The sequence below is a fragment of the Streptomyces sp. NPDC102283 genome, from assembly GCF_044766265.1.
Taxonomy (GTDB): Bacteria; Actinomycetota; Actinomycetes; order Streptomycetales; family Streptomycetaceae; genus Streptomyces.
Genome location: NZ_JBIWLQ010000022.1, coordinates 57,672 through 113,066, shown reverse-complemented (window position 1 = coordinate 113,066; position 55,395 = coordinate 57,672). Strand labels below are relative to the sequence as shown.

Sequence of the window (55,395 nt, the reverse complement as noted above, 5' to 3'; positions counted from 1 at the left end):
CCCGCACCACCCCGGAGCTGGAGGCCTTCGCCGCGGACTTCGAGGACCGGCACGGACTGCCCGTGGAACGCGTCTACGTCGCCAAGCTGCTGTTCGCGCTGACCACGCTGACCGAGGAGGGCGCGTTCGCGCCCGGCGCGCGGGTGAGCGCCGTGATCACCGGCACCCCCGACGCACGGCCCCCTCAGGAGTCGTCCGTCTCCCGGTAGGCCGCCGCCTCCTCCAGGTCCAGCCGGCGCAGCAGGGTGCGCATCATCTCGTCGTCGATCCGCCGCTCGTCCCGGAGCCGGACGAAGACCTCGCGCTCGGCCTCGATCATCTCCCTCGACAGCCGCCGGTAGGTGTCGTCCGCCGACTCCCCGGTGACCGGGTCGGCGGCGCCCAGCCGCTCCCACACGGCGTTGCGACGGCGTTCCAGCACACTGCGCAGCCGGTCCGCCAACGGTGGCGGCAGAGTGCTGTGGGGATCGGCGAGCAGCCGGTCCAGCCGGGCCTCGGCGGCCTCGGACGCCTCGCTCTGGGCCTGCGCCTCGATGAGGGTGACGGTCTGCGGGTCGGGGCCCGGCAGCTTCAGTACGCGGACGAGGACGGGCAGCGTCAGCCCCTGGACCACCAGGGTCCCGATGACGGTGGTGAAGGTCAGGAACAGCACCAGGCTGCGGGCCGGGAAGGGTTCGCCGTCGTGGGTGACCAGCGGGACGGAGAACGCGACGGCGAGCGAGACGACCCCGCGCATCCCGGCCCAGCCCACGATCAGCGGCGCGGTCCAGTCGGTGCCCGGCTCCCGTTCCCGGACGCGGCGCGAGAGCCACCGGGGCAGATAGGTGGCCGGGTAGACCCAGACGAAGCGGACCACGACGACGGCCAGGAACACGATGGCCGCGTAACCGAGCGCCTCCCCCACGCCGAACGAGCCGAGCCCCTTCAGGACGAACGGCAACTGGAGCCCGATCAGGGCGAACACCGCGGACTCCAGCACGAACGCCACCATCTTCCAGACGGCCGCCTCCTGAAGACGGGTCGCGAAGTCGACCTGCCAGGAGCGGTGGCCCAGGTAGAGGGCGACGACGACCACGGCGAGCACACCGGAGGCGTGCACCCGTTCGGCCGCCGCGTACGCCACGAAAGGGATCAGGAGGGAGAGCGTGTTCTGGAGGAGGGCTTCCTTCAGGTGGGTGCGCAGCCAGTGGAGCGGCACCATCAGCAGGAGCCCGACGCCGACCCCGCCGACCGCGGCCAGCAGGAACTCGCCGATCCCGGCGCCCCAGCTCATCCCCTCCCCCACCGCGGCGGCCAGCGCCACCTTGAACGCGGTGATCGCCGTGGCGTCGTTCACCAGGGACTCGCCCTGGAGGATCGTGGTCACCCGGGAGGGCAGCCCGACCCGGCGGGCGATGGCGGCGGCCGTCACGGCGTCCGGCGGGGCGATGACCGCCCCCAGGACCAGCGCGGCGGTCAACGGGAGGTCCGGGATGATCAGGTGGGCCAGCCAGCCCACGGCGACCGTCGCGAAGAGGGTGTACCCCACGGAGAGCAGGGCGACCGGCCGGACGTTGGCCCGCAGATCCAGGTAGGAGCTGTCCACGGCCGCCGTGTGGAGCAGCGGTGGGAGCAGCAGCGGGAGCACCACGTGCGCGTCCAGGTGGTACGTCGGGACGCCCGGCAGATAGCCGGCCACGAGCCCCACGGCGACCAGGACGAGCGGGGCGGGCACCGGGGTGCGGCGGGCCGCGCCGGCGACCGCCGCACTGACCGCGACCAGGGCCACCAGCGGCAGCGCGTCCATCCCACCGTCCTCGGATCCGTCGTAATCTGCCCATCATGAGCGAGTGTGCGCATGTAGCGGATCTGCCACGCCCCGAGCCCGTGCCGCTCGGCGAGACGTGTCCCGAGTGCCTGGAGGCGGGCAGCCACCCGGTGCAACTGCGGCTCTGCCTGACCTGTGGGCACGTCGGCTGCTGCGATTCGTCGCCGCTGCGGCACGCCACCGGACACTTCCGGGCGACCGGTCACCCGGTGATGCGGAGCTTCGAGACGGGCGAGAGCTGGCGCTGGTGCTTCGAGGACGGTTCGATCGTCTGACGCCTGGGTACGTCAATGCGGCGCTGGTTCTTCGCAATTGGACGCCGCAGACCCCTAGCCACTGTGTGTACGCATGGACTTACCATGAGTGACCGTCGGGGTACGGGGTCCGTACGACACGGCATCATGGATCCGATAACGTCGCCGAGCCGAAGAACCGTCGACGGACCGCATGGCTCCGGGCCACCCTTCCCGGAACCTCGAAAGAGTTTGTGCCACCTTGGAGGTGAGGGTGTCCCAGATCGCAGGCGAGCCCGGTAATCAGGACTTCGTGGAAGTCCGGCTGCCCGCTGCGGGTGCCTACCTGTCGGTGCTGCGAACGGCCACGGCCGGTCTCGCAGCGCGTTTGGACTTCACTCTCGACGAGATCGAGGATCTTCGTATCGCGGTCGACGAGGCCTGCGCGATCCTGCTTCAGCAGGCCGTGCCGGGCTCCGTCCTCAGCTGCGTCTTCCGTCTCGTCGACGACTCCCTCGAAGTGACGGTGTCGGCGCCCACCACGGACGGCCGGGCGCCCGAGCGCGACACCTTCGCCTGGACGGTGCTCTCCGCACTGGCCGGCAAGGTCGACTCCACGGTCGCCGATGACCGTACGGTCAGCATCAGCCTCTACAAACAGCGCGGCGCGGGCCCCGGGCCGGCGTGAGCGACGGGAACGGGGACGGTCCTGTGCGGGACGAGACGATCCGATCCGGGGTGGTGCGCCCAGCAGGCATCCCGGAGCAGCAGGCCCGGCCGCATCCGGTGGACGGAGCGGACGGGCCCGAGAGCATCGACGTCGCGGTGGAGCAGCAGTCGCAGGCAGGGCGGGCGGGCCAGATGAGCGAGCACGGGCACCACGATCCACACGACCGCAGCGGGGCCCGGGCCCTCTTCTTCGAGCTGCGCGAGCTGCCCGACGGTTCGGCGGAGAAGGCCGAACTGCGCAACAGGCTGGTGCGGATGCACCTGCCGCTCGTGGAGCACCTGGCGCGCCGCTTCCGCAACCGCGGGGAGCCGCTGGACGACCTGACCCAGGTGGCCACGATCGGGCTGATCAAGTCCGTGGACCGGTTCGACCCGGACCGGGGCGTGGAGTTCTCGACGTACGCCACCCCCACGGTGGTCGGCGAGATCAAGCGCCACTTCCGGGACAAGGGCTGGGCGGTGCGGGTGCCGCGCCGCCTCCAGGAGCTGCGGCTGTCGCTGACCACCGCCACCGCGGAGCTGTCCCAGCAGCACGGCCGCTCGCCGACGGTGCACGAGCTGGCCGAGCGGCTGGGCATCTCCGAGGAGGAGGTGCTGGAGGGCCTGGAGTCGGCCAACGCGTACAGCACGCTCTCGCTGGACGTGCCGGACACGGACGACGAGTCGCCGGCGGTCGCGGACACGCTGGGCTCGGAGGACGAGGCGCTGGAGGGCGTGGAGTACCGGGAGTCGCTCAAGCCACTCCTGGAGGACCTGCCGCCGCGCGAGAAGCGCATTCTGCTGCTGCGCTTCTTCGGGAACATGACCCAGTCGCAGATCGCCCAGGAGGTCGGCATCTCGCAGATGCACGTCTCCCGGCTGCTGGCCCGGACCCTGGCCCAGCTGCGCGAGCGGCTGCTCGTCGAGGAGTAGGCGAGAAGGGCGTCCGCCGGTCCAGAGGCCCCCCGGCAGCCTCTCAGGCCTCGGGGGTAGCCCTGGGGCCCCGGCGGATGCCCAGGTCCTGGGTGGTCGCCGGCTTGAGGACGAGCACGAGACCGGTGACGGCGACCGCCGCCAGGACGATCCCGGCGGGAATCAGCGCGCCCTGCGAGCGCAGCAGCGTCCAGGCCACCGGCAGCGCCATGATCTGGGTGATCAGCGCGGGCCCCCGGCTCCAGCTGCGCAGCAGCAGCAGTCCGCGGGCGGCGATCAGCGGGATCGCGCCGAGCGCGACCAGCGTGATCCCGACCGTCTCCGCCTGCTGCGTGCTCTCCAGCTTCCCGAGCAGCCCCATGACCAGCATGTAGACACCGCCGAGGGCGAGCGCCAGGCCTTCGAGGGCGTTGACCCCGGCGAGGACGGTGATCCTGGTCGGGCGCTCCGCGGCGGAGGGCGACGGGGTGGAGGGGGTCGCTTGAGTACTCACGCCTTTCAGGTTGGCATCCCGGGGACCCGGAAGTGAAGCCGGGGTGCGGAGGAGCCTCCCCCGTTCGGGCGCACGACGGGGCGGCCGGTCACGTTCCGTCACCGAGCCGGAGCGCAGCGAACCGGGACTACGGCACCGAACCGCCCGGTAGGTAGGCTGGCCGTCATGCGCGCACTTCTCGTGGTCAACCCAGCTGCTACCACCACCAGTGCCCGCACCCGTGACGTGCTCATCCACGCGCTGGCCAGCGAGATGAAGCTGGAGGCGGTGACCACGGAGTACCGGGGGCACGCCCGGGATCTGGGACGGCGGGCCGCGGACAGCGACGACATCGATCTGGTGGTCGCCCTCGGCGGCGACGGCACGGTGAACGAGGTCGTGAACGGGCTGCTGCACCGGGGCCCGGACGTGGACAGCCTTCCGAAGCTCGCCGTGGTTCCCGGCGGGTCCACCAATGTCTTCGCGCGCGCCCTGGGGCTGCCGAACGACGCGGTGGAGGCGACCGGCGCGATCCTGGACGCCCTGGAGAACCGGACCGAACGCACGGTCGGACTCGGCCTCGCGGCCGGAACCCCCGGGACCGAGGACGAGTCCGTCCCCGAACGCTGGTTCACTTTCTGCGCCGGTCTCGGATTCGACGCCGGAGTCATCGGCCGGGTCGAACAGAAACGCGAGCACGGGAAGCGTTCGACCCATGCCCTGTATGTGCGTCAGGTGGTACGGCAGTTCTTGAACGAGGCCCACCGCAGACACGGGCAGATCACGCTCGACGTGCCCGGCCAGGACCCGGTGACCGACCTCGCGCTCTCCATAATCTGCAACACCGCCCCCTGGACCTACCTGGGCAATCGCCCGATGTACGCCTCACCGAAGGCCTCCTTCGACACCGCGCTGGACGTCCTCGGGCTGAAGCGTCTGTCCACCCCGGCGGTGGCCCTCTACGGCACCCAGCTGCTCACTTCGAGCCCCGAGAAGGGGCCGCGCGGCAAGCACGCCGTTTCACGACATGACCTCACGGACTTCACCTTGCATTCAAAGGTTCCACTGCCCTTCCAGATGGACGGCGACCACCTGGGACTGCGTACGAGCGTGACGTTCACAGGCGTACGCCGTGCACTGCGTGTGATTGTGTGAGTGGAAGGGCCTAAAGTCCTTTAACTCGAACGTTTGGACTGGCCCCCACCCCTAAGAAGTGCGGCTGTGACCTAGTCGACACCGAGGAATCAAAAAAAACTTTCCAGAAGGGGTTGTATCCGCCGCCGAGGTTTGCGAATCTCTACATGGCGATCGGGACGGCCCGCAACACCGGCCTCCACTGAGAGCCAGAACCCCTCCTCACCATCACAGACCACACCCAGTCCATCTGGGAGTCGGCCCGTCATCTACGGGGGGATTCGTGAAAGCGTTCACATTCACAAGCAACAAGCGTGTAATACCAAGGAGAGGTAGCAGCCATGGACTGGCGTCACAACGCCGTTTGTCGTGAGGAAGACCCTGAGCTTTTCTTCCCCATCGGCAACACCGGTCCTGCGCTGCTGCAGATCGAGGAAGCCAAGGCTGTCTGCCGCCGCTGCCCCGTCATGGAGCAGTGCCTGCAGTGGGCGCTCGAGTCCGGCCAGGACTCCGGCGTCTGGGGTGGACTCAGCGAGGACGAGCGCCGCGCGATGAAGCGCCGCGCCGCTCGCAACCGGGCGCGCAACGCAAGCGCCTGAGCGAGAACCGCACCAAGCCTCAGCCCGGCGGCGCGTACAGAGCGTACGCACAGCCCCGCCTTCGAGTCGCAGCGCGCAGTACCCCGAAGCGCATCGCAACGTGAGCATCACGGAGCGGGCCCGGACCGTCACCACGGTCCGGGCCCGTTCTGCTGTGCGCCCCGCTCTCCCTGCTCGCCGGCGCGGGATGTCCTACTTGTCGGCGCGGACCGGGAGGTCCAGCACCACCTGGGTGCCGCGTTCGGGCGCCGGGACCATGCCGAACGCGCCGCCCAACTCCCCCTCCACCAGCGTCCGTACGATCTGGAGCCCGAGGTTGCCGGTCCGCTTCGGGTCGAATCCCTCGGGCAGCCCGCGCCCGTCGTCGGTGACGGTGATCAGCAGCCGCCCGTCGGTGGGCGATCCGCCGCGCACGGCGGAGACCTCCACCGTCCCGTGGTCGGCCACGGCGAAGGCGTGTTCCAGGGCGTTCTGCAGAACCTCGGTCAGCACCATGGAGAGCGGGGTGGCGACCTCGGCGTCGAGGATGCCGAAGCGTCCGGTGCGACGGCAGGTCACCTTGCCCGGGGAGATCTCCGAGACCATCGCGATGACCCGGTCGGCGATCTCGTCGAACTCGACCCGCTCGTCCAGATTCTGGGACAGCGTCTCATGGACGATGGCGATCGAACCGACCCGCCGGACCGCCTCGTTGAGCGCCTCGCGGCCCTGCTCGGAGTCCATCCTGCGGGCCTGGAGGCGCAACAGGGCCGCCACCGTCTGGAGGTTGTTCTTCACCCGGTGGTGGATCTCCCGGATGGTCGCGTCCTTGGTGATCAACTCGCGTTCGCGACGGCGCAGTTCGGTGACGTCCCGGAGCAGGACCAGGGAACCGATGCGGACGCCCTTGGGCTTGAGCGGAATGGCCCGCAGCTGGATCACCCCGCCCGCGCACTCGACCTCGAACTCGCGGGGGGCGTAACCGCTGGCCACCTTGACCAGGGCCTCGTCCACCGGCCCGCGGGACGGGGCCAGTTCGGCGGTGGTGGTGCCGAGGTGGTGGCCGACCAGGTCGGAGGCGAGGCCGAGGCGGTGGTAGGCGGAGAGGCCGTTGGGGCTGGCGTACTGGACGATTCCGTCGGCGTCGAGCCGGATCAGGCCGTCGCCCACGCGCGGGGAGGCGTCCATGTCGACCTGCTGGCCGGGGAAGGGGAACGACCCGGCGGCGATCATCTGGGCCAGGTCGGAGGCGGACTGGAGATAGGTGAGCTCCAGCCGCGAGGGGGTGCGCACGGTGAGCAGGTTGGTGTTGCGGGCGATGACGCCGAGCACCCGGCCCTCGCGGCGCACGGGGATGGACTCGACCCGTACGGGCACCTCCTCGCGCCACTCCGGGTCACCCTCGCGCACGATCCGGCCCTCGTCCAGGGCCGCGTCCAGCAGCGGTCGGCGGCCGCGCGGCACGAGGTGGCCGACCATGTCGTCCTGGTAGGAGGTGGGCCCGGTGTTGGGGCGCATCTGGGCGACGGAGACGTACCGCGTGCCGTCGCGGGTGGGGACCCACAGCACGAGGTCGGCGAAGGACAGGTCGGAGAGCAGCTGCCACTCCGAGACCAGCAGATGGAGCCACTCGAGGTCGGTGTCGCTGAGAGCGGTGTGCTGGCGGACGAGGTCGTTCATGGAGGGCACGTGTGGAGCGTACCTGGGGTTACCGGAGGCGCTCGAACCGATCGGCCCGCCGGGCCGTGCCGATGGGGAGGGCGCGCGTGTGCCGCATACCGGTGGACGGGGCCGGTGCCCGGCCCGAGAATGTCGTGCACATGGATGGACACGGGCAATTGGTCTAGTCCACAATGAACACATCACGACCTCCGCTCTCCCCGCACAGGAGAGCGGACCGAGGCTCCGGCACTCTCTGCCCTGACTGCGCCGGTGCCTCCAGTGGCCGACGGCACCGCACACCGTCGGCCGGAAGCTCCGGGCTGCGGTGCCGGGTGGGCTGAGGGTCCCGCTCTGGCGCCGCGGCCCGCGGGTGTTTTCGGGGCCGCGCCACCGCCTCCGTGACCTCAGCGGGTCTCGGTGACCTTGGCCAGGGCGCGGGGCGCGTCCGGATCCTGGCCCCGGGCGATCGTCACCTCGTACGCCAGCAATTGCAGCGGCAGGATCTCCAGGATCGGCTGCAACTCCTCCGGGACGCCCGCCGTGGGCAGCGAGAAGCCGGCCGAGGCCGCCTCCACCTGGGCCTTGGGGCCGACCACGAAGAGGTCCGCGCCGCGTCCGCGCAGCCGGTCCAGCACCGGTTGGAGGGCCTCGCCGCCCCGGCCGTCGGTGACCACGGCGATCACCGGGGAGATGTTGTCGACCATCGCCAGCGGTCCGTGCAGGAGATCCGCGCCGGAGTAGGAGAGAGCGGGGATGTAGCTGGTCTCCATCAGCTTCAGGGCCGCCTCCTTGGCCGTCGGGTAGCCGTAGCCGCGCGAGGTGATCACCATGCGTTCGGCGAACCGGTAGCGGGAGGCCAGCGCCTTGATCTCGGCCCGGCGGCCCAGGACCGCACCCGCGAGGTCGGGCAGAGCGGCCGCGGCCTCGGTGCCGTCGCGGCCGCCCAGGCCCTCCACGAAGAGGTAGAGGGAGAGCAGGGAGGCGGTGTACGTCTTGGTGGCCGGGAGCGCCTTCTCCGGGCCCGCCAGGATGTCGATGTGGTACTCGGAGACCGCCGCCAGCGCGGAGTCCGGGTTGTTGGTGACGGCGAGGGTGACCGCCCCGGCCTCCCGGGCGGCCCTCGTGGAGGCCACCAGGTCCGGCGAGCCGCCCGACTGGCTGACGGTGACCACCAGGACGTCCCGCAGGTCCGGCCGGGCCCCGTAGGCCGTCGTGGTGGACATCGAGGCCAGTCCGCAGGGCAGCCCGAGGCGGATCTCCAGCAGGTACTTCGCGTACAGCGCCGCGTTGTCCGACGTACCCCGGGCGGTGAGCAGCACGAACCGGGGCTTCCGGGCGGCGATCTCGGCGGCGACCTCGCGGACGCGGGGCGCGCCCTGTTCGAGGATGCGGCGCAGCATCGCGGGCTGCTCGGCCATCTCGCCGGACATGATGCGGCCGGGCTCGTCGCCCTGGCCGCCCGGGTCGGCCGGAGGGGTCGCGGACATGGGGGCCTCCCTGCGCTGGCGGCAAACGGCGTACGGGACGGCGCGTGCGCGGGCGCGCGATCCGCACCGTACCGGTCCAAGTCGACCAGGCAATGCCGTGGCCCGCCAGCGGGCCGGGGCGTGCGGGGGCGCGGGCGCGGGCGAGGTGCGGCCGGTGGGCGGACTGTTCACCGTACGGCTGCTCGATTCTGCTAAATTGGGAACTTGATTGGTCTATACCACCTCCTCCCCTAGTCAGATCGGCAGGCACAGCGTGGAAGTTGTCATCGTCCCGGACGCCGCGGCAGGCGGCGAACTGATCGCGGAGGCCATCGCCGCGCTGATCGCCCGCAAGCCCGACGCCCTGCTCGGCGTTGCGACCGGCTCGACCCCGCTGCCCATCTACCGCGCGCTCGCGGCGAAGGTCGCCTCCGGCGCGGTCGACGCCTCGCGCGCCCGGATCTGCCAGCTCGACGAGTACGTCGGGCTGCCCGCGGGCCACCCGGAGTCGTACCGCTCCGTGGTGCTGCGCGAGGTCATCGAGCCGCTCGGGCTCTCCGAGGCCTCCTTCATGGGCCCCGACGGGTCGGCCGAGGACGTCCAGGCGGCCTGCGAGGCCTACGACCGGGCGCTGGCCGAGGCCGGCGGCGTCGACCTCCAGCTCCTGGGCATCGGCACGGACGGGCACATCGGCTTCAACGAGCCCTGCTCCTCGCTCGCCTCCCGCACCCGGATCAAGACGCTGACGCAGCAGACCCGGGTCGACAACGCGCGCTTCTTCGACGACGACATCGAGCAGGTGCCGCACCACGTGATCACGCAGGGCATCGGGACGATCCTGGACTCGCGTCACCCGATCCTGCTGGCCACCGGCGAGGGCAAGGCGGAGGCCGTCGCCCAGACGGTGGAGGGGCCCATCGCCTCGATCGTGCCGGCCTCGGCGCTCCAGCTGCACCCGCACGCGACGGTGGTCGTGGACGAGGCGGCGGCGTCGAAGCTGAAGCTGGCGGACTACTTCCGCGCCACGTATGCGGCGAAGCCGGGGTGGCAGGGGCTGTAGGGCTCGCCCCCTCGCACGGCTGAGGGCCGGGACGCCTTTACGGTGTCCCGGCCCTTTGCCGTGCGGTGTCGTGCGCCGCCCGCCCGGCGTGAGGCCTTGCCCTCGATCGCCGGACGGGCTTGGTACGAGTGCGTCAGGCGCTCGTGCCGGTGATCGCTTCCGCTGCCGCCAGGCCGCAGACCCGGGCCGCGCCGTGGGTGGCGATGTGCAGCGAGCCGCGCGGGGCCGACTGGGGCAGACCCATCTCGACCACGATCGTGTCCGGGCGGGCCGCCAGCAGTGCGTCGAGCGCGGCGCCCATCCAGGCGTGCCGGTGCTCGTCGCGGACCACGGCGACGATGCGCCGCTCCCCCGCCGCCGCCAGGATCGCGTCCGCCGGAGCGGCGGCCTGGTCGGTGTAGGTGTCCGCGCCGGTGCCGGGCAGGAGCCTGCCCAGCTCGGCGGCGATGCCCCACGGGGTCTCGTCGCCGACCGCGATGTTCGCCACCGCGCTGAACGAGGCGACGTACGCCGCACCGGTCAGCCGGTCGCCGGAGCCGGTCACCCGGACCGCGCGGCGGGCGGCGACCAGACCGATGTCGGAGCTGACTCCGGTGCCGGGCGCGGTCCCCTCCTGCACTGCCGCGCCCGGCTCCGGGACATCCCCCCGGGCCCTCTGCGTCCAGGACGCCAGAGCTCGTACACGGGCGGCCGCGTCGGCGAGCCGCTCCTCGGTCAGGTCCCCGCTGCGCACGGCCGCGACGAGGGCGTCGCGCAGCCGCAGCACCGTCTCCTCGTCGGCCAGGCCGCCGCCCACGCAGATGGCGTCGGCGCCCGCCGCGAGGGCGAGGACGGACCCGCGCTCGATGCCGTACGTACCGGCGATGGCGTCCATCTCCACGGCGTCGGTGACGATCAGGCCGTCGTAACCCAGCTCCTGGCGCAGCAGACCGGTGAGAATCTGCGGGCTCAGGGTCGCCGGGCGGTCCGGGTCGAGTGCGGGAAGCAGGATGTGCGCGCTCATCACCGATTTGGAACCCGCGGCGATGGCTGCCCGGAAGGGCACCAGTTCACGGGCGTGCAGGGTGTCGAGGTCCACGTCGATGCGGGGCAGCGCCAGGTGCGAGTCGACCGCGGTGTCGCCGTGCCCGGGGAAGTGCTTGGTGCAGGCGGCGACGCCGGCGGCCTGGAGCCCCTCGATGTACGCGGCGGTGTGCCGGGCGGCCAGGCGGGTGTCGGCGCCGAAGGAGCGCACGCCGATGACCGGGTTGCCCGGGTTGGAGTTGACGTCGGCGGACGGCGCCCAGTTGAGGTTGACGCCGCACTCGGCGAGCCGGCGGCCGAGCTCCTGGGCGACGGCCCGGGTGAGGTGGACGTCGTCCACCGAGCCGAGGGCGAAGTTGCCGGGGAAGGAGGAGCCGTGCGTGACCTCCAGGCGGGTCACGTCGCCGCCCTCCTCGTCGATGGCGACGAGGACGTCGTCCCGCTCGGAGCGCAGCCGCTCGGTGAGGGCGGTCAGCTGTTCGGGCGAGGTGATGTTGCGGCCGAACAGCCCGACGGAGGCGAGGCCCTCACCGACGCGGCGCAGCAGCCAGTCCGGCGCGGTGGTGCCGGTGAACCCGGGCTGGAGCACGGCGAGCGCGTCGCGCGTCACGGTGTCCGTGGTGGAAACGAGGGTGGTCATGGGCCCGCACTATCCCTTCACAGCGCCGGAAGTGAGGCCTGCGGCCATCTTCTTCTGGATGATCATGAAGAACACGACGACGGGGATGGCGATCATGGTCGACGCCGCCATGAGGGCGCCGTAGTCCGTTCCGCGCTCGGTCGTGAACGTCATCAGCCATACGTTCAGCGTGTACTTGGAGTTGTCGTTGATCAGGATGTACGCGAAGAGGTACTCGTTCCACGCGTTCACCAGGGCGAAGATCGACGCGGCGGCGAGCCCGGGGGCCAGCAGCGGGAAGATCACCCGGCGGAAGGCCTGGAAGCGGGTGCACCCGTCCACCATCGCGGACTCCTCCAGCTCCACCGGGATGTTCACGACGAAGCCGCGGATCATGATGGTGGCGAAGGGCAGCGTGGAGACCAGGTAGACGACGATCAGGCCCCAGTACTCGTCGATCCCGCCCATCGCGTTGAGCTGGGCGTAGATCGGGATGAGCATGGCCGTCGGCGGCAGCATCTGGACCAGGATCATGATCAGGACCAGGGCCTTGCGGCCGAAGAACCGGAACCGGCCGATCGCCAGGGCCGCCAGGGTCGCGATGATCATGCCGCCGACCACCGCGGTGACGGCGACGATCAGGCTGGACTGGATGGCGGTGGCGAAGTTCTGCTGCTCGGTGGCCCGGACGAAGTTGTCGAAGGTGAACGACGTGGGCCACAGGGTCTGGTCGTAGCTGCGGATCTCGTGGTTGGGCCGCAGGGCGCTGATGAGCAGCCAGTAGACCGGGAAGACCATGACCAGGGCGATGCCGAGGCCGATGATGTCGAGGTGGAACCGGCTCTTCTTGCGGTCGGGCCGCAGCGCCTGTGTCGTCTGGGTCGAGCTGCTCATTCGACCTCTCCCGTCTTCATGAGCTGGCGCAGGTAGTACACGGCCACGCCGGACAGCAGCAGCACCGTGATCAGGGCGATCGCGGTGCCCTGGCTGAAGGAGGTGGACTCGAACGCCTTGGAGTAGGAGTAGAGACCGAGGGTCTCGTACTCCGGCTCGGGCTTGTTGCCGCGCAGCAGCCAGATCTGGCCGAAGACGTTGAAGTCCCAGATCACCGAGAGGGTGGCGACCATGGTGAAGACCGGCTTGATGACCGGCCAGGTGACGAACCGGTAGATGCCGTAGCCGCTGGCGCCGTCGAGGGCGGCGGCCTCCTCCAGCTCCTGGGGGACCTGGGTGAGGGCGGCGTACAGGGTGACGACGACGAACGGGATGGCGCCCCAGACGACCAGCAGGGTGATGATGCCGAAGCCCTGGATCGGGTCGAGGTACCAGTTGTGTCCGAGCCAGTCCTCGCCGACGACCTTGGCGATCAGGGTGTTGATCAGGCCGTAGTCGGAGTCGGCCATGAACCGGAAGATCGAGGCGGCGACCATCAGCGGCATCGACCAGGCGGCGATGAGGCAGGCGGTGAGCACCAGCCGGACCCAGTTGGAGAGCTTGCGCATCAGCAGGGCGACGAGCAGACCGATCCCCATGGTCAGCGTCACGCAGACGACCATGAAGACGACGGTGCGGAAGGTGACCCACCAGAACTCGGAGTCGCCGAGGATGTTGGTGAACTGCTCGAAGCCGACCCAGGGAGCGGGCTCTCCGGACCACAGCTCACGGCGGCCCATGTCCTGGAAGGACATGATGACCGTCTTGCTGAGCGGGTAGAGATAGACGGCGGCGATCGCCACGATCGCCGGGAGGATCAGGAGATAGGGGAGCAGTTCCCCCTTCTTCCGCTTCCTCTTCTGCACCCGGGGCGCATCGTCGTCGAAGGACGACTTCCCGGTCACCTGCGGGTCGGGGGGTACGGGTACCGGCGGCCCGGCGGCCTTGGTATCAGCGGCAGACACGTGGCTGACCTTCCATCGCGGGTCCGGGGCGGGCCCCGGAATTCACGGCGTTCACTTGCGGGAAAAGAGCGGGGGCCCGGCGCTGACGCCGGGCCCCCGCCTGGCGATCGGAAGGTCAGCTTTCCTTGTTGATCAGCGCGTTGATCTTGTCGTCGGCCTTCTTGGAGGCGTCGGCGACGGAATCGCCCTTGACGATCTCCAGAAGCATGTTCTGGAGGATCTCTTCCTTCTCGATGGAGGCCCAGCCCGGCGCGATCGGCGTGAACCAGGCGTCCGGCACCGCGTTGGCGATGGCGGCGGTCTCCGGCTTGGCCTTCAGCGGCTCAAGCTGCTTCTCGTTGTTGGGGAGGATGTTCTTCGACGCGAGGACCTCCATGGACTTCGCGTTGGTGAAGAGGGAGATCCACTCCTCGCCGAGGTCCTGGACCTTGGACTTGGAGATCGTCGCGAGGTCCGAGCCGCCGATGAAGGACGGGAGCGCCTTGCCCTCCGGGCCGGGCATACCGGCCGTGGCGATCTTGCCCTCGAGCTTCGGGTTGCCGTTCTCGCCCGTGGTGACGCTGCCGGCCTCCCAGGCCTGGCCGTAGATGACCGCGGCCTTCTCGTTGGCCATGACGTTGGCGTGGTCCTGCTCGTCCTTCGTCACATCGGCCTTGTTGTACTTCTTGACCAGGTCGATGAAGTGCTGGATGCCCTTCTGGGCCTCCGGGGTGGAGAGCGCGGACTTCCACTCCTTGCTGCCCTCGTCGTACGTGGCGATCTGGCCACCGTAGGCGGCGACGTAGGACATCGCGGCGTACCAGTAACGGCCCGGGAAGTAGAGGGAGGAGGCGCGCTTGTCCTTCTTGCCCAGCTCGGCGGAGACCTTGTCCATCGCGGCGAGGAACTCGTCCTCGGTCTGCGGGAGGGCGTCGCTGCCGGTGCCGGCCTTCAGCATGTCCTTGTTGTACACGGCCAGACGGGCGCTCGCGTAGTAAGGAACGCAGTACGTCTTGCCCTCGAAGGAGCACGTGTCCTTCAGACCCTTGATCCAGGTGTCCGAGTTCTCGTACTTCTTGGGGTCGATTTCTCCGAGCGCACCATTGAGGATGTACTGCATGGTCTCGGTGTTGCCGAGTTCGACAACGTCGGGGAATTTGTCACCCGCGAGAGAGGTGTCCAGCTTCTTGACCTTATCGGCCCACTGCTGGTACTGAACCCTGACCTTGACGCCCGGGTACTTCTTGTTGAACTCGGCGTTGACGTCCTTGACCAGTTCCGGCCAGGTGGACCGGGCCTCGCCCATGAGCCAGACGGTCAGGTTTTCCTTGCGGTCCTTCGGGTCCGCGGACGACTTCGTGTCGTCCGAACCACACGCCGCGACCGAAACCAACATGCCCGCGACACCGATAGCCGCGATGAGCTTGCGCTTCACGTCAAACCCTCCTCAGGGATGCTGCAACCCCACCCACCGCGAAGTCATTCGACGAGTTCTGCTGGGGCTGGACCTGGTCTTTAATGGTTTAGACCAGTACCGGGAGCTTGGCCTAGACCTTTAGGGGTGTCAAGGGTGTATAAGAAGTGCACTCGCGTCCGTTATAGGACCGACACCTAAGGGAGGGCGACGACCCGTGACCGGACCGTGCCACCATGTGAGCCGCGACAGACGGAGGAGCCGGTGACGGCAGCAACGCAGCAGTCGGGAAGGCGGGCCATGGGCGCCGACGGGGGCAGTACGGGGAGCGAGACCGGTGCTGGTACGCGCACAGCGCGCGTACCGAAGTACTACCGGCTCAAGCGGCATCTCCTCGACATGACGGACACCCTGCCGCCCGGCACCCCGGTGCCGCCCGAACGCACCCTGGCGGCCGAATTCGACACCTCGCGCACCACCGTGCGCCAGGCGCTCCAGGAACTGGTCGTCGAGGGCCGGCTGGAACGCATTCAGGGCAAGGGGACCTTCGTAGCCAAGCCGAAGGTCTCCCAGGCGCTCCAGCTCACCTCGTACACCGAGGACATGCGCGCCCAGGGACTGGAGCCGACGTCCCAACTGCTGGACATCGGCTATGTGACGGCGGACGACACGCTCGCCGGTCTGCTGGACATCTCGACGGGCGGCCGGGTGCTGCGCATCGAGCGGCTGCGGCTCGCCAGCGGGGAGCCGATGGCGATCGAGACCACGCATCTTTCGGCCAAACGCTTCCCGGCGCTGCGTCGTTCGCTGGTGAAGTACACCTCGCTCTACACCGCGCTCGCCGAGGTGTACGACGTCCGCCTCGCCGAGGCGGAGGAGACCATCGAGACCTCGCTCGCCACCCCGCGCGAGGCGGGGCTGCTGGGCACCGACGTGGGGCTGCCGATGCTCATGCTGTCCCGCCATTCGGTGGACGGCCAGGGCGAACCGGTGGAGTGGGTGCGCTCGGTGTACCGGGGCGACCGGTACAAGTTCGTGGCCCGCCTCAAGCGCCCGACGGACTGAGCGGCACCACGAACGGCGCGGTACGCACAGGGCGGTGGCCCGGGGACGAGATCCCCGGGCCACCGCCCGTTTTCGGTCACACGGTTCGCGTCAGCGCAGTTCGGGGTCGGTCTCGATGACGCTGTACGGGTACGGGAGCGTCTGGTCGCTCGCCGCGGTCAGCAGGGCGGCGTCGGCCGGGTCCAGGTCCAGGTCCGCCGCGCCCAGGTTGGTCTCCAGCTGCTCCGGGGTGCGGGCGCCCACGATGGGTGCGGTGACCCCGGGCCGGCCGAGCAGCCAGGCGAGGGCCAGCACCGGTACCGCGAGGCCCGTGCGTCCGGCGACCTCGTGCAGGGCGTCCAGCACCCGCCAGGTGCGCTCGTCCCCCTCGTACGCGCTCCACGACTCGCCCCAGCCGAGCTTCTCGGCGGTCTCCACACGGGTGCCCGCGGGCGGCCTCTCCGTACCGCGCCGGATCGCGCCGCTCAGCCAGCCGCCGCGCAGCGGGCTCCACGGGATGACGCCCAGGCCCTCGTTGCGGCTGACCTCCATCAGCTCCCACTCGGCGGAGCGGTCCAGCAGGTTGTAGAGCGGCTGGAGGGCGGTGAAGGGCTCCCAGCCGTGTCCCCGGCTCAGGTCGATCGCCTTCTGGAGCTGCCAGCCGGAGAAGTTGCTGGCCCCGATGTAGCGGACCTTCCCGGACGTGACGAGGGCGTCCAGGGTGGCGAGGGTCTCCTCCAGCGGGGTACCCGGGTCCCAGGCGTGCACCTGGTAGAGGTCGATGTGGTCGGTGCCCAGCCGGCGCAGGCTCGCCTCGACCCCGGAGATCAGGTGATTGCGGCCCAGGCCGCGGTCGTTGGGGCCCTCCCCCGTGCCGTACCGCACCTTGGTGGCGATCACCACGTCGTCGCGGCGCTGTCTCTTCAGCCAGCGGCCGAGGATCTCCTCGGAGGCCCCGGCGGAGTAGATGTCGGCGGTGTCCACGAAGGTGCCGCCCGCCTCGGTGAAGCGGTCCAGCAGGGCGTGGCTGGTGCTCTCGTCGGCCTCGCGGCCGAACGTCATGGCGCCGAGGCAGAGTTCACTGACCCGCAGGCCGGTCTTGCCCAGGTAGCGGTAACGCATGGTGAGTTCCTTCGTCGTGGTGGCGGGATCGGTGGTCGGCGAGCGTCCGGTGGTCCGGTTCGGTGAGTGACACGGACACCTCCTGGACGCTGTGGTCGGACAGGCCGCGCGGATCGCGGAAGCGGTAGTGGTGGACCCGGGCGCCCGGTGTGGTGAGCACCCAGTCCAGCCGCCACCAGCGCATGCCGGGTCGGGCCTGCCAGGTGGTGGGGCAGAGTTTTCCGGCGACGGCGACCGCGTCGTCGCCCAGGCGGGCGATGCGGCGGGCGTCCCCGATCGCGGCGGTGGTGTTGAAGTCCCCGGCGATCAGGGCCGGATGGGGGCAGCCGGCGACGTCCCCGAGGAGTCCCCGGTACTCCCGTGCCCGGTCGGCGGCCCGGGTGCGGACCGCGCGGTAGAAGTCTGCGCGCAACGGGCTGACGAGTCGCAGCTGTACCGGGATGTGGACGTTGAAGGTGGCGAGAATCCGACCGTCGCCCGGCATCTCCAGGTCCACCCGCAGGGTCCGGCGGGCGGCCGTCTCGACGGTCGCGGCGACCGGCAGCCGGGACAGGGTGATCAGGCCGCGGGCGATGACGGCCCGGTGGCCGGGGAAGGTCTCGCGCAGCCGTCGCTCGTCGTCGATCAGGCGGTAGGTGCCGTCGAACCCGTCGTGGTGGTACTCCTGGAGGAGGTAGACGTCGGCGTCGAGCCCGCGCAGGAAGGCGTAGAAGGGCTCGGGATCGGTGGACTGGCACCAGTGCTGGGTGTTCCAGGACACGACGCGCACCGCCCCGTCCGGCGGCGGTGGCGGGCGGCGCGCTCGCCGCACGAGCGCGCCGGGCACGAGGCCGGACTGCCGGGCCCCGGGCAGCAGGGCCGCGCCCGCCACGACCGCGGCCGTGAGGTCCCCCGTCGCCCCGGCTGCCACCAGGAGCAGGGCGGGCACGGCGGCGAACACCGGCGGCGGCAGCAGCGAGGGCAGCAGCCAGAACCACCAGCGGCCGTTGAGGACGAGGTGCGCGGCCAGGAACACCGCCCAGGTCCCGGCCGCCCACAGCGCCCATCCGCCGCCCGGCCAGGCGGCGTTCGCCCCGGCCGCGCTCAGGATGCCGGTCGTTCTCACGCGGAGGCTCCCTGTACGGCCCCGGCCTCCCGGAACAGCGCGTCGTAGGCGTCCAGGCAGCTGTCGGTCCCGTACCGGGCGCGGGCGTCGCGGCCTCCCTCGGCGCGGCGCCCCGGGGCGTAGGCGGCCACCTCCAGGAGGGCTCCGGCCAGGGCGCGGGCGTCGCCGGGCGGGAAAAGGCGGCCGAAACCGGTCTCGGCCACCGGCACGCGCATGCCCGGCGCGTCGCTCGCGACGGAGGGCACACCGAGCATCATCGCCTCGGCCTGGGAGATGCCGAAGGACTCCTCGGCGACGGACGGCAGGGCGAAGGCGTCCAGCGAGGCGTAGAAGCCCGCCACCCGGTCGTCGGGGAGGAAGCCGGTGAACCGGATACGGGTGTCGTCGCCGGCCCGGGCCCGCAGGGCCCCGACGACGCTGCCGCCCGCGACCTTGGAGTGGTCGCCGGCGATCAGCAGCCGGGCCTCGGGGTCCGAGATCGTCCGGAAGGCGTCGACCAGGTGGTGGAGCCCCTTCTCCGGGGCGATCCGGCCGAGGAAGCCGAAGTGCGGGCCCGCCGTCTCGCGGAACGCGGCGGGCGCGGGCTCGCGTTCGCGGCAGGGCGGGGCGATGGCCAGCAGCCGGCGCCCGCGCATCAGGGGCCAGTGGCGCGAATGCTCCGCGTGGTCCACGTTGTTGACGACCACGGCGGCCGAGCGGCGCAGCGCCCCGGCCACCGAGGCGTCGACGATCTTCACCTGGAGCGGGGCGAGGACGCCCCCGGCCAGCCAGACGTCGTCGTGGTGGGTGGCGACGACCGGGGTGGCCCCGGCGAGGCGGGCGACGAGCCCCGCCTCCAGCATCGGCAGGTGGAGGTTGACGACCCGGGAGGCGCGGGCGATCCGCCCGGCGAGCGGGGCGAACCCGGGGCTGATCACCCCGCGTCCGAGCCGGGCGGCGACCGGGGCGCGGAACACCTCGACGCCGTTCACCCTCTCCCGTGCGGGGCTGTCCGGATCGTGCCGGCAGGCGACGACGGCGACGCGGCGGCCCCGCGCGGCCAGCCCCTCGGCGACCGTGCGGGCCACTTCGGTGAGCCCGCTGGTGTACGGGAGGTAGTAGGTGAGCACGATCGTCACGTCGAAGCGGGGCGAGCGCGCGGAGCGCCGGGTCATGGCCGTTCCTTCTCGGTGGCCGGGGCGGACGCCCCGGGGGCGGGCAGGGAGAGCCGGAGATCGATCAGCCGGTGGGTGGAGAGTGGGGCGGGCGGGTCCTGGACGGACTGCCGGTGGAGGTCGATCCGGGGCGAGACGAACGCCCAGTCGAGCCGCCAGAGCGCCGGACCGCTGACCGGGAAGGTCGCCGGGTACACCGAGTCCCCCGCGTCGGCGGCGTCCCGCAGTCCGTCGAACCACCGCAGGTCCCCGGTGCCCGGCAGCACGTTGAGGTCCCCGGCGAGGACCACCGGGTGGCCGTTGGCGTCGAGGTCCTCGCGCAGCACCTCGAAGTGCCGCTCGCGGCGCTCGGAGAGCTGCCGTACGGAGCGGTGGTAGCCGGCGGTCAGCGGGTTGCGGTCGACGTTCAGCAGATCGGGCAGGTGGGTGTTGTAGAGGGACAGGGTCCGGCCGTCGACGTCGATGTCGGTGCGCAGGACGCGGACGTTCCAGTAGTCGGCCCAGGAGGTGTCGGGCGGGGCGAGCCCGTCGGGGCGCAGCGCCCGCGCCGAGGTGATGGGGAAGCGGGACAGGGTGAGGAACTCGCCCTCGGTGGCGATGTGGAAGCCCGGGAACTCCTTGCGGAGCCGGGCGAGGTCGTCGATCGGCGCGGGTTCGTCGCCCCGGGCGTTCTGGTACTCCTGGAGGAGGTAGACGTCGGCGGAGCGGGACTTCAGGTAGGCGTAGAACGCGTCGGTGTCGCTGTCCTGGTCCCAGAAGAAGGTGTTCCAGCTGACCACCCTGAGGGCGTCCGGGGGCACGGCGGGCGTCCCGCGCAGGAGCGCCCCGGGGTGCAGTCCGGTCTGCCAGGAGCCGAGCAGCAGGGAGAGCAGGACGACGCCCACCGCCGCCCGTCTGCCGTGCCGGATCAGCGCGGCCGGGATCAACAGGGCGAGCGGGAACAGCAGATGGAGGACGGGCGGGGCGAGGCCGAGTCCGTTCCACGCCCACCACCGGCCGCTGAGGAGGGCGCGGGCGGCGACGAACAGGGCCCACAGGACGGCGACGGCGAGCAGCAGCCGGCCGGGCCACCGGCGGGGCGGCCCTGCGGGCTCGGGCGGCGCGGCCGGGTCGGCCACCGTGCCCGGAGCGAGGGTTCCGGTCATGTGGCGGCCCGCACCGGGGCGAGGTGCTCCCCCGGCTCGTACAGCCGGCGGAAGCTGCGGGAGGTCAGCCATTGGAGGACGCCGATGCCCGCGCCCGCCGCGATGACCGCGTTGACCACACAGTGCGTGAAGGCGAAGTAGGCGGTGAACAGCGGCCCTCGGCGGCGCAGGACGAAGCGGTAGAGGGCGGTGTCCGCGAGGAGGGCGAAGGCCAGCAGGGCGGCGGGGGCGAGCAGCCAGGGCAGGGCGATCAGGCCGAGCGGCAGGGTCAGCAGGGCGAGCAGGGCCGCGACGCTGGCTCCGGCACGCGGGCCGGTGGCGATGCCGCCGGGGAGGTCGCCGCGGCGGACGTACAGCGGGATGTGCAGCCGGGTGCGGTGGAAGACCTTGCGCAGCACGACCCGCCAGGTGTCGTCGTGGTCGTGCCGGCCGCGGACGGTGGTGGAGCTGTGGACCTCGTAACTCCGGCAGATCCGGGCGGCGTAGTCGCCGTCCTCGGTGTGCCGCAGCCGGGGGTTGAAGGGGCCGATCTCGGCGAAGACCCGGGCGGGCATGGCGCAGATCGCGGTGTGGAGGGTGCCGATGCGGCCCTCGGTCTCGGCGAGCCAGTAGAACTGGTGGAGGCAGCGGTACTCCTCGATCAGGCTGTCCCGGATGAGGGGTTCGGCGTCGTAGGTGCCGCAGACCGCGCCGATGCGGGGGTCGGAGTCGAGCAGGGCGACGGCATTGGCGACGGCGTCCTGTTCCATCGCCACGTCGGAGTCGACGAACACGATGATCTCGCCCCGGGCGTGGGCCGCGCCGGTGTTGCGGGTGGTGGCCACGCCGCTGTTGACGCCGGTGCTGATCACCCGGACGCCGCAGGCCTCGGCGACGGCGACGGAGTCGTCGGTGGAGCAGTCGTCGATCAGCAGCACCTCCAGCGGTTCGTAGGTCTGGGCGAGCGCGGCGCGCAGACAGAGCTCCAGCGCGCGGCCGTAGTTGTAGTTGGGGATGACGACGGAGACGAGCGGTTGCTTCCGGTTCATGGGGCGGCGCCTTCGGGCGGTCGGTGGGTCATGCGGACGTTTGCGGGAGGAGGACGGCGAGGGCCACGAGCACCGCCCACAGCGCCGCGTTGACGAGCGTGGCGCGGTCCCGGAAGAGGACGTGGACGGGGTTGCCGCCGCCTTCCTCGACGAGGAGGAGTTGGAGGTAGCGGGCGAGGCCGAAGACGGCGCAGGGGGCGGAGAGCAGGGTGACGAGGGAGGCCCCGGCGGCGAGGGCCGCGTCGTCGCGCAGGTAGAGCACGTAACTGACGGCGGTCAGCACGGCGACCAGGACGACGAGGTGGTCGAGGAAGGCGAGCGTGTAGCCGCGCAGGGCGGGGCGGTGGGCGCGGCCGGCCGCCGTCATCTCGTGCCGGCGTTTGCCGAGCGCCAGCATCAGGCAGAGCGAGAAGACGCACAGCGCCAGCCATTCGGACATCCGGGCGCCGACGAGGAGCGACCCCTGGACGAGCCGCAGCACGAAGCCGGTCGCCACGATGAACGCGTCCACCAGCGGCACGTGTTTGAGGCCCTGGGAGTAGGCGAGGCTCAGCGCCAGGTAGAGGGCGGTGGGCCACCACTGCCAGGCGGGCCCGGCCACCGCCCAGCCGGTCAGCGACAGGGCGAGGAGGCCGGTCAGCACTCCGGCGGCGGCGGTGGACACCTGGCCGGAGGCGATCGGGCGGTGGCGTTTGACCGGGTGCAGCCGGTCCCGCTCCCGGTCGGCGAGGTCGTTGACGACGTAGACGAGCGCGGAGGCGAGGGTGAAGCCGAGGACGGCCCAGCCGGTGCGCAGGAAGGCGGCGGTCCCCCACGAGGGGGTGTCGAGCAGAGCCAGCGGGACGACGGCCAGGTTCTTCACCCACTGGCCGGGGCGCAGGAGTGCGAGGAGGTCGCGGAGCCGGTTGCGGCGGCGACGGCCCCGTACGTCGGTGGCGGTCACGCTCGTGGTCACGGTGGTGGTGGTCGTGATCGCGCCAGGGGTCACGGTCGGGGTCACGGTCAGAAGAGGCTGAAGCGGTTCTACGGAGGTGGGTTCGGGCAGGGTGGTGAGGTCGGCGGGTTCGGGTTCGGGTTCGGGCGGGACTGCCACCACGCGCACGGGCGCGGGTGAGGACCGGGTGATGTCCACGGCAGGGCTCCAGGGGATCAGAAGAAGACCTTGGCCAGGCCGAGCGCCCCTTGGCGCCACGGGTCCCGGCTGGTCCGGCCGGCTCCGGGAGCGGGTGTGCCTGCCCCCCGCTGGGTGCGCCACCACGCGTACGTGCCGAGGATGGCGTCCTGGTTGGAGAGCGCGGGACGGAAGCCGAGCCGTTCGGTGGCCCGGCCGATGTCCACGTAACTGTCGTCGAGGAGCTTGAAGAGCAGCCGGCCGTAGACCGGGGAGAGCTTGGTGCGCTCCAGCAGGCGCAGGACCGCGAGTGCCGGTGCTGCCGGCAGCGGGACCACGCGTTTGCCGTGTCCGGCCGCGTCGAGCACGACCTGGAAGTCCTCGCGCAGGGTGCCGAATTCGGCGGCTCCCAGGTTGTAGACGTCGTTCGCGATCTCGGGCGGGGCGTTCAGGGCGAGCACCACGGCGTCGACCAGGTCGGCCATGCCGAACATCTGGATGCGGACGTCGCCCCGGCCGAGGACGGGGAAGTTGCGGCGCTCCTCGGCCCATTCGAAGAGCATCGAGAAAAGGCCCATCCGGCCCGGCCCGAGGAACGTCTTGGGGCGCAGCACCGGCAGGCACATCCCGCGCGCCCGGAACTCCTCGCAGACCTCCTCGGCCTCGGCCTTCGCCCTGCTGTACGGGTCGACGGGCTCGCGCGGGTGCTCCTCCGGGGTGGGGACCCGCTTGGGCAGTCCGTAGACGGCGGTGGAGGAGATGTGCACGACCCGGTCGACCCGGGCCCGGTGCGCGGCGGTCAGGACGGTGCGGGTGCCGTCGACGGTGATGGAGCGGATCTGGTCGACGGGGTAGCTGGGCAGCGCCGCGGCGCAGTGCACCAGCGCGTGGGCCCCGTCGAAGGCGCGGGCCAGCGCCGCCGCGTCGCGGATGTCGGCGACGATGTGCCGGGCGCCGGCGGGCGGGCGGGGGTCGTCGCGCAGGTCGACGCCGACGACGTCGTGGCCGTCGGCGGCGAGCCGGGCCACCAGGTGGGATCCGAGCATGCCGGCGGCCCCGGTCACGGCGATGGTCAGGCCGCCCATCGCGACACCGCCTTGTCCTTGAGGAAGGCGGTGAGGAGCCGGTTCATACCCTTGGACAGGGTCTTGTCGAGGGCGTCGAGGAAGATCTCCACCTCGTCGGGCCCGGCGACCAGGGACGGCGCGGCCACCAGCGGGCTGCGGCCGTTGAGCGTGTAGTACATGTACACGTCGTGGTCGTGGTACATCGCGTTGACGACCGCGCAGGTGATGACCTTGGTGCGCAGCAGCGGGTCGCGGGCCAGCCCGCCGGGGGCGATCTTCGCGGCGAGGTCCAGGAGGCGGGGGCCGCCGTCGAGGAAGATCCCGTACAGCGCTCCGGCTCCGCGGACGTCCGCGATGATGTCGGGGTACTGCTTGCGCAGCCGCTCCAGGCCCGGGGCGAGGACGCGTTCGATGGCGCGGGCGCGGGCCGGATAGTCGTCCTCGACGGCGATGTTGACGGCTTCCAGCGCGGTGGCGGTCTCCTCGCCGAAGCCGTAGTAGGTGGTGCTGGTGGACTGGAGCATGGCGTCGCCGAGGCTGTCGTAGGCCTTGCGGAAGACGGGCTCGCGGGCGACGAAGGCGGAGATCGAGGACTTGCCGCCGCCGAAGGACTTCGAGGTGGTCACCACGTCCGGGACGAGTCCGGGGTAGCGCATGAAGTGGAAGAGGCTGCCGGTCTTGCCCCAGCCGGTGTAGATCTCGTCGAAGATCAGCACGATCTTCTCCGCGGTGCACAACTCCCGCAGGCCGCGCAGGAACTCCTCGGAGCACTCCGTCATCGTGGAGGCGGAGAAGGGCTCGATGAGGATCGCGTAGACGTCGCAGCGGCCCTTGGCGTCCCGGGCTCCGGCGACCGCTTCCCGTACGGAGTCGAGGTCGCCGTAGCGGAAGGCGGAGACGCCGGGGATGCCAGGGAAGGCGAAGGTGTTCTGGGCGCTGCCGGTGAGGCTGCCGGAGCCGAGCAGCTTGCCGTGGAAGCTGATGTCGGCGTGCAGGATCTGCTGCCGGCGGCCGCCGTGGTACTTGTACGCGAGTTTCACCGCGCCCTCGACGGCCTCGGCCCCCGAGTTGGGGAAGAACGAGAGGTTCAGGTCGCCGGGGAGGAGTTGGGCGAGGTTGTGGCCGAGGGCGGCGATGTAGGGCGAGAAGTAGGTCTTGTGGACCTCCATCCGGCGCTGTTCCTGGAAGCGGCGGCGGGCGGCGAGGATCCGCGGGTGGTTGTGGCCGTGGTTGAGGACACCGACGCCGCCGGTGAAGTCGAGGATGCGGCGGCCGTCGCGGGTGTGGATCCAGGATCCCTCGGCGTGGTCGACGAGTTCGCGGCCGAAGCCGAAGGAGGTCATCAGGGAGACCTGGCTCTTGTTGACGTGGGACCGGTACAGCTCGTGCACCTGGCTCGTCGACAGTTGTTCGCAGTCGTCCACGGTGAGCAGGGGGGTGGCGGCGGAGGTCATGCGGCTCCTTCCTGGAGCGCGGGTCGGGGGGTGGGCAGGGGTCCGGCGGCGCGGGCCCAGGCGAGTGCGGCGCCGGTGGCGGCCACCTCGCTGAGCACGCAGACCAGCCGGCTGGCGATGACGGCCGCGGTGGCGGCGGACAGCGGCATGACCGCGCCGAGGGGCGCGAGGAGGACGAGTTCGCGGGCGCCCCAGCCGTCGGGCAGGACGAAGGCGAGGCTTCCGGCGACGGTGGCCAGGGCGAAGCCGCCGACGCAGACCGGCAGGGAGAGCAGCGGCGGGGCGCCGAGGAGGACGGCGATCGCCCACAGGTGGAGTCCGGAGACGGCCCAGGACGCGCAGGCCCAGCCGATGGAGAGCCGCAGGGCGCGGGGCGAGCTGTCGGCGGCCCCCGCCGGGCGGCGGGCCAGCCGCATCGTCCACGCGACGAGGCGGCCCACCCAGCCGGGCCGGGCCACGGCGGCCGCGGCGAGCAGGACGAGCGGGGCGAAGACCCAGGCGCCCGTGCCGAACACGGCCGGTGCGACGAGGAGTCCGGCGGCGGCCCCGGTGGTCATCCCGATGACGAGGCCGAGGCCGAAGGCGGCGATCATCCGCTCGGGGGCGATGCCGACGGCCTTGCCGAGCTGGATGTGGGCGAGGACGCCCCAGATGCGGCCGGGGACGAATTTGCTGATGACACCGATGAAGAAGATCCGGGCGGTGTCGCTGGTGCGGGCCGTGGAGCCGCCGTCCACGACGAGGACCCGCCAGGACAGCATCGACAGGATGAGCCCGGCCGCGTTGGCGAGGAGGGCGGCGATCAGCAGGAGCACTCCCCCGGGCCGTCCGGCTGCCTCGGCCATCTCCGTACCGGCTCCGCGCAGCGAGCCGCCCACGGCGAAGGCGGTCGCCACGACGAGCACGAGGGCGGCGGCCGTGCGCAGCAACCGGGCGCGGCGGGAGGGGCGGGAGGCGGCTTCCGGCGGCGCGGACCGGGACGTACCGGGCGCGGCCTCGGGGGTGCCGGGACCGTCCTCGGGCGCCCCGGCCTCGGGCGAACCGAGAGGCGAACCGGCCCCGGCCCCGGCCCCGGAAGCCCCGGTCTCCGTTCCTGACCCGGCCCTGGGCGGCCCCGCCCCGGGCGTCCCCGCTTCGGGCGTCCCCGCCCCGGCGGCCCCGCGCTCCTGGTCCACGTCGGCGCTCACGGAGCGGCCACCGGTGCGGGCCGGTCGCGGCGGCCCCGGGCGGAGGGGCCGAAGCGGGGGTCGACCAGCCAGCGCAGCCCGCCGACCACCGCGCCGAGGACGAGCGCCAGGTGCACCGCGAAGTGCAGCGCGGTGAAGCGGAGCAGGAAGGGCCACCCCTTGCGGCGGACCACGAAGCGCGACAGCCCGACGTCCGCCAGCGCGAAGGCGAGGGCGCAGGCCAGCGGCACGGCGAGCAGCCAGGGGGTGAGCAGCGCGAGCGGGAGGGTGAGCGGGACCAGGCCGGCGGCCAGGACGCCGCCGGTGCGGTTGGCGCGCAGTCCGCCGCCGCGCCGGCGCTCGACGGCGGCTACGGGGACGAGGAGTTGGGAGCGTCGGTACTGCTCGGCGAGCATCGGCAGCAGCCGGTCCACGTCGTCGTGACGGCCGGTCACCCGCTCGCTGAGGCGGATGCGGTGGGTGGCGGCGAGGCGGTCGCTGTACTCGACGTCCTCGGAGTCGCGGAGGTTCTCGTCGAAGGGCCCGGTCGCCTCGAAGACGCGGCGCTCGATCGCGGCGAGCGCGAAGAAGGCGGTGCCGACGACTCCGGCGCTGCGGTGTCGCCAGAAGTGCGCGTGCAGGCAGTGGTAGACCTCCACCGGGCCGTCGTCGAAGAGCGGTTCGGGGTCCAGGACGCCGTGGACGCAGCCGGTCCCCGGGTCGCCCATGAGCAGGTCTACGGCGTTCTCGATCGCGTCGGGGGCCAGCGCGATGTCGGAGTCGAGGAAGAACAGCACCTGACCGGCGGACTCGGCGACACCGAGGTTGCGGGCGGCGGAGACCCCTCCGTTGTCCGGGCGGGCGACGAGGACGCAGGGGAACTCCCGGGCGATGTCGCGCGAGCGGTCGGTGCTGGCGTCGTCCACGACGACCACGTCGAACGGACGCAGGGTCTGGGCGTAGACGGACTCCAGGCAGGCCCGCAAGGTCTTCTCGTAGTTGTGGTTGGGGATGATCACCGACACGGTGGGGCGCTCCCGTGGCATGGCGGGTCCGGTCCTTTCGGTTCGGGGGGTCGGTGCCGGTCCGGGCGGCCCGAGACACCTCCCAGCGCCGCGGGACGCCAGTCGAGCGAGGCGGGCCGGGCGGCGTTCAGGGTGGCCAGGAGGTAGTCCAGTGCGGCCAGTTCGGCGTGGACGGGGTCGGGGCTCTCCATGTAGAGCGCGGCGCGGACCGAGCCGTCCGGGCTCTCTGCGACGTACACATGGACCGGGCCAGGAGGGTGCGGACCGGCGCTCCGGGAGCTCGCGCGGACGTGGCGGGTGCGCAGCGACCGGGCCAGCTCCCGGGCCGTCCACCGGTCGGGGCGCGGGGGTTCGGTGCGCACGAGGAGCGCGGTCACCAGGAACACGGAGATGTCCCGTCGGCCATGGTCACCCCCAGGAGAAGCCGCCCCGGCCCGAGGCGGCGAACGCGGTCGCCGTCCCCGCGGCGACGGCGACGGCCGGCGGGAGGCGAAGGGCAGGAAAAGGGAACGCCCGCATGGCGGAACTCCTCGGAAAGTAGCGGTGTGTGAATGCCTTGTGACGGCCTGATCCTGTCGCCATCGCCTCTCCGGAAGCCACGGTCTCCGGGTGGCCGGGAGTTGCGGGGCAGCAGGCTGCCAGCCTCACGGGTGGCCGTACGGGGCCCGCTGCCTGGGGCGATGCGGTGGTGGCAGGTAACTGCCAGACATCTTGCGGCCGTTCGTGCCGCCGCCCGGTGTCCGACCGGACCGCCGCCGGGCCTCGGCTTTTTGGCCACCCGCGGCCTCTCGGGATCCATCCATCCCGTGGACCTGGTCTATACCTTCACAACGCCTCGGCCCTACACTCGCGCCCGGTGCTGAAGTGGCGTCCCGTACTGGCGTGCGAGGACGGCGTGACATCTGCGGGGGAGCCAGAGATGTTAGAGGTACTGGGGCTGGACGCGCGGACGGAGCTGGTCTACCGGCTCGTCCTGGAGGAGCCCGAGCTGCGACTGGACGAGATCGTGGCGCGGCTCGGGCGGAGCGAGGACGATGTGCGCCGGGCTCTGGACCAACTGGCCGAGCTGTGCCTGCTGGACGACGGCCCTCGCGGTACGGAACAGGGCCCGCCGGTCTTCCGCGCGCTGGACCCGGCCGCCAGCCTGCCGTTCCTCCTGTCCCGCCGGGAGGCCGAACTGGCCAGGCAGCAGCGGGGGCTGGAGGTCGCGCGGGACGCGATGTCGGCCCTGACGACGGACCGGGGGCAGCGGGCCGGCGGGGGCTTCGACGTCATCAAGCGGCTGGTGGGGCTCGACGCGGTGCGCGAGCGGCTGACCGAACTGGCCGAGCTGGCCAGGACGGAGTGCCTCTCGCTGCTGCCGGGTGGCGCGCAGTCCCCGGACACGCTGGAGGCCAGCGGGCCGCTGGACCGGCGGGCGCTGGAACGCGGGGTGCGGCTCCGCAGCATCTATCAGGACAGCTTCCGCAACGATCCGTCGACCCTGCGCTATGTGAACCGGCTGGGCCTGCTCGGCGCGGAGAGCCGTACGCTGCCCAGCCTGCCGCTGGTCATGGTCGTGGTCGACGGGGAGGTCGCCCTGGTGCCACTGGACCCCGACGACGGCCGGGCGGGCGCGCTGGAGTTGCGGAGCAAGGGGGCCGTCGCGGTGGCCCGTCTCCTGTTCGAGCAGTTGTGGGCCGCCGCCACTCCGCTCGGCTCGGCTCCCCGGCGCGACGGCAACGGGCTGACCCCGCAGGAGGACGAGTTGCTGTCCCTGCTGGCGAAGGGGCACACGGACGCGACCGTCGCCCGCCGGCTGGGGGTGTCGCTGCGCACGGTGCGCCGGATGAACGCGGAACTGACGGCCCGGATGCAGGCCCGCAGCAGGTTCCAGGCGGGAGCGGAGGCGGCGCGCCGGGGCTGGGTCTGACCGGCGCGGGACCGTCCCGTAACCACTGATCCGACCGGACGCGGGACCGCCGCCCGCCCGGTCGGCCCGACCGGGCGTCGGCCCTTCCCACGCCGGTCACGACCGGGGTGAACCGAATCGGCGCCGCATTCGTGCCCCGTTGCGATACATCACCGTTGCCGGACCGCAATGCGGACAGGGGGTGACGCTGGGCGGACGTGTCCCCTAGATTTCCTGCCCATTGCACCGGTGATCAGCGAGGGGACGGAGTCACCACATGGCGGAAACGCCCACACCAGCACCATCGGCACCGCAGGCGCCGGGGAGACGGGGCATCTCGCCCAGGTCCATCGTGATCTGGAGCCTCGTCGCCCTGGTCGGCGCCATCGGCTGGGCCACCCTCGCGCTCTCGCGCGGTGAGGAGGTGTCCGCCGCCTGGATGCTGGCAGCGGCCCTCGGCTCGTACGCCATCGCGTACCGCTTCTACTCCCGGTTCATCGCGAACAGGGTCCTGAAGGCCGACAAGAACCGCGCGACCCCCGCCGAACGGCTGGACAACGGTGTCGACTTCCATCCCACCGACCGCCGGGTCCTGTTCGGCCACCACTTCGCCGCCATCGCCGGGGCGGGCCCCCTGGTCGGCCCGGTGCTCGCCGCGCAGATGGGGTATCTGCCCGGCACGATCTGGCTCGTCGTCGGCGTCATCTTCGCCGGCGCCGTCCAGGACATGGTGACGCTCTTCTTCTCCACCCGCCGCAACGGCCGTTCGCTCGGTCAGATGGCGCGCGACGAGATCGGCCCGGTCGGCGGGATCGCCGCTCTGGTCGCGGTCTTCATCATCATGATCATCCTGCTCGCGGTCCTCGCGCTGGTCATCGTGAACGCGCTCGCCCATTCGCCGTGGGGCGTCTTCTCCATCGGCATGACGATCCCGATCGCCCTCTTCATGGGCGTCTATCTGCGCACCCTGCGGCCGGGCAAGGTCAGCGAGGTCTCCTTCATCGGCGTCGCGCTGCTGCTCCTCGCGATCGTCTCGGGCGGCTGGGTCGCCGAGTCGTCGTGGGCGGACTTCTTCACGCTGGAGCCGGCCACGCTGGTGATCTGGATGATCGTGTACGGGTTCTTCGCCTCGGTGCTCCCGGTGTGGCTGCTGCTGGCCCCGCGCGACTACCTCTCCACCTTCATGAAGGTCGGCACGATCGGGCTGCTGGCCCTGGGCGTGGTCGTCGCCCTGCCGACGCTGAAGATGCCCGCGGTCACCGACTTCGCCTCCAGCGGCTCGGGCCCGGTCTTCGCCGGCTCGATGTTCCCGTTCGTCTTCATCACCATCGCCTGCGGCGCGCTCTCCGGCTTCCACTCCCTGGTCTCCTCCGGCACCACGCCGAAGATGGTCCAGAAGGAGACGCAGATCCGGATGATCGGCTACGGCGCCATGCTGGTCGAGTCGTTCGTGGCGATCATGGCGATGATCGCCGCCTGCATCATCGACCCCGGGCTCTACTTCGCCATCAACGCACCCGTCGGCGTGATCGGCGACAGTGTCCAGTCCGCCTCCCAGGCCGTGGCCAACTTCGGCTTCACCATCACGCCGGACGCGCTGGCCCAGGCCGCCAAGGACGTCGAGGAGGCGAGCCTGCTCTCCCGGACCGGTGGCGCGCCCACGTTCGCGCTCGGCATGGCGGAGATCTTCTCCGCGGTGGTCGGCGGGACCGCGATGAAGGCGTTCTGGTACCACTTCGCCATCATGTTCGAGGCGCTCTTCATCCTCACCACGGTGGACGCCGGCACCCGCGTCGGGCGCTTCATGCTCCAGGACATGCTGGGCAACGTCTACAAGCCGTTCCGCGAGGTCAGCTGGAAGCCGGGCGTCTGGTTCGCCAGCGCCGTCGTGGTCGGCGGCTGGGGCTACTTCCTCTGGGTCGGCGTGCACGACCCGCTGGGCGGCATCAACCAGCTGTTCCCGCTCTTCGGCATCGCCAACCAGCTGCTGGCGGCCGTCGCGCTGGCCGTCTGCACCACCCTGCTCGTCAAGTCCGGCCGCCTGAAGTGGGCGTGGGTCACCGCGGTCCCGCTCGCCTGGGACGTGGCGGTCACCCTCACCGCGAGCTGGCAGAAGATCTTCTCCGACGACGTCAAGGTCGGCTTCTTCGCCCAGCGCGACAAGTACCAGGCGGGCATCGACGCGGGCGAGGTGCTGGCCCCCGCGAAGAGCATGGACGACATGCGGACCGTCGTCACCAACTCCACCGTCGACGGGGTACTGAGCGCGCTCTTCGCGCTCCTCATCATCGTGGTGCTCGTGGACGCCGGGCGGGTCTGTTACAAGGCCATCCGCGACCCGGAGAGCGTCAAGCTCCACGAGACGCCGTACGTCGAGTCCAAGCTCGTCGCCCCGGCCTCACTCTTCGCGACCAAGGAGGAGAAGGCCGAACTGGTCGCCGCCGGCGTCGGCCCCGAGGGCGGCATCCGCAAGGAGGAGGCGGAGACGGGGAGCCGGACATGACGGTCGCGGAGGTACGCCGCGTGGCCGGACGAATCCGCTGGTACGTCCGTGAGCTGACCGGCGAGTCCACGTACGACCGCTATGTGGCGCACGCGAGGACCCACGATCCGGACACCCCGGTGATGACCCGTCGCGCCTTCGAACGCAGCCGCATGGACGCCCGCGAGGCGGATCCCCGCGAGGGCTTCCGCTGCTGCTGAGCACCACCACCCGGCGATCGGGGCCGCCGCACCCCTTCCAGAGGCGCGGCGGCCCCTTTTCACGCCCTCGCACGAGCCCGGGCGCCGCTCGTTTTCCCGGTGCGCGAAGCCCTCACCGTACGAAAGGATGTGCCCATGACTTCGTATGCCCGGCCGCCCCGGCTCCGTCCCGTACTCACGGCCCTGGCGCTGACGCTGGCCCTGGCGGCGGCGACGGGCTGCGGCACCGAGGTGGCGCCCGACGCGGAGGCGGCGCAGGGCGGATCGGCGGAGCCGGCGCCCGACCGGGCGGAGCTGGAGGCGCGGGCGCTGGCCGTGCAGACCGTCGCGGAGCACGTGTGGGTGACCCAGGTCCCGGGGTACGCCCTGGCTCGCCAGTCGGTCGGGGTGGTCGGCGACGACGGGTTCGGCAGCGTCTACACCACGCCTGACGGCGGGCAGCTCCACCTGCGGGTGGAGCGCCGGGCGCACGCCGGGGCCGACTGCACGAAGGACCCCGCGCCCGCCGGCGGACAGGAGCCCCTGGTGACCTGTGAGCGGGACGGCGAACAGTGGTACCGGGCCACGGAGTCGGGCCACGCGTACGCCTGGGAACAGGGCGGGCTGGTGGTCACCGTGAGCGGGGCGCCCGAAGAGGTGGACCGGGCGACGCTGCGGTCGGCGGCGCGGGCCGCCCACCGCGCCGACGACCACGAGCTGGACCAGGTGCTGCCGCCGGCCGACGACGCCCCCGGGCAGCCGCCGGTCGAGCGCGGTGATCTGCCGCCGGTGGGCGACGGCGCCCCGAACAACGACGTGGGAGCGAGTGGCTGACATGGGAGCGAGTGGCTGATGGATCTGACGATCAGGGCGGCGGAGCCCGACGAGTACGCCGTCCTCGGCGAGATCATCGCCGAGGCGTATCTCGGCGACGATCTGCTGGACGGCCCGCGGGACCCGTATCTGCTCAAGCTGCGGGCGGTGGAGCAACGGGCGGCCGAGGCCGAGGTCCTCGTCGCGCTCGACGCGCACGGGGCGGTGCTCGGCGGTGTGACCTATGCCGCACCCGGCACGTCGTGGCGCGACATCGCGGGCCCGGACGAGGCCGAGTTCCGGATGCTCGCGGTGGCCCGCGAGGGGCGTGGACGGGGCGTGGGAGAGGCTCTCGTGCGGGCGTGCGTCGAGCGCGCCCGGTCCACCGAGGGCGTGCGGGCGCTGGCCCTGTCGACGCAGCCGGCCATGCTCGGAGCCCATAGGATCTACCGTCGGCTCGGCTTCGCGCGGACCCCCGAACGGGACTGGGAACCGGTGCCGGGGCTGCGGCTCCTGACCTTCCGGCTGGAGCTGGGAGCGCCCTCCTGAGGGGTGTGTTGAATCGTCGCGACACAACATGTGGGGGCCGCTTCATCCGGCGGCCCCCACATGTATGCTCGACCTCGCTGTCGCCGCAGGGGAATCCGGTGCGAATCCGGAACTGTCCCGCAACGGTGTGATCGGTGTGCTTTTGCACACCCGCAAGTCCGAAGACCTGTCGACAGCGCGTCCGGCTCGACCGAACCGGACGCCAGACGTCCGGGCCTCGCGGATAGGCCGGTGGACGCCGTCGCTGTGCTGCCCTGCCCCGGGTTTCGCGCTGCCCGGCTCCCCGCCTTCCGCCGGCCCCTGCCGAGCGAGGGAAAGCCCCGTGACCATCGCGCCCGCCGATCCGGTTTCAGCCACCGAATCCGCTGCCTCCACCACGTCCGGAACAGGCACGAACGACGGACCCGGGACCGCTTTGCTGCGGACCCTGACCGACCTCACCGTCGATCTTCCCGACACCGACCCCGGACGGGTCGCCGCCGCCGCGCTGCGCGGACGCAACGCCCGCTCCGACGAGGCCGAACTGCGCTCGCTGGCCACCGAGGCCGCCGCGGGGCTCATCTCCGAGGACCCGGCGTACTCCCGGCTGGCCGCCCGGCTGCTGACCCGCACGATCGCCGACGAGGCCGCGGGCCAGGGCGCGACGTCCTTCTCCGCCTCGGTCGCCGTGGGCCATCGCGAGGGCCTGATCGCGGACCGCACCGCCGCCTTCGTCGCGCTCCACGCGGCCTCCCTCGACCGGCTCGTCGAGCAGGCCCTGGCGGACGGCGCCGACGACCGCTTCGGCTACTTCGGTCTGCGCACGCTGCACAGCCGCTACCTGCTGCGCCACCCGATCACCCGGCAGGTCATCGAGACCCCGCAGCACTTCATGCTGCGCGTGGCCGCGGGCCTCGCCGAGGACGAGTCGGTGCGGGCGCTGGACGAGGTCGCCTCGCTGTACGGGCTGATGAGCCGGCTGGACTACCTCCCCTCCTCCCCCACGCTCTTCAACTCCGGCACCCGGCACCCGCAGATGTCCTCCTGCTATCTGCTGGACTCCCCGAAGGACGAGCTGGACTCGATCTACGACCGCTACCACCAGGTGGCGCGGCTCTCCAAGCACGCGGGCGGCATCGGTCTGTCGTACTCCCGCATCCGCGCCCGGGGTTCGCTGATCCGGGGCACCAACGGGCACTCGAACGGCATCGTGCCGTTCCTGAAGACGCTGGACGCCTCCGTGGCGGCGGTGAACCAGGGCGGCCGGCGCAAGGGCGCGGCGGCGGTCTACCTGGAGACCTGGCACGCGGACATCGAGGAGTTCCTGGAGCTCCGCGACAACACGGGCGAGGACCAGCGGCGTACGCACAACCTCAACCTGGCCCACTGGATCCCGGACGAGTTCATGCGCCGGGTCGACGCGGACACGCAGTGGTCGCTGTTCTCCCCCGCCGACGTGCCCGAGCTGGTCGACCTGTGGGGCGACGCGTTCGACGCGGCCTACCGGGCGGCCGAGGCCAAGGGGCTGGCCCGCAGGACGATTCCGGCGCGTGAGCTGTACGGCCGGATGATGCGGACCCTGGCGCAGACCGGCCAGGGCTGGATGACGTTCAAGGACGCCTCCAACCGGACCGCGAACCAGACCGCCGAGCCGGGCCGGGTCGTGCACTCCTCCAACCTGTGCACGGAGATCCTCGAAGTCACGGACGACGGCGAGACGGCCGTCTGCAACCTGGGTTCGGTCAACCTGGGCGCGTTCGTGGCGGACGGCTCGATCGACTGGGACCGGCTGGACGCCACGGTGCGGACCGCCGTGACCTTCCTGGACCGGGTCGTCGACATCAACTTCTACCCGACCGAGCAGGCCGGGCGCTCCAACTCCCGCTGGCGGCCGGTCGGCCTGGGCGCGATGGGCCTCCAGGACGTCTTCTTCCAGCTGCGCCTGCCGTTCGACTCGCCGCAGGCCCGCGCGCTCTCCACCAAGATCTCCGAGCGCATCATGCTGGCCGCGTACGAGGCGTCCTGCGACCTCGCGGAGCGGTCGGGACCGCTGCCCGCCTGGTCCGAGACCCGGGCCGCGCGCGGTGTGCTGCACCCCGACCACTACGACACCGAGCTGAACTGGCCGGAGCGCTGGGACGCCCTGCGCGCCCGGGTCGCGAAGACCGGCATGCGCAACTCGCTGCTGCTGGCCATCGCGCCGACCGCCACGATCGCCTCGATCGCGGGGGTGTACGAGTGCATCGAGCCGCAGGTCTCCAACCTGTTCAAGCGCGAGACGCTCAGCGGCGAGTTCCTCCAGGTCAACGCCTATCTGGTGGACGAGCTGAAGAAGCTCGGCGTGTGGGACTCCCGCACCCGTGAGGCGCTGCGCGAGGCGAGCGGCTCCGTGCAGGGCTTCGCCTGGATCCCCGAGGACGTGCGGGCGCTGTACCGCACGGCGTGGGAGATCCCGCAGCGCGGCCTGATCGACATGGCCGCGGCCCGCACGCCGTTCCTCGACCAGAGCCAGTCGCTCAACCTGTTCCTGGAGACGCCGACGATCGGCAAGCTCTCCTCGATGTACGCGTACGCCTGGAAGCAGGGGCTGAAGACGACGTACTACCTGCGTTCGCGCCCGGCGACCCGGATCGCCCGTGCGGCGTCCGGCCAGGCGTCGGCCGCCGCCCCCATTCCCGTACAGCAGGCCTCGGCTCCCGACGCGGACGCCATCGCCTGCTCCCTGGAAAACCCCGAGTCCTGCGAGGCCTGCCAGTAATGAGCACCAACGACACCAAGAACCTGCTCGACCCGGGCTTCGAGCTGACCCTGCGTCCCATGCGCTACCCGGACTTCTACGAGCGCTACCGGGACGCGATCAAGAACACCTGGACCGTGGAGGAGGTCGACCTCCACTCGGACGTCTCCGACCTCGCGAAGCTGTCACCGGGTGAGCAGCACATGATCGGCCGGCTGGTGGCGTTCTTCGCGACCGGTGACTCGATCGTCTCCAACAACCTCGTGCTGACGTTGTACAAGCACATCAACTCCCCCGAGGCGCGGCTGTACCTGTCGCGGCAGCTCTTCGAGGAGGCCGTGCACGTCCAGTTCTATCTGACGCTGCTGGACACCTACCTGCCCGACCCGGACGACCGGGCCGCCGCGTTCGACGCGGTCGAGGAGATCCCCTCGATCCGTGAGAAGGCGCAGTTCTGCTTCAAGTGGATGGACTCGGTCGAGAAGATCGACCGGCTGGAGACGAAGGCCGACCGCCGCCGCTTCCTGCTGAACCTGATCTGCTTCGCGGCCTGCATCGAGGGGCTGTTCTTCTACGGCGCGTTCGCGTACGTGTACTGGTTCCGCTCGCGCGGTCTGCTGCACGGTCTCGCCACGGGCACCAACTGGGTGTTCCGTGACGAGACGATGCACATGAACTTCGCGTTCGAGGTCGTGGACACCGTCCGCAAGGAGGAGCCGGAGCTCTTCGACGACGCGCTCCAGCAGCAGGTCACCGACATGCTGCGGGAAGCGGTCGAGGCGGAGCTGCAGTTCGGCCGCGACCTGTGCGGCGAGGGTCTGCCGGGCATGAACACCGAGTCGATGCGCCAGTACCTGGAGTGCGTCGCCGACCAGCGGCTCGCCCGTCTCGGCTTCCCGACGGTGTACGGCTCGGAGAACCCGTTCTCCTTCATGGAGCTCCAGGGCGTCCAGGAGCTGACGAACTTCTTCGAGCGCCGCCCGTCCGCCTACCAGGTGGCCGTCGAGGGCTCGGTCGGGTTCGACGACGACTTCTAGATTCTTCGGACCCGAGGGGTTCCTCAGACCCTGGCCCAACTTCTGAGGTGAGGGCGCCGCGCGGCCGGGACCGGTCGCGCGGCGCTCTCCGTTTCCGGGGGTCCGGCCGCCCGCCGCCCGCGTTCCGCCTCCCGCAGCTGGCGGTCGATGCGGCGTTCGCGGGCGACGCCGAGGGCCACGGGCGCGAGGACGAGGGCGAAAAGTACCGCTACGGCCAGGTAGTTCAGGAATGTGTTCATGTCTCTACTCTGGACCGCCGGAGCGAGAATCATCAGTGGCAGGACTGCCATGAGACATCAAATAGCTGCCACACTCACACCATGCTGACCAATGTCGCCGCCCTCCTCCTCGACGAGGTCCACCCCTTCGAACTCGGCGTCCTGTGCGAGGTGTTCGGCCTGGACCGCAGCGAGGAAGGCCTGCCGGTGCACGACTTCGCGGTGGTCTCCGCCGAGGGCTCCGTCCTGAACACCCACGCGGGCTTCACCATCTCCACGCCGCACGGCCTGGAGCGGCTGGAGGCGGCCGACCTCATCGCCGTGCCGGCGGGCAGCCACTTCATGCGGCGGGAGTATCCCGAGGAGGTGCTCGACGCCCTGCGCCGGGCCGTCGCGCGCGGCTCACGGGTGCTGAGCGTCTGTTCGGGGGCGTACGTCCTGGGCGCGGCAGGGCTGCTGGACGGCCGCCGCTGCACCACGCACTGGCAGCACGCGGCGGCGCTGTCGCGGCGCTTCCCGAAGGCGATCGTCGAGCCGGACGTGCTGTACGTGGACGAGGGCGCGGTGATCACTTCGGCGGGCACCGCCGCCGGGATCGACGCGTGTCTGCATCTGGTCCGGCAGGAGTACGGCCAGGAGGCGGCCAACACCCTCGCCCGGCGCATGGTGGTGCCGCCGCACCGGGACGGCGGGCAGGCGCAGTACATCAGCCGCCCGCTGCCCCGGAACGCCTGCGACACGGTCGGCTCGACCCTGGCGTGGATGGAGCAGCACCTCGACCAGGAGATGAGCGTGGAGCAGCTGGCGGCGCTGACGCACATGTCGCCGCGCACCTTCGCCCGGCGGTTCCAGCAGGAGACCGGGACCACGCCGTACCGCTGGCTGCTGCGGCAGCGGGTGCTGCTGGCCCAGCATCTGCTGGAGACGTCCGACCTGACGGTCGACACGATCGCGGGGCGGACGGGCTTCGGTACGGCGGCGACCCTGCGACACCAGTTCGTGCGGTCACTGGGCACCACGCCGAACACCTATCGCCGCACCTTCCGGGGCCCGGCGACCGCGGCCGTGCCCGACGTGGCCTGAGCGCCGCCGGGCACGGTCACCGACTGCCCGCCCCCGTCCGCGGCGGGTCAGATACCGCAGCTGGGCGCCGACCAGAAGCGGCTGGGGCCCTGGTTGACGTGCACGTGGTCGTTGTGGCCGCTGTAGCCAGGGCCGAGGATTCCCCGGAAGCCGTGGTGGCGCGCCTGCTTGGCGAGCGTGCACAGCGAGTGCGGGGAGGCGCCGAGGTCGACCGCGTCACCGTACATATGACGGCTGTTGGAGGCTCCGCCCACGGCCGCGTTGCAGGAGGTGGAGCGGAAGCCGCTGGTGACGCGGATGGACTGGTCGCCCAGCGCGTGGCGCAGCGCCTCCAGCTTCCACATGCTGCTCAGCGCGTTGGCCTTGGCCGTGCCCGCCGCGACCTTCCCGCCGGCCCAGGTGCTGTTGCACGTGTTCAGCTCGGGGTAGGTGAAGTGGGCCGGGGTGCAGTCGTTGTCCTGGAGCGCGTAGAGCTTGGACTGGGTGGCGGGGCCGGCGACCCCGTCGGCCGCCAGGCCGTAGGCCGCCTGGAACCGCTTGACGGCGGCGGTGGTGGCGGGGCCGTAGGAGCCGTCGATGGCGAGCACCGCGTTGTAGCCCGGGTAGCCGGCCACCCGGATCTGGAGCTGGGTGACATCGTTGCCGGTGGCGCCTGCCTTCAGGGTGCGGGTCCAGGTGTAGCAGCCGTCGGCCTGCGCGGTGCCGGCGGTCAGCACCGCACCCCCCAGCGCGAACGTAATGGTCATGACAAGTCCGAGCAGAACGCGTGCGGTACGTCTCAGCACAGGGGTCTCCCTCTGAACGTCACGGTCGATGTGCAGCGAGCCTGGCCCAGTCAGCTACGCGCGTCAACTACCTCTGGGGAAACTGCAGTTATCTGCCAGGGGCGGAGCGAAACGGCAGGGGCCCGGCACCCGCGAACCGGTGCCGGGCCCCTGCGGGGGTGTTCGTCCTCAGTCGTTCGGGACGACCTCGTAGCGCGGAGTGCCCTCGTCCATCTGCCGCAGCGCGTCCTTGCGCTCCCGCTTGGAGAGCCGGTCGATGTACAGATAGCCGTACAGATGGTCCGTCTCGTGCTGGAGGCACCGCGCGAAGTAGCCGCTGCCCCGCACCTTGACCGGATTGCCCTGCGCGTCCTGCCCGCGCACCACGGCGTAGTCGGGGCGGGCGAGCGAGGCGTACGCGGTCGGGACCGAGAGGCAGCCCTCGTTGGAGTCGTCCAGCACCCGCGCCTCGGGAGCCAGCTCCTCCAGGACCGGGTTGCAGATGACACCGGTGTGGCGGACCCCGTCGTCGTCGGGGCAGTCGTAGACGAAGACCTTCAGGTCCACGCCGATCTGGTTGGCGGCCAGGCCGACACCCTCGGCCGCCCTCTGGCTGGCGAACATGTCGTCGATCAGCCGCGCCAGCTCGTCGTCGAAGGCGGTGACGTCCTTGCACTCCTTGTGCAGCACCGGGTTGCCCACGACCGTGATCGGACGGGAGGTGCCGCGCTCGCGGTAGGCCGCCTCGCGCTCCTCGCAGTCCTCCGTGTCGACGAGGAACCCCTCGTCGTCCACGCCGATCCGCCCGTCCGTCTCCTGCTGCGACATGTCCGCCGTACGCCTTCCTGCAAACCTGAACTCGGTGACCCCGCCGTGTCCCGTCCCGTCAGTGCCCGGGAACCGCGAGTGGAACAGCACCGTGAACGGTGCGCGTACAGCCTACGGCCACCGGTCAGCAGACTTCTTCGAGATCCCGCCACTCGCGGCTGTCGGGGCTGTCCGCGACCCAGCCGTCCAGCAGCCCGCGCACCAGTCCGGCGGGGGCCGCGAGGCCGCACTCGCGCTCCGGGACCCACAGGTCTCCGGCGCCCGCGGTGCGGTGGCCCAGCGGCCCGGGGTGGCCCGGCTCGCTGTGATCGTGCGGGTCCAGGTGCTCCCCGTCGCCCTCGTCGCTCTCCATCCGGCTCTCCGAGCACGCCCGGCACAGCAGCCGTACGGAGGAGGACCAGTCCTCGGCGGCGAACCCGGCGTCCGAGGCCAGCTTCTCCAGCGCGTCCCGGTCGTCCTCGGTCGCCGCCTCCAGCAGCACCACCCAGGTCGGCACGGGTGAGGGAGCCCACAGCTCGATCTCGTCGAACACCGGATACGAGGGCCCGGCCGCGGTGACCCGCTCGCCGTTGGGCACCCCGTCGTGCAGCACGACCTCGCCCCAGCGCCGCCCGGAGGACGGCAGCGGGATCGAGAGCACCTCGATCCGGGCCGGGTCGAGCCGGCGGCCCCAGACCACCTCGGCCTCGCCCTCCGGCGAGAGCCGCACGGCGGCGCTGCCGAGCTCCATACCGGTCGGCTCGGTGGTGGCCGCGCTGTGCTGGCCACCGCCGGGGACCTTCAGCCCGTACGCCTGCCAGGCCCGCCGCGCCAGCGGCCAGTCCTGGAGCGCGGTGGCCGCGATCCCGACGTTCCACCAGTCCGGGGCGCCCGACTCCCGGTCGAGCAGCGCGACGGCCCGCAGGCCCGCCGCCCTCGCCTGCTCCCAGTCGTGCCGGAACTTGTGCAGCAGCGCCAGATTGAACCAGGACTCCGAGAGCCAGGGCTCCAGATCCGCCGCGCGCGTCAGCAGCGCTCCCGCGTCCTCGTACCGGCCGTCGCCGATCAGCGTGAACGCGCGGTCCGTGGCCTGCCGCCAAGAGGCGGACGGCCGATGCCGTACCTTCCCGAAGATCCTCACGATTCCCGCCTGTCCCGACTGGACACCCTCGTCATCCGCTCTGCTTTCGCATCCAACCATGCCCGGCCGGACGCCCGCTCATTACCCATGGGTTACCCAGCTCCGGCCGGGGTCAGACCGCCCGCGCGAGGACGCGTCCCAGCGCCTCGGCCACCGGTGACCGGTGATCCTGCCCGGAGCCGGTACCGGGCCGCTCCGGCGCGGCCCCGGACATGCGTGGGCCGCCGCACCCGGGCGATCGGGGCACAGCGGCCGTCCCGCCGGACCTCGGGGATCCGGCGGAGCATCTACGGGTGTGACTACTCGGCGGCGGACGCCGACCGGTCGGTGTCCTGCACGGTCAGATCCTGCTCGGGCACGGCCTCGCCGGCCCGGATCAGGTCGATCCGGCCCATCACCTTGGAGCGCAGATCGGTCGGGACGTCGTCCTGCCCGCAGCAGCGCTTGACCAGCTTCTTCACGGCCTGTTCGAGGCCGTACTTCTCCAGGCACGGGGAGCACTCCTCGAAGTGCACCTCGAACTTCGTGCAGTCGCCCTCGGGCATCTCCCGGTCGAGAAACTCGTAGAGATGGTCGAGGACCTCCGAGCAATCCGTCTCGTGCGGCTCTCCGCAGCTCATGAGGCCGAGCCCTTCCGATCGTCCGAGTCACCGGCGCCGGCCGCGACGAGCCCGCGCTCACGGGCGTAGTCCTCCAGCATGCCGCGCAGCTGGCGACGGCCGCGGTGCAGCCGGGACATCACCGTACCGATGGGGGTCCCCATGATGTCCGCGATCTCCTTGTAGGCAAAGCCCTCGACATCGGCGAGATACACGGCGATGCGGAACTCCTCGGGAATCGCCTGGAGCGCCGACTTCACGTCGGAGTCCGGGAGATGGTCGAGCGCCTGGGACTCCGCGGAGCGCAGACCGGTCGACATGTGCGACTCGGCCCGTGCCAGCTGCCAGTCCTCGATCTCCTCGGCGGCGCTGCGCTGGGGCTCCCGCTGCTTCTTGCGGTACGAGTTGATGAAGGTGTTGGTCAGAATGCGGTACATCCACGCCTTGAGGTTCGTACCCTCACGGAACTGGTGGAAGGAGCCGTACGCCTTGGCGTAGGTCTCCTGGACCAGGTCCTCGGCATCGGCCGGGTTACGCGTCATACGCAGCGCGGCCGAGTACATCTGGTCGAGAAAGCCGAGGGCGTCCCGCTCGAAGCGCGCGTTGCGCTCGGCGGACGTCTCCGGTGCACGGCCGTCGTCGGTCCCTGTGTCGGTCCCAGTGACCGGACCCACCTCCTCCAACGATGTGGCGGAGCCGAAACCGGACCCGCTCGCATCGGAGAATAGTCGACCTTGCTTCGGGGCGGGCAGTCGATCAGCTCCGCCCGGCGGCCGCTCGAGGCTGGTCCTCGCCGCGGGCAGCACGGTCCACTCCAGATCAGCGGCGTTCGAGCGGCTGGGGCAGATGGTCGAACCCATGCGACGGACTCCCTCTCCACGTTGTTCGGGGTACCACGTATCCGTACTGACGTATCCGTACCGACGTCCCGAACAACAGCGCCCCCGGGCGGAGCATTCCCGTGGCCCGTGCCGGGTGCGTGAGGCCCGGATCACCCCGGGGCCGATCCGGTCAGCCGAGTGACGCGATCCACCCGGCCACCGCGCCGGTGAGGACGGCCATCGTCTGCTCCTCGGTCACCCCGGACCTCTTCGGCACCGCGAACCCGTGGTCGCCGTGGGGCACTTCGGCCAGTCGGTACGGGCCGGGCGGGAACTCGTCGGGCCGGCCGAACGGATCGTTGCCGCCCTGCACCACCAGCGTGGGCACACCCGCCCCGAGCAGTTCGTCGGCGCGGGACCTCTCCGGCTTGCCCGGAGGGTGCAGCGGGAAGCTGAGCGCGAGGACGGCGGTCGCGCCCAGCTCCGTCGCCGTACGGCAGGCGACCCGGGCCCCGGCGCTGCGCCCCCCGGAGACGACGGGCAGCCCGGGAGCGGCCAGGGCGGGCCACAGGCCGCGCCAGCCGGTGTCCAGGGTCTTCGGGGCGGGCGCGACCTTCTTGCCGGCCACCCGCCAGGGCTGCTCCACCAGGGCGACGGTGACGCCGTGTCCGGGCAGGGTCGCGGCCAGGGCCTTCAGATCGCGGGCCTCGATGCCGCCGCCCGCCCCGTGGCTCACGGCCAGGACGAGGCGGGGCGCGGGCGCGGGGACCCAGGTGATCCGGGCCTCACCGGCGTCGGTGGTGACGTTCTGTGTACGTGGTTGACGGCTCACCGCGCCATCCTCTCCCGCGCGCCCGCCCGCATCCCGCGCGGCGCTCAGAACAGCGTGGACTCCTCCGGCGCGGCCAGCTCCTCCAGCAGTTCGGGTCCGTTGTTGCGGACGTTGCTGACGGTGGTGGCGACCGGGTAGGCGCGCATCAGCCCGCCGGGCGGCGGCTCCAGCAGCGCGCGCAGCTCGTCGACGCCCGTGTGGGTGGGGTCGAGCCAGGTGTCCCAGCGGTCGGGGGTGAGCATCAGCGGCATCCGGGGGTGGATGTCGGCGAGCGCGCCGGGCCCCTCGGCGGGGGCGACGGCCAGCGGTGTGGTCTCCGCCTCGGTGGTGATCACCGAGCACGTCACCCACCAGGCGTGTCCGTGGTCGCCGGGCAGTGTCGCGTCGCGCCAGAACTCGTAGAGCCCGGCCATCGCGAAGACCGACCCGTCGGCGGGGGTCACGAAGTAGGGCTGCTTACGGGCCCGCTTCCTGCCCTTCTCCTCCTCCAGCCGCCGTTCCTCCGAACCGGTGACCCACTCGTAGTAGCCGTCGGCGGGCAGGATGCAGCGGCGCTGGGCGAAGGCGCGGCGGAAGGAGGGCTTCTCGTGCACGGTCTCCGCGCGGGCGTTGATCATCCGGGCGGCGCCCTCGGGGGTCTTCGACCAGGACGGCACGAGTCCCCATTTCAGGGCACGCAGCTGGCGAACCGGACGCTGGTCGTCGGCGTCCTTAACAGGACGCTCCAGAACGGCGTAGACCTCCTTGGTCGGCGCCACGTTCCAGTCCGGCTCCAGGGCCTCGGTGGGTTCCCACTTCTCGACGCCGAAGAGCCCGGTCAGGTCCTCGGGCTTCCGACTCGCCGCAAACCGTCCGCACATCTCGATCCACCCATCCGAACCGGGGGAACACCCAGTGTTCTGGTGTCCCGGCCCTCGGGACACGTCCAAGAGTGGCAGGACCGGTGGGCTACGGGAAAGGAGCCCCCGTCCCGATCCGGTCGGTCCGGCCCCACTTGGTCGCGCCGAGTGAGCTGCCCCGGAAGGCGCGCCGGTACGCGTTGGGGGTGATACCGAGGGAGCGCACGAACTGGTGACGCAGCGCGGCGGCGTTGAGGAATCCCGTACGGGCCGCCACGGCCTCCATCGTCGCGTCGGTGTTCTCCAGCTGCTGCTGGGCGCCCAGCAGCCGCTGGGCCAGCAACCAGCGGTAGGGGGTGGTCCCGGTCTCCATCCGGAAGCGGCGGGCGAAGGTGCGCGGTGACATGCAGGCGTGCGCCGACAGCTGGTCGACGCTGATCTCCTGCTCCAGGTTCTGTTCGGCCCAGGCCATCGCCATGCGCACACCGCTTTCCCCGGAGTGCGGCACGGGCCGCTCGATGTACTGGGCCTGGCCGCCTTCCCTGTGCGGGGGCACGACCATCCGCCGGGCGATGGCGTTGGCCACGTCGCTGCCCTGGAGCTTGCGCACCAGGTGGAGACAGGCGTCGATGCCCGCGGAGGTACCGGCCGAGGTAAGGACCGGGTCTTCGTCGACGTAGAGCACCCCTGGTTCGACCTCCGCCTCGGGGTAGCGCTCGGCGAGCGCGGCGGCGTACCTCCAGTGCGTGGTGCAGCGCCGCCCGTCGAGCAGTCCGGCGGCGCCCAGGACGAAGGCGCCGACGCAGACGCTGAGCACCCGCGCGCCGCGGGCCACTGCCTGTCGCAGGGCCTCCAGAAGGGCGGGCGGAAAGTCCCGGGTGTGGAAGCCGTCCCCCACGGGGACGGCGATGAGATCGGCGGCGTCCAGCCGGTCGAGCCCGTGGGGCGTACTGATGGTGAACCCGGGCACCGCCCGCACGGGCGAGGTCTCCGCGGCGACGAGCGCGAAATCGTAGCCCGGCAGTCCTTCCTCCCGGCGGTCGATCCCGAATACCTCGCATACGACACCCAGCTCGAACGGGTGCACGTTGTCGAGCAGCACTGCGGCTACGTTCTTCAGCATGAGGCCCAATGTGGCAGTACGGCATGGGTAGGTGACAGCCCATCGCCCAGGGGCCGCGTCCTCGGCCGGCCTGAGGACACGGAGGGACTCCAGGACACAGCGGAGAAGGCGGCCGCCGACCGCGAGCACCGGCAGACGGAGGACGGTGGCGGTAATTCCCTGTTCCCTGTCAGTGCTCGCACTGTCGCCGTGCCGACCGCTTCCGCACAGTGAGTCGCATGGCACAGGACAACGCGACGAAACCGTCGAGCGCGGCCGGGGAACAGCGCGCGGGAGTACGGCAGGTCTGGCACGAGTCACCGGCGGCGGTGAAGTCCCTGCTGGGCGGCATGATGATCAATCGGCTCGGCGGCTTCGTGCAGGTGTTCATGGTGCTGTACCTTGCCGAGCGCGGATTCTCCGACGCCCAGGCCGGCGCGGCCCTCGGTGTGTACGGCGCGGGGGCCGTGGTCGGGACCCTGGTCGGGGGCTGGATGTCCGACCGGCTCGGACCGCGGCTGACGATCGTGTCCACCCTGCTGGGCTCGGCGGTGCTGCTGCCCTGCGTGCTCCATCTGGACAGCTACGCGACCATCCTTGCCGTCATCGCCCTCAGCGGCGCGGCGAGCCTGGCCTACCAGCCGGCCTCCACCAGCATGATCAGCGACCTCACCGCGCCCGAACGCCACATGATGGTCTTCGCCATGGGGCGGCTGGCGATCAACCTCGGCAGCACGATCGCGCCCCTGCTGGGCGCCGCGCTGGTCAAGGTCTCCTGGGACTTCCTGTTCTGGGGGGAAGCGCTGGCGGTGGTGGTCTTCTCCGCGGTCGCCGCGACCACCCTGCCGCGCGGCACGGCGACGGACCCGGCGGAGGACGGGGCGGCGGCCGGAGCAGAGGACGGAACGCGGAGCGGCGGGACGAAAGCCTCGTATCGGGCGGTGCTGGCCGACCGTCGCTATCTGCTTTTCCTGCTGGCCATGTTCGTCAGTTCCGTCATCTACATCCAGCACATCGCGGCCCTGCCCTTGACCGTGAAGCACCTCGGTCTGGGCATCGAGGTCTACGCGGCGATGATCGCGCTGAACGGCCTTCTGGTCATCACCTGTGAACTCCTCGTCGCCAAGGTGGTGCAGCGCTGGGCGATGCGCACGGCCGTGGTCCTGGGCGTGCTGCTGACCGGCGTCGGAATGAGCATGTACGCCCTGCCCTGGGGCTTGGCCGCGCTGGTGATCGCCACCCTCGTCTGGTCGCTCGGGGAGATCATCGGCTACCCGTCCCTGTTCTTCGCCTATCCCGCACAGGCCGGCCCTCCCGGGCTGCGGGGGCGCTATCTCGGAGCTTCGAACGCGCTGTACGGACTCGGCAGCGCGATCGGTCCGTTCATCGGCGTGATGGTCTGGAACCGCTTCGAGGAAGGGCTGTGGATCGCCTGCGGAGTGGTGGGCCTCCTCGCGGGGGCCGCCGCACGGGGCGGTGTACGTCCTGCCGACGGGCCGACAGCGGGACCCATCGCAGAAGGGGAAGCTACATGCCACGCCACGTAATCCTGGTCGATCCCTATTCCGAGGCCGCCGAGTACGCGCACGCCTTTCGGAGGCGGGGAGTCCGGCCGGTGGCCGTGCTGAGCACGCCGACGCCCCTGAAATCGTATCTGCACGGCTGGAAACCCGAGGCTTTCGATGCGACGCACTTCCATGACGGCGATTTCGCGAAGCTCGTTCGCATCGTGGGCGGCTATGGCCCGGTCGCCATCATTCCGGGGAATGAGCACGCGGTCGGGCTCGTGGACGCGTTGATCGAGGAGCTGGCACCGGGTACGGGTAATGTTCCCGGACTCTCCGCCGCCCGTCGGGACAAGTGGCCCATGGTCCAGGCCACGGCGAAGGCAGGCATTCCACACCTGCGCACGTTCGCCGCGGCGAACGAGGAGGAGGCGGCCGACTGGTTGCGGGAGGCCGGCCTGGAAGGCCGGGCGCTGGTACTGAAGCCCCGGTGCAGCGGAGGGACCGACGGTGTCCACAAGGTGGAGGCGGGCGATGACTGGCGCCCGGCCTTCCGACGACTGCTGGGCTCCACCAACATGTTCGACCTGACCAACGACAGCATCCTGCTCCAGGAGTTCGCGGCAGGGACCGAGTTCGTCGTGGACACCTACTCCGTCGACGGGGAACTCGGCCTCACAGCCGTGGTCCGATACAGCAAGTCGTCCCGGGGGGATCGCATCGGGGTCTATGACGCGGAGGACTACCTCCTGCCCGGTGATCCGCTGGTGGGCGTGCTGGAGGCGTACACGCGGCAGGTCGCCCGGGCGGTCGGCGTCCGTACGGGATGCACGCACACCGAGATCATGCTGACGGACGACGGTCCCCGGCTGATCGAGATCGCGGCCCGCCTCGACGGGGGCTGTGCGCAGCAGGCCGCACGGCTCGCGACCGGGGATTCTCAGATCGACCGCGCCGTACGGCACCATCTGGACTCCGTCTTCGTCCCCGGGTTCGAGATCGTGCGGCCCACCCGGGTGGTATGGCTCTCCGCCCCGAACAGCGGCACCATGCGCAATGCGGAGGTGCTCGACAAGGTGCGCGAGCTGTCCTCGTTCCAGAAGCTGGGCTGTCGCTACCCCAACGGGTCCCGGGTTCCGAAGACCGAGGACCTCTTCACCACTCTGGGCTGGGTGCTGCTCTCCGCCCCCGATCAGGAGGTGCTCGGTCGGGATACCCGGCAGGTGCGGGAGATCGAGGCCGGGGTCGTGATCGATCCGCCGACTCTCTGACACCGGCCGAGGGGCCGTGGGAGCGCCTGCGCTCCGGATCCACGCGGCGCACCCCCGGACCGGGAACGGTCGCCCTCGCGGGACAGCGTTGCCAGGACGTCCACGACACCGTCCGCGCGTAGATGCCAGACTGCCACGACCGCCCACCCCGACCGCGAGGAGTCGCCCGGCCGATGAACAGCACCGAATTGGGCGATCTGTGGGATCGCGTCACCGGAACCCAGTCCGCTCCCGAGCAGTGGCTGGTGGTGGTGACGGCCACCCTGGCACTCGTCGCCGTCGTGCCCAACCCGATATGGCGGCTCGCGCGCAACACCATCACCATCGCGCACGAGGGCGGCCACGGCCTGGTGGCCCTCCTCACCGGGCGGCAGCTTTCCGGCATCCGGCTGCACTCGGACACCAGCGGCCTGACCGTGAGCCGCGGCAAGCCGACGGGGATCGGCATGATCCTCACGGCGGCGGCGGGCTACACGGCCCCCTCACTGCTGGGCCTGGGCGGCGCCTGGCTGCTGACCAACGGCAGGATCACCCTCCTGCTGTGGGTGGCGACGGCCCTGCTCGCGGTGATGCTGGTGATGATCCGCAATGTGTACGGGGCCCTCACCGTCATCCTGACGGGCACCGCCTTCCTGCTGGTGTCCTGGCTGGCCTCCTCGGACGTCCAGTCGGCGTTCGCGTACGCGGTGGTGTGGTTCCTGCTGCTGGGCGGGGTGCGGCCGCCGTTCGAGCTCCAGTCCAAGCGGCGCCACGGCGGCGCCCCGGACTCCGACGCGGACCAGCTGGCCCGGCTGACCCACGCCCCGGCGGTGCTGTGGCTGTTCCTCTTCCACGCGGTGTCGCTGTGCTCGCTGATCGGCGGCGGGCGGTGGCTGCTGGGGTGGTGAGGGCGGGCCGGACCGCCGCGACCGGCACCACTCCTCCGTTACGGGGCGGTTTCCGCCCTTTTGATCAGGATCCAGGTCGGCGTGGAGCCACTAAAGTAAGGGCCATGACCGAGAGTTCCGTGCACCCCGCCCTCTGGCCCGCCCCCCATGCGAGCGGCGCCGTCGACGCGACCGTCACCGTGCCCGGATCCAAATCGGTCACCAACCGCGCGCTCGTGCTGGCCTCGCTGGCCGCCGAGCCGGGCTGGCTGCGCCGCCCGCTGCGCTCCCGCGACACGCTGCTCATGGCCGACGCGCTGCGCGCCATGGGCGTCGGGATCGAGGAGACCGTCTCCTCCTCGTCCGCCACCAGCCCGTCCGCCGCGGCCTCCCCGGTCGGCTCGGGCGAGGCCTGGCGGGTCATCCCGGCGGGACTGCACGGCCCGGCGGCGGTCGACGTCGGCAACGCCGGCACGGTCATGCGCTTCCTGCCGCCCGTCGCCACGCTCGCCGACGGCCCGATCCGCTTCGACGGCGACCCCCGCTCCTACGAGCGCCCGCTGACCGGCGTGATCGAGGGGCTGCGGGCGCTCGGCGCACGGATCGACGACGACGGGCGCGGGGCGCTGCCGCTGACCGTGCACGGCGGCGGGGCTCTGGAGGGCGGCCCGGTGGCGATCGACGCCTCGTCGTCCTCGCAGTTCGTCTCGGCGCTGCTGCTGTCGGGGCCGCGCTTCAACCAGGGCGTGGAGGTCCGGCACACCGGGTCCACCCTCCCCTCGATGCCGCACATCCGGATGACCGTCGACATGCTGCGGGCCGTCGGCGCGCAGGTGGACGAACCGGAGACGGGCGGCGAGCCGAATGTGTGGCGGGTCTCCCCCTCCGCCCTGCTCGGCCGGGACCTGACGATCGAGCCGGACCTGTCGAACGCCCAGCCGTTCCTGGCCGCGGCCCTGGTGACCGGCGGCCGGGTCACGGTCCCCGACTGGCCCGAGCGCACCACCCAGCCGGGTGACGCGCTGCGCGAGATCTTCACCGCGATGGGCGGCAGCTGCGAGCTGACCGAGCGCGGGCTGACCTTCACCGGGACGGGCCGTATCCACGGCATCGACGTGGATCTCGGCGAGGTCGGCGAGCTGACCCCGGGCATCGCGGCGGTCGCGGCGCTGGCCGACTCCCCCTCCACGCTGAGCGGCGTCGCCCATCTGCGGCTGCACGAGACGGACCGGCTGGCCGCGCTGACCAAGGAGATCAACGGGCTGGGCGGCGATGTCACCGAGACGGCCGACGGGCTGCACATCCGCCCGCGCCCGCTGCACGGCGGCGTCTTCCACACCTACGACGACCACCGCATGGCCACCGCAGGGGCGATCATCGGCCTGGCGGTGAAGGGCGTGGAGATCGAGAACGTGGGCACGACCGCCAAGACCCTGCCGGACTTCCCGGACATGTGGACCGGAATGCTCGGGGCCTAGAAGATGCGCCGCTACGGGAAGAACCCCGACGAGGACGACATCCGCGTCCGCCCCAACCGCAAGGGCAACCGGCCGCGCACGCACATCCGGCCCAAGCACGAGGACGCCGAGGACGGCATGGTCCTCACCGTCGACCGGGGCCGGCTCACCTGCCTCGTCGAGGGCCGGACCGTGGTGGCGATGAAGGCCCGCGAACTGGGCCGCAAGGCCGCCGTGGTGGGCGACACCGTCTCCATCGTCGGTGATCTCTCCGGCGAGAAGGACACCCTGGCCCGGATCGTGCGGATCTCCCCGCGCCGCACGGTGCTGCGCCGCACGGCGGACGACGACGATCCTTACGAGCGCGTGGTCGTCGCCAACGCGGACCAGCTGGCGATCGTCACCGCGCTGGCCGACCCGGAGCCCCGCCCGCGCATGATCGACCGCTGTCTGGTGGCGGCGTACGACGGCGGTCTCACCCCGCTCCTGGTGCTGACCAAGTCCGACCTCGCGTCCCCGGACAAGCTGCTGGAGGCGTACACCCCGCTCGGCGTCCCGTACATCGTGACCAGCCGCGAGGAGTTGGAGAGCGGGGACGCGGCGGACCGGGTGCGCGAGTTCCTCAACGACCGCGTCACCGCCTTCGTCGGGCACTCCGGGGTCGGCAAGACGACGCTGGTCAACGCCTTGGTGCCTGCGGAGCGACGGCGGACCACCGGCATCGTCAACGCGGTCACCGGCCGGGGGCGGCACACCACCACCTCGGCCCTCGCGCTGCCGCTGCCCGGCGACCGGGGCTGGGTGGTCGACACCCCGGGCGTGCGCTCCTTCGGGCTGCACCACGTCGACCCGTCGCGGGTCATCCACGCCTTCCCGGACCTGGAGCCGGGCACCGAGAACTGCCCGCGCGGCTGCACCCACGACGAGAACCAGCCGGAGTGCGCGCTGGGCGCCTGGGTGGCGGAGGGGCACGCCGACCCGGCGCGACTGGACTCCCTGCACCGGCTGCTCGCGACCCGGGAACGGCGCGAGGGCGACTGACGGCGCGCCCGGCAGGAATCGGCCGGGTCGGCACGGGCATGTTTGCGAGCCTCAACGACCGGTAAAGGCATAATCGCACCGAGTGAGCGGTGCGTGACGCCGTCCACCGGGTACGTTCCCGAACCGATGCCGGTCACCTACGCGGGAGGCAACCGACGATGCCCTGGCTGCTGGTCGTGGTCGCAGGACTGCTGGAGACCGGCTTCGCCGTGTGTCTGAAGCTCTCCCACGGATTCACCCGGCTCTGGCCGACCATCGCGTTCGCCGCGTTCGCGCTGGGCAGTTTCGGTCTGCTGACCCTGGCACTGAAGAAGCTCGACGTCGGTCCGGCGTACGCGGTGTGGACCGGGATCGGGGCTGCCGGGACGGCGATCTACGGCATGATCTTCCTCGGGGACGTGGTCTCCACGCTGAAGCTGGTGTCGATCTCGCTGGTGATCATCGGTGTGATCGGCCTCCAGCTGTCCGGCTCGGCCCACTGAGACCCGCCGCCTCCTGAACCGCCGGCCGTGACGCCTCCCGGACGAGGCGGAGCGCCCGGCTGTCCGCGGCGTCGTCGCCCGGGACCGGGACGATCACACAGGACAGCGCGAGGCGTAACGCGATCTCGCAGCGCCCGGCGGTGGCCCCGGGCGACGCCGCCATCCGGTCCCGTACCAGCGTGAGCAGTTCCTCGGGGGTCGGCGGCGGTCTCCCGCCCGGACGCCCCCGAGGGCCCGGCCGGTGGTCCGGGCGGTCCGGGCGGGGCAGCCCCACCGCCCAGTCCCCCGTGAGCAGCGCCTTGACCAGCGCGTCCTGGCGGGCCGCGCGTAGGGTCCAGAGCGCGACGGCGGCCGGACGGTCGGGAGCCGGGGCCCTCAGGGCGCGGTCCACTCCGGCGAGATAGCCGTCCGCGGCCCGTCGCAGCAGCGCCCCGGCCAGCCCGCTCTTGGTGCCGAACTCGTTGTAGAGGGTCTGCCGCGAGACGCCGGCCAGGGCCGCGACGTCGACCATGCGCACCGTGCGCCAGGGCCCGTCGCCCAGGGCTCGGAGGGCTGCGTCCAGCAGTGCCTGCCGCGCTGTCGGCATCGTCGCCTCCCCCCACCCGGGACCTCGCGGTTCAGAGTTGACGCGCTCCCGGGGGCTGTCAAGGGTCCCGGGCGGCACGGGGGCGCTGTAGCCCGCGCCCGGCGGCGCTGGATACTGTGACGGCATGCCCGACTACCACGATGATCTGCGCCTGGCCCACGTACTGGCGGACGCCGCCGACGCGGCGACGATGGACCGGTTCAAGGCTCTCGACCTGAAGGTGGAGACCAAGCCGGACATGACACCGGTGAGCGAGGCCGACAAGGCCGCCGAGGAGCTGATCCGGGGCCACCTGCACCGGGCCCGCCCGAGGGACGCGATCCTGGGCGAGGAGTACGGGATCGAGGGCAGCGGACCGCGGCGCTGGGTGATCGACCCGATCGACGGCACCAAGAACTACGTGCGCGGCGTGCCGGTGTGGGCCACGCTGATCTCGCTGATGGAGGCGGGCGAGGACGGCTTCCAGCCGGTGATGGGCGTGGTCTCCGCGCCCGCGCTGAACCGGCGCTGGTGGGCGGCGAAGGGCGCGGGCGCGTTCACCGGACGCAGCCTTACCTCCGCGACCCGGATGCACGTGTCGAAGGTGGAGCGGATCGCCGACGCCTCGTTCGCGTTCTCCTCACTGTCGGGCTGGGAGGCGCAGGGCCGCCTCGACGGCCTGCTGGACCTCACACGGGCCTGCTGGCGGACGCGGGGATACGGGGATTTCTGGCCGTACATGATGGTCGCCGAGGGGTCCGTGGACATCTGCGCGGAGCCGGAGCTGTCGCTGTGGGACATGGCGGCGACCGCGATCATCGTGCAGGAGGCGGGCGGGCGGTTCACCTCGCTGGACGGGGTGGACGGTCCGGGCGGCGGGAACGCGGCGGCCTCCAACGGGCCTCTCCACGACGAGCTGCTGGGTTATCTGAACCAGCGCTACTGACCGCCCCTTTCGGGTCTGTCCGAAACCGTACGGTCCGCGAGACGTGCCGGGGGCTTGTCGTGTGCTTTTCGCACGCCCTCCGGCGCGCTTCGCTCACCCCTTGTCGACCAGCCCCAAGGGTGCAACTCTGAGAGTCCCCCCACTTGTGAACTTGTGAATCGACTCACAGAGTCGGCTCGCCGAGGAGGTGGCTCGTTTCATGCTCGTCCGTGACGCCATGAGCACGGTGGTCCTCACCATCGGCCCCACCCATACGCTCCGCCAGGCGGCCCGGCTGATGTCGGCCCGCCGTATCGGGGCAGCTGTCGTCCATGATCCGGACACCTGCGGGCTCGGCATCATCACCGAGCGCGACATCCTCGACGCGGTCGGATCGGGGCTGGACCCCGACCGGGAGACCGCGTCCGCCCACACCACCACCGACGTGGTGTTCGCCGCCCCGGCCTGGACTCTGGAGGAGGCCGCGGAGGCCATGACGCACGGCGGGTTCCGGCATCTGATCGTGCTGGACGGCGACGGCCCGGTGGGCATCGTCTCGGTGCGCGACATCATCCGCTGCTGGGCACCCGTCCGGCGTGCGGTCGCGGCGCCCGGCTGACGCCCGCCCGGCGTACGGTCGACGCCGGAACGACCGGTGGGCCGGACCCCACGAGGGGGTCCGGCCCACGGTCGACGGCAGGCGTCCGGTCAGCCGCGAAGGGCCTGGACCGCGGCTTCCAGCCGCTTGCCGAAGTCGCCGTCCGCCTGGCGGAAGTTGTTGATCGCGCGCTCGGCGATGTCGTCGCGCGAGACCTTGGCGATGAACCCGGCGAGGTTCTCGACCAGCCGGACCTTCTCGTCCTCGGAGAAGAGCCGGTAGAGGTCGCCCGCCTGCACGAAGTCACTGTCCTCGGCGTGGACGGGGGCCTCGTGGTTGCCGGTCGGTCCGGTGACCGGCAGGGGCTGCCACAGCGGGCGGTCCGTCTGGGACGGACCGCCGAAGCTGTTCGGCTCGTAGTTCTTGGCGCCCTTGTGACGGCCGTCGTAGAGGAAGCCGTCCCGGCTGTTGGTCCGGGCCTCGGTGGCGTGCGGGCGGTTCACCGGCAGGTGGTCGGCGTTGATGCCGACGCGGTAGCGGTGGGCGTCGCCGTACGCGAAGAGACGGCCCTGGAGCATCTTGTCGGGGGACGGACCGATGCCCGGCACGAAGTGCGCGGGGCTGAAGATCGACTGCTCGACCTCGGCGAAGATGTTCTCCGGGTTGCGGTTGAGCTCCAGCTTGCCGATCTCGATCGGCGGGTAGTCCGCGTGCGGCCACACCTTGGTGAGGTCGAACGGGTTGAAGCGGTAGCCGGCTGCGTCCGCCGCGGGCATGATCTGGACCTGCACCGTCCAGGACGGGAAGTCACCGCGCTCGATCGACTCGCGCAGATCGCGCTGGTGACTGTCGGGGTCGACGCCGGAGAGCCGGACGGCTTCCTCGGTGGTGAGGTTCTTGATGCCCTGGTCGGTCTTGAAGTGGTACTTGACCCAGAAGACCTCGCCGGCCTCGTTGTTCCACTGGAAGGTGTGCGAGCCGTACCCGTTCATGTGGCGCAGCGTGGCGGGGATGCCCCGGTCGCCGAAGAGCCAGGTCACCTGGTGCGTCGACTCGGGCGACAGGCCCCAGAAGTCCCAGACGTTGTCCGCCTCCTGCGAGCCGGTGTACGGGTCGCGCTTCTGGGTGTGGATGAAGTCGGGGAACTTGATGGCGTCCTTGATGAAGAACACCGGGGTGTTGTTGCCGACGAGGTCGTAGTTGCCCTCTTCGGTGTAGAACTTCAGCGCGAAGCCGCGGGGGTCGCGCACCGCGTCGGCGGAGCCGAGGTTGCCCGCGACGGTCGAGAAGCGCAGGAAGGTCTCGGTCTGCTTGCCCACCTCGGAGAGGAACTTCGCCCGGGTCCACTGCGAGACGTCGCGGGTCAGCGTGAAGGTGCCGTACG

At 71.3% G+C, this 55,395-nt stretch carries 54 protein-coding genes and 1 riboswitch (2 of these 55 running past the window's edge); of the genes, 24 read left to right on the top strand and 30 right to left on the bottom strand.

Features of this window, described 5'->3' with window-relative positions; all coding sequences use genetic code 11:
* A protein-coding gene (locus ACIRJT_RS32685; RefSeq protein ID WP_403916424.1) for a 1-aminocyclopropane-1-carboxylate deaminase/D-cysteine desulfhydrase crosses the window boundary here: on the top strand, positions 1 to 209 show its end. 721 nt of this gene lie to the left of the window's left edge; only the last 209 of its 930 coding nucleotides appear in the window; the start codon falls outside the window, past its left edge; the stop codon is at positions 207 to 209.
* On the opposite strand, the gene ACIRJT_RS32680 is transcribed toward ACIRJT_RS32685, so the two are convergent.
* Positions 185 to 1,786 (bottom strand): Na+/H+ antiporter, encoded by a 1,602-nt coding sequence (locus ACIRJT_RS32680; protein ID WP_403916422.1) that lies wholly within the window; start codon positions 1,784 to 1,786, stop codon positions 185 to 187. The two genes, ACIRJT_RS32685 and ACIRJT_RS32680, sit on opposite strands and share 25 nt — an antisense overlap.
* Positions 1,787 to 1,821: 35 nt before the next feature.
* On the opposite strand from ACIRJT_RS32680, the gene ACIRJT_RS32675 reads away from it, so the two are divergent.
* From ACIRJT_RS32675 to ACIRJT_RS32665, 3 genes are all read left to right on the top strand, one after another.
* Positions 1,822 to 2,082, top strand: coding sequence for a UBP-type zinc finger domain-containing protein (locus tag ACIRJT_RS32675; protein ID WP_402015031.1), 261 nt, complete (start codon positions 1,822 to 1,824; stop codon positions 2,080 to 2,082).
* A gap of 232 nt (positions 2,083 to 2,314) precedes the next feature.
* Positions 2,315 to 2,728 carry an anti-sigma regulatory factor gene (locus tag ACIRJT_RS32670; protein WP_003966375.1) on the top strand — a complete coding sequence of 138 codons (414 nt, stop codon included), beginning with the start codon at positions 2,315 to 2,317 and terminating at the stop codon, positions 2,726 to 2,728.
* A gap of 23 nt (positions 2,729 to 2,751) precedes the next feature.
* A complete protein-coding gene (locus tag ACIRJT_RS32665) occupies positions 2,752 to 3,681 on the top strand; it encodes an RNA polymerase sigma factor SigF (RefSeq protein WP_026290743.1) in 930 nt (309 codons plus the stop codon).
* 43 nt (positions 3,682 to 3,724) lie between these two features.
* Here the strand turns inward: ACIRJT_RS32665 and ACIRJT_RS32660 are convergent, their stop codons facing one another.
* Positions 3,725 to 4,174 carry a hypothetical protein gene (locus ACIRJT_RS32660; RefSeq protein ID WP_381751848.1) on the bottom strand — a complete coding sequence of 150 codons (450 nt, stop codon included), beginning with the start codon at positions 4,172 to 4,174 and terminating at the stop codon, positions 3,725 to 3,727.
* A gap of 165 nt (positions 4,175 to 4,339) precedes the next feature.
* On the opposite strand from ACIRJT_RS32660, the gene ACIRJT_RS32655 reads away from it, so the two are divergent.
* Complete coding sequence (locus ACIRJT_RS32655; protein WP_351049965.1) at positions 4,340 to 5,308, top strand: diacylglycerol kinase family protein; 969 nt, start codon at positions 4,340 to 4,342, stop codon at positions 5,306 to 5,308.
* A 320-nt stretch (positions 5,309 to 5,628) separates the two neighbouring features.
* Positions 5,629 to 5,886 (top strand): WhiB family transcriptional regulator, encoded by a 258-nt coding sequence (locus ACIRJT_RS32650; RefSeq protein WP_003953983.1) that lies wholly within the window; start codon positions 5,629 to 5,631, stop codon positions 5,884 to 5,886.
* Between the two features lie 192 nt (positions 5,887 to 6,078).
* Here the strand turns inward: ACIRJT_RS32650 and ACIRJT_RS32645 are convergent, their stop codons facing one another.
* Positions 6,079 to 7,545 carry a sensor histidine kinase gene (locus ACIRJT_RS32645; RefSeq protein WP_403916487.1) on the bottom strand — a complete coding sequence of 489 codons (1,467 nt, stop codon included), beginning with the start codon at positions 7,543 to 7,545 and terminating at the stop codon, positions 6,079 to 6,081.
* A 386-nt stretch (positions 7,546 to 7,931) separates the two neighbouring features.
* Entirely contained in the window at positions 7,932 to 9,014 is a 1,083-nt protein-coding gene (locus ACIRJT_RS32640) for an SIS domain-containing protein (RefSeq protein ID WP_403916417.1), read from the bottom strand.
* A gap of 253 nt (positions 9,015 to 9,267) precedes the next feature.
* On the opposite strand from ACIRJT_RS32640, the gene nagB reads away from it, so the two are divergent.
* Positions 9,268 to 10,053, top strand: a complete 786-nt coding sequence (nagB, locus tag ACIRJT_RS32635; protein ID WP_073740024.1) for a glucosamine-6-phosphate deaminase — start codon at positions 9,268 to 9,270, stop codon at positions 10,051 to 10,053.
* 133 nt (positions 10,054 to 10,186) lie between these two features.
* Here nagB and ACIRJT_RS32630 read toward each other — a convergent pair whose 3' ends face one another.
* From ACIRJT_RS32630 to ACIRJT_RS32615, 4 genes are all read right to left on the bottom strand, one after another.
* Entirely contained in the window at positions 10,187 to 11,716 is a 1,530-nt protein-coding gene (locus ACIRJT_RS32630) for a glycoside hydrolase family 3 protein (RefSeq protein ID WP_403916412.1), read from the bottom strand.
* 9 nt (positions 11,717 to 11,725) lie between these two features.
* Entirely contained in the window at positions 11,726 to 12,589 is an 864-nt protein-coding gene (locus ACIRJT_RS32625) for a carbohydrate ABC transporter permease (RefSeq protein ID WP_403916409.1), read from the bottom strand.
* Positions 12,586 to 13,593, bottom strand: a complete 1,008-nt coding sequence (locus ACIRJT_RS32620; RefSeq protein ID WP_403916406.1) for a carbohydrate ABC transporter permease — start codon at positions 13,591 to 13,593, stop codon at positions 12,586 to 12,588. The genes ACIRJT_RS32625 and ACIRJT_RS32620 overlap by 4 nt, the downstream gene beginning before the upstream one ends.
* Positions 13,594 to 13,708: 115 nt before the next feature.
* A complete protein-coding gene (locus tag ACIRJT_RS32615; protein ID WP_403916403.1) occupies positions 13,709 to 15,007 on the bottom strand; it encodes a sugar ABC transporter substrate-binding protein in 1,299 nt (432 codons plus the stop codon).
* A 279-nt stretch (positions 15,008 to 15,286) separates the two neighbouring features.
* Between ACIRJT_RS32615 and ACIRJT_RS32610 the strand changes: the two genes are divergently transcribed.
* On the top strand, positions 15,287 to 16,051 hold the full coding sequence (locus tag ACIRJT_RS32610; protein ID WP_007458216.1) for a GntR family transcriptional regulator: 765 nt from the start codon (positions 15,287 to 15,289) through the stop codon (positions 16,049 to 16,051).
* 90 nt (positions 16,052 to 16,141) lie between these two features.
* Here ACIRJT_RS32610 and ACIRJT_RS32605 read toward each other — a convergent pair whose 3' ends face one another.
* The 11 genes from ACIRJT_RS32605 to ACIRJT_RS32555 are packed head-to-tail and all read right to left on the bottom strand — an operon-like array spanning position 16,142 to position 27,793.
* A complete protein-coding gene (locus tag ACIRJT_RS32605) occupies positions 16,142 to 17,152 on the bottom strand; it encodes an aldo/keto reductase (protein WP_403916400.1) in 1,011 nt (336 codons plus the stop codon).
* A complete protein-coding gene (locus tag ACIRJT_RS32600; protein ID WP_403916398.1) occupies positions 17,109 to 18,257 on the bottom strand; it encodes an endonuclease/exonuclease/phosphatase family protein in 1,149 nt (382 codons plus the stop codon). The genes ACIRJT_RS32605 and ACIRJT_RS32600 overlap by 44 nt, the downstream gene beginning before the upstream one ends.
* Complete coding sequence (locus ACIRJT_RS32595; protein ID WP_403916395.1) at positions 18,254 to 19,411, bottom strand: glycosyltransferase family 4 protein; 1,158 nt, start codon at positions 19,409 to 19,411, stop codon at positions 18,254 to 18,256. Before ACIRJT_RS32595 ends, ACIRJT_RS32600 begins: the two co-directional genes overlap by 4 nt.
* On the bottom strand, positions 19,408 to 20,556 hold the full coding sequence (locus ACIRJT_RS32590) for an endonuclease/exonuclease/phosphatase family protein (RefSeq protein WP_403916392.1): 1,149 nt from the start codon (positions 20,554 to 20,556) through the stop codon (positions 19,408 to 19,410). Before ACIRJT_RS32590 ends, ACIRJT_RS32595 begins: the two co-directional genes overlap by 4 nt.
* Complete coding sequence (locus ACIRJT_RS32585; RefSeq protein ID WP_403916389.1) at positions 20,553 to 21,584, bottom strand: glycosyltransferase family 2 protein; 1,032 nt, start codon at positions 21,582 to 21,584, stop codon at positions 20,553 to 20,555. Before ACIRJT_RS32585 ends, ACIRJT_RS32590 begins: the two co-directional genes overlap by 4 nt.
* 28 nt (positions 21,585 to 21,612) lie before the next feature.
* Entirely contained in the window at positions 21,613 to 22,716 is a 1,104-nt protein-coding gene (locus ACIRJT_RS32580; protein ID WP_403916386.1) for a UbiA prenyltransferase family protein, read from the bottom strand.
* A 17-nt stretch (positions 22,717 to 22,733) separates the two neighbouring features.
* The gene (locus ACIRJT_RS32575) at positions 22,734 to 23,780 is read right to left on the bottom strand and encodes an NAD-dependent epimerase/dehydratase family protein (RefSeq protein ID WP_403916383.1); all 1,047 of its coding nucleotides are present in this window, start codon (positions 23,778 to 23,780) and stop codon (positions 22,734 to 22,736) included.
* On the bottom strand, positions 23,768 to 25,216 hold the full coding sequence (locus ACIRJT_RS32570) for an aspartate aminotransferase family protein (RefSeq protein ID WP_403916380.1): 1,449 nt from the start codon (positions 25,214 to 25,216) through the stop codon (positions 23,768 to 23,770). The genes ACIRJT_RS32575 and ACIRJT_RS32570 overlap by 13 nt, the downstream gene beginning before the upstream one ends.
* Positions 25,213 to 26,403 carry a lysylphosphatidylglycerol synthase domain-containing protein gene (locus tag ACIRJT_RS32565; RefSeq protein ID WP_403916378.1) on the bottom strand — a complete coding sequence of 397 codons (1,191 nt, stop codon included), beginning with the start codon at positions 26,401 to 26,403 and terminating at the stop codon, positions 25,213 to 25,215. The genes ACIRJT_RS32570 and ACIRJT_RS32565 overlap by 4 nt, the downstream gene beginning before the upstream one ends.
* Entirely contained in the window at positions 26,400 to 27,428 is a 1,029-nt protein-coding gene (locus ACIRJT_RS32560) for a glycosyltransferase family 2 protein (RefSeq protein ID WP_403916375.1), read from the bottom strand. Before ACIRJT_RS32560 ends, ACIRJT_RS32565 begins: the two co-directional genes overlap by 4 nt.
* Positions 27,398 to 27,793: a hypothetical protein gene (locus ACIRJT_RS32555; protein ID WP_403916372.1), complete on the bottom strand. Its 396-nt coding sequence runs from the start codon at positions 27,791 to 27,793 to the stop codon at positions 27,398 to 27,400. The genes ACIRJT_RS32560 and ACIRJT_RS32555 overlap by 31 nt, the downstream gene beginning before the upstream one ends.
* Positions 27,794 to 28,326: 533 nt before the next feature.
* Between ACIRJT_RS32555 and ACIRJT_RS32550 the strand changes: the two genes are divergently transcribed.
* The 7 genes from ACIRJT_RS32550 to ACIRJT_RS32520 all read left to right on the top strand — a co-directional run bounded on the left by ACIRJT_RS32550 (position 28,327) and on the right by ACIRJT_RS32520 (position 37,095).
* Positions 28,327 to 29,319: a LuxR C-terminal-related transcriptional regulator gene (locus ACIRJT_RS32550; protein ID WP_403916370.1), complete on the top strand. Its 993-nt coding sequence runs from the start codon at positions 28,327 to 28,329 to the stop codon at positions 29,317 to 29,319.
* Positions 29,320 to 29,575: 256 nt separating this feature from the next.
* Complete coding sequence (locus ACIRJT_RS32545) at positions 29,576 to 31,801, top strand: carbon starvation CstA family protein (protein ID WP_403916367.1); 2,226 nt, start codon at positions 29,576 to 29,578, stop codon at positions 31,799 to 31,801.
* On the top strand, positions 31,798 to 32,001 hold the full coding sequence (locus ACIRJT_RS32540; RefSeq protein ID WP_403916363.1) for a YbdD/YjiX family protein: 204 nt from the start codon (positions 31,798 to 31,800) through the stop codon (positions 31,999 to 32,001). The genes ACIRJT_RS32545 and ACIRJT_RS32540 overlap by 4 nt, the downstream gene beginning before the upstream one ends.
* A 135-nt stretch (positions 32,002 to 32,136) precedes the next feature.
* On the top strand, positions 32,137 to 32,814 hold the full coding sequence (locus tag ACIRJT_RS32535) for a hypothetical protein (RefSeq protein ID WP_403916360.1): 678 nt from the start codon (positions 32,137 to 32,139) through the stop codon (positions 32,812 to 32,814).
* An 18-nt stretch (positions 32,815 to 32,832) separates the two neighbouring features.
* Complete coding sequence (locus ACIRJT_RS32530; protein WP_403916357.1) at positions 32,833 to 33,342, top strand: GNAT family N-acetyltransferase; 510 nt, start codon at positions 32,833 to 32,835, stop codon at positions 33,340 to 33,342.
* 52 nt (positions 33,343 to 33,394) lie between these two features.
* Positions 33,395 to 33,531, top strand: a riboswitch (cobalamin riboswitch).
* Positions 33,532 to 33,664: 133 nt separating this feature from the next.
* Entirely contained in the window at positions 33,665 to 36,079 is a 2,415-nt protein-coding gene (locus ACIRJT_RS32525; RefSeq protein ID WP_403916354.1) for a ribonucleoside-diphosphate reductase subunit alpha, read from the top strand.
* The gene (locus ACIRJT_RS32520) at positions 36,079 to 37,095 is read left to right on the top strand and encodes a ribonucleotide-diphosphate reductase subunit beta (RefSeq protein WP_403916351.1); all 1,017 of its coding nucleotides are present in this window, start codon (positions 36,079 to 36,081) and stop codon (positions 37,093 to 37,095) included. Before ACIRJT_RS32525 ends, ACIRJT_RS32520 begins: the two co-directional genes overlap by 1 nt.
* Positions 37,096 to 37,118: 23 nt before the next feature.
* Here the strand turns inward: ACIRJT_RS32520 and ACIRJT_RS32515 are convergent, their stop codons facing one another.
* A complete protein-coding gene (locus ACIRJT_RS32515; protein WP_403916349.1) occupies positions 37,119 to 37,334 on the bottom strand; it encodes a hypothetical protein in 216 nt (71 codons plus the stop codon).
* Between the two features lie 81 nt (positions 37,335 to 37,415).
* On the opposite strand from ACIRJT_RS32515, the gene ACIRJT_RS32510 reads away from it, so the two are divergent.
* Positions 37,416 to 38,396: a GlxA family transcriptional regulator gene (locus ACIRJT_RS32510; protein ID WP_403916347.1), complete on the top strand. Its 981-nt coding sequence runs from the start codon at positions 37,416 to 37,418 to the stop codon at positions 38,394 to 38,396.
* 47 nt (positions 38,397 to 38,443) lie between these two features.
* Here the strand turns inward: ACIRJT_RS32510 and ACIRJT_RS32505 are convergent, their stop codons facing one another.
* From ACIRJT_RS32505 to ACIRJT_RS32470, 8 genes are all read right to left on the bottom strand, one after another.
* Complete coding sequence (locus tag ACIRJT_RS32505) at positions 38,444 to 39,181, bottom strand: D-Ala-D-Ala carboxypeptidase family metallohydrolase (protein ID WP_403916345.1); 738 nt, start codon at positions 39,179 to 39,181, stop codon at positions 38,444 to 38,446.
* A gap of 168 nt (positions 39,182 to 39,349) precedes the next feature.
* Positions 39,350 to 39,988, bottom strand: coding sequence for a peptide deformylase (gene def / locus ACIRJT_RS32500; protein WP_403916342.1), 639 nt, complete (start codon positions 39,986 to 39,988; stop codon positions 39,350 to 39,352).
* A gap of 124 nt (positions 39,989 to 40,112) precedes the next feature.
* On the bottom strand, positions 40,113 to 41,108 hold the full coding sequence (locus ACIRJT_RS32495) for a hypothetical protein (RefSeq protein ID WP_018959149.1): 996 nt from the start codon (positions 41,106 to 41,108) through the stop codon (positions 40,113 to 40,115).
* 299 nt (positions 41,109 to 41,407) lie between these two features.
* Positions 41,408 to 41,728 (bottom strand): mycothiol system anti-sigma-R factor, encoded by a 321-nt coding sequence (gene rsrA / locus ACIRJT_RS32490; protein WP_018959150.1) that lies wholly within the window; start codon positions 41,726 to 41,728, stop codon positions 41,408 to 41,410.
* Positions 41,725 to 42,381, bottom strand: a complete 657-nt coding sequence (locus ACIRJT_RS32485; protein WP_007458152.1) for a sigma-70 family RNA polymerase sigma factor — start codon at positions 42,379 to 42,381, stop codon at positions 41,725 to 41,727. The genes rsrA and ACIRJT_RS32485 overlap by 4 nt, the downstream gene beginning before the upstream one ends.
* A 337-nt stretch (positions 42,382 to 42,718) precedes the next feature.
* Positions 42,719 to 43,360: an alpha/beta family hydrolase gene (locus tag ACIRJT_RS32480; protein WP_403916339.1), complete on the bottom strand. Its 642-nt coding sequence runs from the start codon at positions 43,358 to 43,360 to the stop codon at positions 42,719 to 42,721.
* A 44-nt stretch (positions 43,361 to 43,404) separates the two neighbouring features.
* A complete protein-coding gene (locus ACIRJT_RS32475) occupies positions 43,405 to 44,220 on the bottom strand; it encodes an SOS response-associated peptidase (protein WP_403916336.1) in 816 nt (271 codons plus the stop codon).
* Between the two features lie 88 nt (positions 44,221 to 44,308).
* On the bottom strand, positions 44,309 to 45,322 hold the full coding sequence (locus tag ACIRJT_RS32470; RefSeq protein WP_403916332.1) for a GlxA family transcriptional regulator: 1,014 nt from the start codon (positions 45,320 to 45,322) through the stop codon (positions 44,309 to 44,311).
* A 218-nt stretch (positions 45,323 to 45,540) separates the two neighbouring features.
* Between ACIRJT_RS32470 and ACIRJT_RS32465 the strand changes: the two genes are divergently transcribed.
* From ACIRJT_RS32465 to ACIRJT_RS32440, 6 genes are all read left to right on the top strand, one after another.
* Positions 45,541 to 46,848 carry an MFS transporter gene (locus ACIRJT_RS32465; RefSeq protein WP_403916329.1) on the top strand — a complete coding sequence of 436 codons (1,308 nt, stop codon included), beginning with the start codon at positions 45,541 to 45,543 and terminating at the stop codon, positions 46,846 to 46,848.
* Positions 46,833 to 48,077, top strand: a complete 1,245-nt coding sequence (locus tag ACIRJT_RS32460) for an ATP-grasp domain-containing protein (protein ID WP_403916327.1) — start codon at positions 46,833 to 46,835, stop codon at positions 48,075 to 48,077. Before ACIRJT_RS32465 ends, ACIRJT_RS32460 begins: the two co-directional genes overlap by 16 nt.
* 173 nt (positions 48,078 to 48,250) lie before the next feature.
* Positions 48,251 to 48,964 carry a M50 family metallopeptidase gene (locus ACIRJT_RS32455; RefSeq protein ID WP_097866092.1) on the top strand — a complete coding sequence of 238 codons (714 nt, stop codon included), beginning with the start codon at positions 48,251 to 48,253 and terminating at the stop codon, positions 48,962 to 48,964.
* A gap of 104 nt (positions 48,965 to 49,068) precedes the next feature.
* Positions 49,069 to 50,421 carry a 3-phosphoshikimate 1-carboxyvinyltransferase gene (gene aroA / locus ACIRJT_RS32450; protein ID WP_403916325.1) on the top strand — a complete coding sequence of 451 codons (1,353 nt, stop codon included), beginning with the start codon at positions 49,069 to 49,071 and terminating at the stop codon, positions 50,419 to 50,421.
* 3 nt (positions 50,422 to 50,424) lie between these two features.
* Positions 50,425 to 51,441, top strand: a complete 1,017-nt coding sequence (rsgA, locus tag ACIRJT_RS32445) for a ribosome small subunit-dependent GTPase A (protein WP_403916322.1) — start codon at positions 50,425 to 50,427, stop codon at positions 51,439 to 51,441.
* Positions 51,442 to 51,599: 158 nt separating this feature from the next.
* Complete coding sequence (locus ACIRJT_RS32440) at positions 51,600 to 51,923, top strand: multidrug efflux SMR transporter (protein ID WP_010061553.1); 324 nt, start codon at positions 51,600 to 51,602, stop codon at positions 51,921 to 51,923.
* Here ACIRJT_RS32440 and ACIRJT_RS32435 read toward each other — a convergent pair.
* Positions 51,880 to 52,509 carry a TetR/AcrR family transcriptional regulator gene (locus tag ACIRJT_RS32435; protein ID WP_403916319.1) on the bottom strand — a complete coding sequence of 210 codons (630 nt, stop codon included), beginning with the start codon at positions 52,507 to 52,509 and terminating at the stop codon, positions 51,880 to 51,882. The genes ACIRJT_RS32440 and ACIRJT_RS32435 overlap by 44 nt on opposite strands.
* 124 nt (positions 52,510 to 52,633) lie before the next feature.
* On the opposite strand from ACIRJT_RS32435, the gene hisN reads away from it, so the two are divergent.
* The gene (gene hisN, locus ACIRJT_RS32430) at positions 52,634 to 53,434 is read left to right on the top strand and encodes a histidinol-phosphatase (protein WP_371625822.1); all 801 of its coding nucleotides are present in this window, start codon (positions 52,634 to 52,636) and stop codon (positions 53,432 to 53,434) included.
* Positions 53,435 to 53,633: 199 nt separating this feature from the next.
* The gene (locus ACIRJT_RS32425) at positions 53,634 to 54,032 is read left to right on the top strand and encodes a cyclic nucleotide-binding/CBS domain-containing protein (protein WP_403916315.1); all 399 of its coding nucleotides are present in this window, start codon (positions 53,634 to 53,636) and stop codon (positions 54,030 to 54,032) included.
* An 89-nt stretch (positions 54,033 to 54,121) separates the two neighbouring features.
* On the opposite strand, the gene ACIRJT_RS32420 is transcribed toward ACIRJT_RS32425, so the two are convergent.
* Positions 54,122 to 55,395: the 3' portion of a catalase gene (locus tag ACIRJT_RS32420; protein ID WP_403916312.1), read on the bottom strand. Its footprint extends 196 nt past the window's final position; only the last 1,274 of its 1,470 coding nucleotides appear in the window; its start codon lies beyond the right edge, outside the window; it ends in the stop codon at positions 54,122 to 54,124.

Bases quoted from the DNA above. Each gene is read 5' to 3' on its own strand.
- ACIRJT_RS32680 (WP_403916422.1), bottom strand. From the start codon at position 1,786: ATGGACGCGCTGCCGCTGGTGGCCCTGGTCGCGGTCAGTGCGGCGGTC.
- ACIRJT_RS32675 (WP_402015031.1), top strand. From the start codon at position 1,822: ATGAGCGAGTGTGCGCATGTAGCGGATCTGCCACGCCCCGAGCCCGTG.
- ACIRJT_RS32655 (WP_351049965.1), top strand. From the start codon at position 4,340: ATGCGCGCACTTCTCGTGGTCAACCCAGCTGCTACCACCACCAGTGCC.
- ACIRJT_RS32650 (WP_003953983.1), top strand. From the start codon at position 5,629: ATGGACTGGCGTCACAACGCCGTTTGTCGTGAGGAAGACCCTGAGCTT.
- ACIRJT_RS32645 (WP_403916487.1), bottom strand. From the start codon at position 7,545: ATGAACGACCTCGTCCGCCAGCACACCGCTCTCAGCGACACCGACCTC.
- ACIRJT_RS32640 (WP_403916417.1), bottom strand. From the start codon at position 9,014: ATGTCCGCGACCCCTCCGGCCGACCCGGGCGGCCAGGGCGACGAGCCC.
- ACIRJT_RS32630 (WP_403916412.1), bottom strand. From the start codon at position 11,716: ATGACCACCCTCGTTTCCACCACGGACACCGTGACGCGCGACGCGCTC.
- ACIRJT_RS32625 (WP_403916409.1), bottom strand. From the start codon at position 12,589: ATGAGCAGCTCGACCCAGACGACACAGGCGCTGCGGCCCGACCGCAAG.
- ACIRJT_RS32610 (WP_007458216.1), top strand. From the start codon at position 15,287: ATGGGCGCCGACGGGGGCAGTACGGGGAGCGAGACCGGTGCTGGTACG.
- ACIRJT_RS32605 (WP_403916400.1), bottom strand. From the start codon at position 17,152: ATGCGTTACCGCTACCTGGGCAAGACCGGCCTGCGGGTCAGTGAACTC.
- ACIRJT_RS32595 (WP_403916395.1), bottom strand. From the start codon at position 19,411: ATGACCCGGCGCTCCGCGCGCTCGCCCCGCTTCGACGTGACGATCGTG.
- ACIRJT_RS32590 (WP_403916392.1), bottom strand. From the start codon at position 20,556: ATGACCGGAACCCTCGCTCCGGGCACGGTGGCCGACCCGGCCGCGCCG.
- ACIRJT_RS32585 (WP_403916389.1), bottom strand. From the start codon at position 21,584: ATGAACCGGAAGCAACCGCTCGTCTCCGTCGTCATCCCCAACTACAAC.
- ACIRJT_RS32575 (WP_403916383.1), bottom strand. From the start codon at position 23,780: ATGGGCGGCCTGACCATCGCCGTGACCGGGGCCGCCGGCATGCTCGGA.
- ACIRJT_RS32570 (WP_403916380.1), bottom strand. From the start codon at position 25,216: ATGACCTCCGCCGCCACCCCCCTGCTCACCGTGGACGACTGCGAACAA.
- ACIRJT_RS32560 (WP_403916375.1), bottom strand. From the start codon at position 27,428: ATGCCACGGGAGCGCCCCACCGTGTCGGTGATCATCCCCAACCACAAC.
- ACIRJT_RS32550 (WP_403916370.1), top strand. From the start codon at position 28,327: ATGTTAGAGGTACTGGGGCTGGACGCGCGGACGGAGCTGGTCTACCGG.
- ACIRJT_RS32545 (WP_403916367.1), top strand. From the start codon at position 29,576: ATGGCGGAAACGCCCACACCAGCACCATCGGCACCGCAGGCGCCGGGG.
- ACIRJT_RS32540 (WP_403916363.1), top strand. From the start codon at position 31,798: ATGACGGTCGCGGAGGTACGCCGCGTGGCCGGACGAATCCGCTGGTAC.
- ACIRJT_RS32535 (WP_403916360.1), top strand. From the start codon at position 32,137: ATGACTTCGTATGCCCGGCCGCCCCGGCTCCGTCCCGTACTCACGGCC.
- ACIRJT_RS32530 (WP_403916357.1), top strand. From the start codon at position 32,833: ATGGATCTGACGATCAGGGCGGCGGAGCCCGACGAGTACGCCGTCCTC.
- ACIRJT_RS32520 (WP_403916351.1), top strand. From the start codon at position 36,079: ATGAGCACCAACGACACCAAGAACCTGCTCGACCCGGGCTTCGAGCTG.
- ACIRJT_RS32515 (WP_403916349.1), bottom strand. From the start codon at position 37,334: ATGAACACATTCCTGAACTACCTGGCCGTAGCGGTACTTTTCGCCCTC.
- ACIRJT_RS32510 (WP_403916347.1), top strand. From the start codon at position 37,416: ATGCTGACCAATGTCGCCGCCCTCCTCCTCGACGAGGTCCACCCCTTC.
- def (WP_403916342.1), bottom strand. From the start codon at position 39,988: ATGTCGCAGCAGGAGACGGACGGGCGGATCGGCGTGGACGACGAGGGG.
- rsrA (WP_018959150.1), bottom strand. From the start codon at position 41,728: ATGAGCTGCGGAGAGCCGCACGAGACGGATTGCTCGGAGGTCCTCGAC.
- ACIRJT_RS32475 (WP_403916336.1), bottom strand. From the start codon at position 44,220: ATGTGCGGACGGTTTGCGGCGAGTCGGAAGCCCGAGGACCTGACCGGG.
- ACIRJT_RS32470 (WP_403916332.1), bottom strand. From the start codon at position 45,322: ATGCTGAAGAACGTAGCCGCAGTGCTGCTCGACAACGTGCACCCGTTC.
- ACIRJT_RS32465 (WP_403916329.1), top strand. From the start codon at position 45,541: ATGGCACAGGACAACGCGACGAAACCGTCGAGCGCGGCCGGGGAACAG.
- ACIRJT_RS32460 (WP_403916327.1), top strand. From the start codon at position 46,833: ATGCCACGCCACGTAATCCTGGTCGATCCCTATTCCGAGGCCGCCGAG.
- ACIRJT_RS32455 (WP_097866092.1), top strand. From the start codon at position 48,251: ATGAACAGCACCGAATTGGGCGATCTGTGGGATCGCGTCACCGGAACC.
- aroA (WP_403916325.1), top strand. From the start codon at position 49,069: ATGACCGAGAGTTCCGTGCACCCCGCCCTCTGGCCCGCCCCCCATGCG.
- rsgA (WP_403916322.1), top strand. From the start codon at position 50,425: ATGCGCCGCTACGGGAAGAACCCCGACGAGGACGACATCCGCGTCCGC.
- ACIRJT_RS32440 (WP_010061553.1), top strand. From the start codon at position 51,600: ATGCCCTGGCTGCTGGTCGTGGTCGCAGGACTGCTGGAGACCGGCTTC.
- ACIRJT_RS32435 (WP_403916319.1), bottom strand. From the start codon at position 52,509: ATGCCGACAGCGCGGCAGGCACTGCTGGACGCAGCCCTCCGAGCCCTG.
- hisN (WP_371625822.1), top strand. From the start codon at position 52,634: ATGCCCGACTACCACGATGATCTGCGCCTGGCCCACGTACTGGCGGAC.
- ACIRJT_RS32425 (WP_403916315.1), top strand. From the start codon at position 53,634: ATGCTCGTCCGTGACGCCATGAGCACGGTGGTCCTCACCATCGGCCCC.